The 57,671-nt window shown below is 50.7% G+C and carries 38 protein-coding genes (1 of these 38 running past the window's edge); 22 read left to right on the top strand and 16 right to left on the bottom strand.

Features of this window, described 5'->3' with window-relative positions:
• The first annotated feature begins 61 nt into the window (after positions 1-61).
• The 3 genes from ABJT94_RS07875 (at position 62) to ABJT94_RS07885 (ending at position 2,226) form a co-directional block, all read left to right on the top strand.
• Entirely contained in the window at positions 62-1,093 is a 1,032-nt protein-coding gene (locus tag ABJT94_RS07875; RefSeq protein WP_348476342.1) for a histone deacetylase family protein, read from the top strand.
• Positions 1,090-1,500 (top strand): acyl-CoA thioesterase, encoded by a 411-nt coding sequence (locus tag ABJT94_RS07880; RefSeq protein ID WP_348476341.1) that lies wholly within the window; start codon positions 1,090-1,092, stop codon positions 1,498-1,500. The genes ABJT94_RS07875 and ABJT94_RS07880 overlap by 4 nt, the downstream gene beginning before the upstream one ends.
• Positions 1,501-1,632: 132 nt before the next feature.
• Positions 1,633-2,226: a PEP-CTERM sorting domain-containing protein gene (locus ABJT94_RS07885; RefSeq protein WP_348476340.1), complete on the top strand. Its 594-nt coding sequence runs from the start codon at positions 1,633-1,635 to the stop codon at positions 2,224-2,226.
• Positions 2,227-2,275: 49 nt separating this feature from the next.
• Here the strand turns inward: ABJT94_RS07885 and ABJT94_RS07890 are convergent, their stop codons facing one another.
• The 4 genes from ABJT94_RS07890 to glmU all read right to left on the bottom strand — a co-directional run bounded on the left by ABJT94_RS07890 (position 2,276) and on the right by glmU (position 8,008).
• Complete coding sequence (locus ABJT94_RS07890) at positions 2,276-3,349, bottom strand: acyltransferase family protein (RefSeq protein WP_348476339.1); 1,074 nt, start codon at positions 3,347-3,349, stop codon at positions 2,276-2,278.
• Positions 3,350-3,439: 90 nt separating this feature from the next.
• Entirely contained in the window at positions 3,440-4,519 is a 1,080-nt protein-coding gene (locus ABJT94_RS07895) for a hypothetical protein (RefSeq protein ID WP_348476338.1), read from the bottom strand.
• Between the two features lie 155 nt (positions 4,520-4,674).
• Complete coding sequence (gene glmS, locus ABJT94_RS07900) at positions 4,675-6,504, bottom strand: glutamine--fructose-6-phosphate transaminase (isomerizing) (RefSeq protein ID WP_348476337.1); 1,830 nt, start codon at positions 6,502-6,504, stop codon at positions 4,675-4,677.
• A gap of 139 nt (positions 6,505-6,643) precedes the next feature.
• On the bottom strand, positions 6,644-8,008 hold the full coding sequence (glmU, locus tag ABJT94_RS07905; protein ID WP_348476336.1) for a bifunctional UDP-N-acetylglucosamine diphosphorylase/glucosamine-1-phosphate N-acetyltransferase GlmU: 1,365 nt from the start codon (positions 8,006-8,008) through the stop codon (positions 6,644-6,646).
• A 457-nt stretch (positions 8,009-8,465) separates the two neighbouring features.
• Between glmU and ABJT94_RS07910 the strand changes: the two genes are divergently transcribed.
• The 6 genes from ABJT94_RS07910 (at position 8,466) to ABJT94_RS07935 (ending at position 16,985) form a co-directional block, all read left to right on the top strand.
• The gene (locus ABJT94_RS07910; RefSeq protein WP_348476335.1) at positions 8,466-8,882 is read left to right on the top strand and encodes a fibronectin type III domain-containing protein; all 417 of its coding nucleotides are present in this window, start codon (positions 8,466-8,468) and stop codon (positions 8,880-8,882) included.
• Positions 8,883-9,379: 497 nt separating this feature from the next.
• On the top strand, positions 9,380-10,162 hold the full coding sequence (locus ABJT94_RS07915; RefSeq protein WP_348476334.1) for a PEP-CTERM sorting domain-containing protein: 783 nt from the start codon (positions 9,380-9,382) through the stop codon (positions 10,160-10,162).
• A 113-nt stretch (positions 10,163-10,275) separates the two neighbouring features.
• Positions 10,276-10,650: a hypothetical protein gene (locus ABJT94_RS07920; RefSeq protein WP_348476333.1), complete on the top strand. Its 375-nt coding sequence runs from the start codon at positions 10,276-10,278 to the stop codon at positions 10,648-10,650.
• 170 nt (positions 10,651-10,820) lie between these two features.
• The gene (gene prsK / locus ABJT94_RS07925) at positions 10,821-12,857 is read left to right on the top strand and encodes an XrtA/PEP-CTERM system histidine kinase PrsK (RefSeq protein WP_348476332.1); all 2,037 of its coding nucleotides are present in this window, start codon (positions 10,821-10,823) and stop codon (positions 12,855-12,857) included.
• Between the two features lie 16 nt (positions 12,858-12,873).
• Positions 12,874-14,256, top strand: coding sequence for a PEP-CTERM-box response regulator transcription factor (gene prsR / locus ABJT94_RS07930; protein ID WP_348476331.1), 1,383 nt, complete (start codon positions 12,874-12,876; stop codon positions 14,254-14,256).
• Between the two features lie 62 nt (positions 14,257-14,318).
• Positions 14,319-16,985: a tetratricopeptide repeat protein gene (locus ABJT94_RS07935; protein ID WP_348476330.1), complete on the top strand. Its 2,667-nt coding sequence runs from the start codon at positions 14,319-14,321 to the stop codon at positions 16,983-16,985.
• 25 nt (positions 16,986-17,010) lie between these two features.
• Here ABJT94_RS07935 and ABJT94_RS07940 read toward each other — a convergent pair whose 3' ends face one another.
• Entirely contained in the window at positions 17,011-18,144 is a 1,134-nt protein-coding gene (locus tag ABJT94_RS07940; RefSeq protein ID WP_348476329.1) for a DegT/DnrJ/EryC1/StrS family aminotransferase, read from the bottom strand.
• On the bottom strand, positions 18,141-19,289 hold the full coding sequence (locus ABJT94_RS07945; protein WP_348476328.1) for a glycosyltransferase family 2 protein: 1,149 nt from the start codon (positions 19,287-19,289) through the stop codon (positions 18,141-18,143). Before ABJT94_RS07945 ends, ABJT94_RS07940 begins: the two co-directional genes overlap by 4 nt.
• 119 nt (positions 19,290-19,408) lie before the next feature.
• Between ABJT94_RS07945 and ABJT94_RS07950 the strand changes: the two genes are divergently transcribed.
• The 3 genes from ABJT94_RS07950 to ABJT94_RS07960 all read left to right on the top strand — a co-directional run bounded on the left by ABJT94_RS07950 (position 19,409) and on the right by ABJT94_RS07960 (position 23,916).
• The gene (locus ABJT94_RS07950) at positions 19,409-20,506 is read left to right on the top strand and encodes a glycosyltransferase (protein WP_348476327.1); all 1,098 of its coding nucleotides are present in this window, start codon (positions 19,409-19,411) and stop codon (positions 20,504-20,506) included.
• A 242-nt stretch (positions 20,507-20,748) separates the two neighbouring features.
• Positions 20,749-22,569 carry an ABC transporter ATP-binding protein gene (locus ABJT94_RS07955; RefSeq protein WP_348483097.1) on the top strand — a complete coding sequence of 607 codons (1,821 nt, stop codon included), beginning with the start codon at positions 20,749-20,751 and terminating at the stop codon, positions 22,567-22,569.
• A gap of 132 nt (positions 22,570-22,701) precedes the next feature.
• Positions 22,702-23,916, top strand: coding sequence for a polysaccharide pyruvyl transferase family protein (locus ABJT94_RS07960; protein WP_348483098.1), 1,215 nt, complete (start codon positions 22,702-22,704; stop codon positions 23,914-23,916).
• Positions 23,917-24,007: 91 nt separating this feature from the next.
• Here ABJT94_RS07960 and ABJT94_RS07965 read toward each other — a convergent pair whose 3' ends face one another.
• From ABJT94_RS07965 to ABJT94_RS07975, 3 genes are all read right to left on the bottom strand, one after another.
• Positions 24,008-25,156, bottom strand: a complete 1,149-nt coding sequence (locus ABJT94_RS07965) for a glycosyltransferase family 4 protein (protein ID WP_348483099.1) — start codon at positions 25,154-25,156, stop codon at positions 24,008-24,010.
• 128 nt (positions 25,157-25,284) lie between these two features.
• Positions 25,285-26,184, bottom strand: a complete 900-nt coding sequence (locus ABJT94_RS07970) for a glycosyltransferase family 2 protein (protein WP_348483100.1) — start codon at positions 26,182-26,184, stop codon at positions 25,285-25,287.
• A 185-nt stretch (positions 26,185-26,369) separates the two neighbouring features.
• A complete protein-coding gene (locus ABJT94_RS07975) occupies positions 26,370-27,206 on the bottom strand; it encodes a polysaccharide pyruvyl transferase family protein (protein ID WP_348483101.1) in 837 nt (278 codons plus the stop codon).
• A gap of 1,380 nt (positions 27,207-28,586) precedes the next feature.
• Here ABJT94_RS07975 and ABJT94_RS07980 point away from each other — a divergent pair.
• Entirely contained in the window at positions 28,587-29,489 is a 903-nt protein-coding gene (locus ABJT94_RS07980; RefSeq protein ID WP_348483102.1) for a heparin lyase I family protein, read from the top strand.
• 308 nt (positions 29,490-29,797) lie between these two features.
• Here the strand turns inward: ABJT94_RS07980 and ABJT94_RS07985 are convergent, their stop codons facing one another.
• The 6 genes from ABJT94_RS07985 to ABJT94_RS08010 all read right to left on the bottom strand — a co-directional run bounded on the left by ABJT94_RS07985 (position 29,798) and on the right by ABJT94_RS08010 (position 37,164).
• Positions 29,798-31,027, bottom strand: coding sequence for an ISL3 family transposase (locus ABJT94_RS07985; RefSeq protein WP_348483103.1), 1,230 nt, complete (start codon positions 31,025-31,027; stop codon positions 29,798-29,800).
• Between the two features lie 86 nt (positions 31,028-31,113).
• Complete coding sequence (gene asnB, locus ABJT94_RS07990; RefSeq protein ID WP_348483104.1) at positions 31,114-33,075, bottom strand: asparagine synthase (glutamine-hydrolyzing); 1,962 nt, start codon at positions 33,073-33,075, stop codon at positions 31,114-31,116.
• A gap of 6 nt (positions 33,076-33,081) precedes the next feature.
• Positions 33,082-34,005 carry a glycosyltransferase gene (locus ABJT94_RS07995; RefSeq protein WP_348485122.1) on the bottom strand — a complete coding sequence of 308 codons (924 nt, stop codon included), beginning with the start codon at positions 34,003-34,005 and terminating at the stop codon, positions 33,082-33,084.
• Positions 34,006-34,104: 99 nt separating this feature from the next.
• Positions 34,105-35,403: an O-antigen ligase family protein gene (locus ABJT94_RS08000; RefSeq protein ID WP_348485124.1), complete on the bottom strand. Its 1,299-nt coding sequence runs from the start codon at positions 35,401-35,403 to the stop codon at positions 34,105-34,107.
• Positions 35,393-35,962, bottom strand: coding sequence for a hypothetical protein (locus ABJT94_RS08005; protein WP_348475801.1), 570 nt, complete (start codon positions 35,960-35,962; stop codon positions 35,393-35,395). Before ABJT94_RS08005 ends, ABJT94_RS08000 begins: the two co-directional genes overlap by 11 nt.
• Positions 35,959-37,164: a glycosyltransferase family 4 protein gene (locus tag ABJT94_RS08010; RefSeq protein WP_348475802.1), complete on the bottom strand. Its 1,206-nt coding sequence runs from the start codon at positions 37,162-37,164 to the stop codon at positions 35,959-35,961. The genes ABJT94_RS08005 and ABJT94_RS08010 overlap by 4 nt, the downstream gene beginning before the upstream one ends.
• Positions 37,165-37,294: 130 nt before the next feature.
• Here ABJT94_RS08010 and ABJT94_RS08015 point away from each other — a divergent pair, with 130 nt between their 5' ends.
• Positions 37,295-38,470 (top strand): ATP-grasp domain-containing protein, encoded by a 1,176-nt coding sequence (locus tag ABJT94_RS08015; protein ID WP_348475803.1) that lies wholly within the window; start codon positions 37,295-37,297, stop codon positions 38,468-38,470.
• A 7-nt stretch (positions 38,471-38,477) separates the two neighbouring features.
• Positions 38,478-39,500: a polysaccharide deacetylase family protein gene (locus ABJT94_RS08020; protein WP_348475804.1), complete on the top strand. Its 1,023-nt coding sequence runs from the start codon at positions 38,478-38,480 to the stop codon at positions 39,498-39,500.
• A 16-nt stretch (positions 39,501-39,516) separates the two neighbouring features.
• Here the strand turns inward: ABJT94_RS08020 and xrt are convergent, their stop codons facing one another.
• Entirely contained in the window at positions 39,517-41,040 is a 1,524-nt protein-coding gene (xrt, locus tag ABJT94_RS08025; protein WP_348475805.1) for an exosortase, read from the bottom strand.
• 102 nt (positions 41,041-41,142) lie between these two features.
• Between xrt and ABJT94_RS08030 the strand changes: the two genes are divergently transcribed.
• The 7 genes from ABJT94_RS08030 to ABJT94_RS08060 form a co-directional block, all read left to right on the top strand.
• Positions 41,143-42,555: a FemAB family XrtA/PEP-CTERM system-associated protein gene (locus ABJT94_RS08030; RefSeq protein WP_348475806.1), complete on the top strand. Its 1,413-nt coding sequence runs from the start codon at positions 41,143-41,145 to the stop codon at positions 42,553-42,555.
• Between the two features lie 136 nt (positions 42,556-42,691).
• Positions 42,692-43,363 carry a 4'-phosphopantetheinyl transferase superfamily protein gene (locus ABJT94_RS08035; RefSeq protein WP_348475807.1) on the top strand — a complete coding sequence of 224 codons (672 nt, stop codon included), beginning with the start codon at positions 42,692-42,694 and terminating at the stop codon, positions 43,361-43,363.
• Between the two features lie 301 nt (positions 43,364-43,664).
• On the top strand, positions 43,665-50,318 hold the full coding sequence (locus ABJT94_RS08040) for an amino acid adenylation domain-containing protein (RefSeq protein ID WP_348475808.1): 6,654 nt from the start codon (positions 43,665-43,667) through the stop codon (positions 50,316-50,318).
• Positions 50,315-54,820: an amino acid adenylation domain-containing protein gene (locus ABJT94_RS08045; protein WP_348475809.1), complete on the top strand. Its 4,506-nt coding sequence runs from the start codon at positions 50,315-50,317 to the stop codon at positions 54,818-54,820. The genes ABJT94_RS08040 and ABJT94_RS08045 overlap by 4 nt, the downstream gene beginning before the upstream one ends.
• A 19-nt stretch (positions 54,821-54,839) precedes the next feature.
• Positions 54,840-55,583 carry a hypothetical protein gene (locus tag ABJT94_RS08050; protein WP_348475810.1) on the top strand — a complete coding sequence of 248 codons (744 nt, stop codon included), beginning with the start codon at positions 54,840-54,842 and terminating at the stop codon, positions 55,581-55,583.
• Positions 55,580-56,428, top strand: coding sequence for a hypothetical protein (locus ABJT94_RS08055; RefSeq protein ID WP_348475811.1), 849 nt, complete (start codon positions 55,580-55,582; stop codon positions 56,426-56,428). Before ABJT94_RS08050 ends, ABJT94_RS08055 begins: the two co-directional genes overlap by 4 nt.
• A protein-coding gene (locus tag ABJT94_RS08060) for a CocE/NonD family hydrolase (RefSeq protein WP_348475812.1) crosses the window boundary here: on the top strand, positions 56,425-57,671 show its 5' portion. 577 nt of this gene lie beyond the right edge of the window; the window shows 1,247 of its 1,824 coding nt (coding positions 1-1,247); its start codon is at positions 56,425-56,427; its stop codon lies off the right edge, out of view. Before ABJT94_RS08055 ends, ABJT94_RS08060 begins: the two co-directional genes overlap by 4 nt.

The raw sequence follows: 57,671 nt of genomic DNA on the forward strand, positions 1-57,671 counted from the left end.
TTGAGAGATCCGCTCTGCTGTGAGAAAGTGCGCTTTCCCAAATTCACGGATCTCAGCCGCCATGAAAACCGTTTTCTCGCCCCTCCACCACCGCCGTACGGTTAAGTCTGAACTCGATGGCGGCATTCTGGTCGACCCCTACGAAAAACCCTCCCGAGCCGAGACCATTCTCGCGCGGGTGATTCATCAGAAGCTGGGCGATGTCATCGAACCCGAAGAATTCGGTCTCGACCCGATACTGCGTATTCACGGCGCCGACTATGTCGACTTTCTCAAACAGTGCTGGGATGAATGGACCGCCGCTGGCAAGCCCGGCGAAGCCATACCCGCCATCTGGGCCGGGCGGGGCATGCGACACCGCGAACCCAAAGACATTGATGGCCGCCTCGGGTATTTCAGCTTTTCAGCCGAGTCTTCCATTACCGAAGGCACCTGGGATGCCGCCTATGCCTCCGCTCAGGTAGCGTTAACGGCTCAGAAGCGCGTCGCAAGCGGCGACCGGGCCGCTTTCGCCCTGTGTCGTCCGCCCGGCCATCATGCCGCCTCCGATATGTACGGCGGCTACTGCTTCTTCAACAACGCCGCCATCTCAGCCCAGGCGTTTTTGGACCAGGGCGCTCGGCGCGTGGCGATTCTTGATGTCGACTTCCATCACGGCAATGGCACTCAAAGCATTTTCTATGACCGCGACGATGTACTGACCATCAGCCTGCACGGTGACCCGGACTTCGCCTTTCCGCATTTCCTCGGTTTCGAAGAGGAAACCGGTGAAGGCGCCGGCGAGGGGTATAATCTGAACATTCCCTACCCGCCCAACACGCCGTTCAGTGTCTGGCAGGAAGGGCTTGAGCGAGCCTGTCGGGAAATTGAACGGTACGCGCCGGATGCCGTCATCGTGGCGCTGGGGGTCGATACCTTCGAAGGCGACCCGATCTCCTTCTTTAAACTGACCTCTGCCGACTACCTGACCATGGGCCAGCGCATCGCCAGCCTGAACCTGCCGACACTGTTCACCATGGAGGGCGGTTACGATGTCGACGCCATCGGCATTAACGCCGTTAATGTGCTGGAAGGGTTTGAATCGAACCAATGAGCTATCAGTACAGACTCGACTTCAAAGTCCGTGATTATGAGTGCGACCTGCAGGGCATCGTCAACAATGCGGTCTACCAGAACTACCTGGAGCATTGCCGGCACGAGTTCCTGCTGGCCCGGGGGGTCGACTTCGCCGCCCTGGCCCGCGAGGGCATCAACCTGGTGGTCGTGCGGGCCGAATTGGATTACACACGCTCTCTCACCAGCCAGGATGAGTTCTACATCGGCCTGAATTTCAGCATGTTGGACAGAATTCGGTTTGTCTTTGAACAAAGTGTGATCCGGCAGTCGGACAATGCCCTCTGCCTGGATGCAAAAATAATCGCAACAGCGTTGAATCAGCGCGGTCGGCCCTCGATACCCGAGGGCCTGATTGCGCAGCTGTCACACCGGCAAGAACAATAATTGTGTCGGTTTATTTTACAAACCGATCTTTCGTTTGTGACACAAGTCACACCCCGCAAGGCTTATACCACTATGGCATAGCCTTTGATCAGCATCATATTGCCCGACATAACTCCCATAGGATGGTGGTATATGATGTCTTCCAAGCAGTACGTGAGCCCTCTAAGCTCCGCTAAGCCCCTATTTAAACCCCTGGCAACCTGTTTGTTGCTAGGCGCGCTCGCTGGCACCACTCAGGCTTACGTCATCACTGATGCCGGTAGCTTCAATGGCACTGACGTTGGCGAAACAGACTCGGTTCTTGCTATCACCGATTCACTCGGCAATTCCAACCCTACGACAGAGACGTCCTGGGTGAATTCGATTCTGAGCAGCTCGCCCGAGCTTCAGTATTCGGTGAAAGACGAGGAAGTCGGCCTGTTCAGCACCGATGGCGATAACGTTTTTGCGTTCTCTCTGAGCGAAGAACCGGCCTATTACCTCATCAAGAATGCTCAATCCTGGGCATTGATGTCCAATACGGCTAGCCTTGACTGGGGCGTCTTCCAATTGGCTGACCTGGAGCCTCTGGTCGATAAGAACGGCAATGGGAAACTGGATGGTTGGGTGATCAGTCATGTCACTCAATTTGCGGTAAGCGTTCCAGAACCTGGCTCAATTGCGCTGGTCGGGCTTGGCCTTGCCGGTTTGATGCTCAGTCGCCGCCGGGCGAAATCGCTCTCCTGATACGCGGTTATTGAGCCAACCTCGGTTTGGCTTAATGGCAGGGGGCTGCTCAGGCCCCTTTTTCGCCGAGTACCAACACCGGTCGTTTCATACCGGAAAACGGCAAATACAGGAAAGACAGCACTTTATTGATCGCCACCAGCCTGGCGATGTAGATTGGCACAACAATACTCACCACGAATGACAACAGCGCGTAATACAACTCATACTGATCACCCCAATGTCGCATCATCGCTTCGAACAGGCTGCGCCCAATGAACATGTGAAAGATCAGGATAAACAGGCTTTTTTGGCCATACATAATCAGCACCCGACTGACTCTATCGGTTTTCAGTAATCCCCAGGACACACACAAGACGATGTATATGCCGCTGAATGCACCGAGCAAGGCAAACACCGGTTCACTTAGTATGCGCTTGTACAACACCAGCTCTGCCTGGGTAAAGTAAGCAACACAAACCAGCACTAGCATTGCAACCGCCATCGCCGGTAGCGCAGGCTTGAACGCTACGGCCTTATCTTTCAAAAAGAACCCCATCGAGAAAAAAGCACTGCTGATCAGCACCAGATCGAGGCTAAAAGGCAGGCCGGGAAACTCAACCGCTCGTCCCAGAATCGAGATCGACTTGTTCCAGAACACATCCATCAGCAGACTGCCCGCCACCAGCAACGTTGCCACAAACGCGACTTTCAGAAGGGTGGGCCAGGTACTGATCCGCGTGAACCGGAATACCAGATAAAGCAGGATATGTAACGCGAACAAATGGGTCAGAAACCACAGGGGCTCCCACTTGGTAATCTGGCCATTGCCATAAAGAACAACCTTTATTTTGTACAGCATGGCTCCCGAGTCTGCCATGAAGAACACAAGCAACACCATCAGCATGGTAATGGCATAAGGTTTTAACAGGGTATCCGCTTTCTTCATCAGAAACGGCCTGAAGCTGACCGCCGTGGTGAAAAAAATGCCCGACAGGAAAAAGAACAGCGGCATCCGGAACAAGGCCATGGCGGCTGAAAACTTAGGGGCAAAGTAAATGAAATTACTGTGCGACAAAGCCACCAGAATGATGGAAATGCCTTTTGCAACATCGATATGCAAGCTGCGCGCTAGATTGTTCATACACATCCCTGGGTGAAGGCAATTGTTAATACCAGTCACCCGGTATTGTGTACTTTCCTGTCAATCAAACCTGATTACATCGCTATACCGCTAATCGGCAATGGCCAACACCTTGTTGCACACCCCAGGCCCATTTCCATCGGTAAACGCTTTATAGATACCACCAGCAGGGCCTCCGCCAGTAAGCTCACTGTCATAGTACAGGATGGCAATTTCATTTTCTGTCTCGTTCAGCGATGTCTGGTATCGCCCTCCGGTTGCTGTACCGAAGGTATCGAAGTACACCGTAATAGCACTGAAAGTGAATTCAGAAGGATTGGTCATCGTTGATGTAAGCAAGCGGGAATTAGAGACTTGGCGATCACCATCAAGGACGTTCAGCGTAACGAATTTCAGGTAGTCACCAATGGCATCAATGGTATAAATCAGCGGGATCGTAGCGCCGCCACCCTCAGGGTGATCAATAGACACGCCACAACTGGTTCGGGAGGTAAAGCCGAGCGCATCCGGATTCAAGACCACCCGGTCGTCTTCACCGTCGCAACTGATGGTGGTGGTGCCATCGTCGTTGTCTGTCCACAGGCAGCTTTGTTGTTCGCACACATATTGGGTCTGGCTTAATTCACTCTCCGACAGGCTGCCGTTATTGTCTGCATCCAGACCGCTGTCAATACGGGTTCCGCCATAGGGACAATTCAGGCCGGGTGCTTCAACATTCAACTTGACCAGGTTTACTAACCCGGGCGTACCATCTGCGCCATCCGTTCCGTCCACACCGTCGGTACCATTTACGCCGTCGGTGCCATCTTCACCATCATCACCGTCCGAGCCATTGGATCCATCGGTACCATTTGTGCCATGACACACTTCCTGAGTGGTCTGCACTTCGTCCTCATCGAGGATGTCGTTTTTGTTGGTGTCGAAACCGAGCTCCAGCAGTACACCACCGCTCGGGCACTGTGCTGAAGACTCAAAGGAGGAGGTACGCAGTGCTGTACCGGGGGACTGGGACTGGTTGTTGACGCTGCCGCTAGAATCGGAGCCTGAGCCGTCTGCACAGCCGGTGGCGAGCAGAACCAGACCACAGGTGGCGAATAAAACAGAGGAAGTCTTGGTGGTTACGCGCTGGACAAGAAACATCAACCGTGAAAAAAATACAGCAGGAAGCATTATCAAATTCCTTTTTGATTCAAACAGTCTACCGGGGCGGTGGTATCGGTGTTTCCAACCACCTGGCCCAGATTCCCTTTTCTGGCCCCGGTTTATACCATCTATTTACACAACTGACCAGCCATCACCCCAAAAAGGAACGATGACTGATTGCCCTACTCGACCGTGACCGACTTGGCGAGGTTACGGGGCTGGTCGACATCGGTACCCTTGATGATGGCAACGTAATAGCTCAACAACTGCAGTGGCACGGTATAGAGAACTGGCGCCAGTATGTCATCGATCGGTTCCAGTTCGATCAGCTTAAGCCCTTCACCCGCGGTAAAATGCGCGCCCTTGTCAGCGAACACATAGAGCTGGCCGCCCCGGGCGCGTACTTCTTCCATGTTGCTGTGCAGTTTTTCCAGCAGGTCGTTATTCGGCGCGACCACGATCACCGGCATGTCACTGTCGATCAGTGCCAGCGGGCCATGTTTCAATTCGCCAGCGGCATAGGCTTCGGCGTGTATGTAGCTGATCTCTTTCAGCTTCAACGCACCTTCCATCGCAATCGGGTACTGAGTGCTGCGGCCCAGAAACAGCGCATGGTGTTTGTCGGCAAAGTCTTCGGCGAGGTCTTCAATGGTTTCCGCCAGGGTCAGCGCCTGCTTCATTTGAGCGGGCAAGCCGCGCAAGCCCTGAACGATTCGGCCAATTGTGGCCTGGTCGACGCCGCGGTGCTTGGCGACACTCAGCACCAGCAACATCAGGCCAATCAACTGAACAGTGAAGGCTTTGGTGGAGGCGACGCCAATTTCAGCACCAGCCCGCATCATGTACGCCAGGTCCGACTCGCGCACCAGCGATGAGCCTGGCACATTGCAGATGGCCAGTGTAGCGGTGTAACCCAGGTCTTTTGCCAACCGCAACGCGGCCAGGGTGTCGGCGGTTTCGCCCGACTGGGAAATGGTGACAAACAAAGCATTCTTCGCGACCACTGATTTGCGATACCGAAACTCAGAGGCGATCTCAACCTGACACGGCACACCCGCCACTTCTTCAAACCAGTAACGCGCCACCAGGCCAGCGTGATAGGACGTACCGCAGGCGACGATCTGAACGTTTTCAACGCCAGCGAGAATGTCGTTGGATCCCGCGCCAAAGGCTTCGGTGACCACGTCGGTATCGGTAATGCGGCCTTCCAGGGTGTTGTTAATGGCGTCGGGCTGTTCATGAATTTCTTTCAGCATGAAATGCTTGAACGGACCCTTGTCGCCGGCATCGTGCGTGATGTCGCTGGTTTGGCTGGCGCGCTCGACGACTTGGTCGTCTGCATCCACAATGTGCACGCTGCGCCGGGTAATTTCGGCAACGTCGCCTTCTTCCAGGAAAATAAATTGCTGCGTAACCGGCAGCAAGGCCAGTTGGTCGGACGCAATGAAGTTTTCACCAATGCCAAGACCAATCACCAGCGGTGAGCCAGAGCGCGCGACGATCAGCCGGGAAGGATCGCGCCGGTCCATCACCACCGTGCCATAGGCACCCACCAATTGTTTGCGCGCGCGCTGCACCGCCTGCAACAGGGAGTCAGCAGTGCGCAGTTCTTTTTCGATCAGGTGGGCGATGACTTCGGTATCGGTTTCCGAGGCAAAGGCAAACCCTTCCTGCTCCAGTTCACGGCGCAAGCGGGCGTGGTTTTCAATAATGCCGTTGTGCACCACAGCCACGTTGTCACCCGACACGTGCGGGTGAGCGTTACGCTCGTTTGGCTGGCCGTGCGTAGCCCAGCGGGTGTGGGCGATACCGGTACCACCGGAAAGCGGCGACTCATCCAGCGCCGCAGCCAGTTCACTGACCTTACCGACGCGACGCACACGGTGCATCTGTTCGTCGTTGATGATGGCCACGCCGGCCGAGTCATAGCCCCGGTATTCGAGACGACGCAAACCTTCGACCAGAATTTCTGCCACATCCCGTTGTGCTACTGCGCCTACAATGCCACACATAGTTTTGCTCCTTGTGATTCGCCGCCCTTCATTCCGGGGCCGCCATGAATCGATTATGAGTGCCACGGGCAAGCACGTTGGCCGCCCGGGCTGATTTCAAATTGAGTCGGTCTCTTTGCTCTTACCAACCTGTCGAGTCTTACTGCGGCTGCTTGGCCGGACGCGTCCAGCCTTTTACCGTCACCTGGCGGGCCCGGCCAACTGTCAGTTGATCGGCCGGTGCAGTTTTGGTCAGTACCGACCCGGCCCCCACAAAAGCACCCGCTTCGATGGTAACCGGTGCAACCAGCGTGCTGTTGGAGCCAACAAACGCACCAGCGCCAATGTCGGTTACGAACTTGTTCACGCCGTCGTAATTACAGGTAATGGTGCCAGCGCCAATGTTTGCCGCGTCACCAATTATCGCGTCACCGATGTAACTGAGGTGGTTCACCTTGCTGCCAGCACCGAGCCGGGCTTTTTTGGTTTCGACAAAATTACCGACCTTAGCGCCTTCATCCAGTTCGGTCCCCGGGCGAAGCCGGGCAAACGGGCCGACCGTTGCGCCGGCGCCCAGTTGGGCGCCATCGATCAGAGTATTGGCCTCAACCACAACGTCGTCGCCAAGCCGGGCATTGCGAATCACGCAGTTCGGCCCGATGCGCACACCAGCACCCAGTTCGACCTCGCCTTCAAACACGACGTTAACGTCGATCAGGCAATCCTGACCGACCCGAACGGTGCCGCGAATGTCTACCCGTGCCGGGTCCATCAGGGTTGCGCCTTCAGCCATCAGGGCATTGGCCGCTCGCTGCTGATACCAGCGCTCCAGCACCGCCAGTTGCTGCCGGTTATTCACTCCCAGCGTTTCTTCCACGTCGGTTGGCTGAACGGCCTGAACCGCAACCCCCTCGCTCGCCGCCATGCTGATCAAATCAGTCAGGTAGTACTCACCCTGGGCATTGTTGTTCTGTAGCCGGGGCAGCCAGGCATGAAGCATCCACGCAGGTACCGCCATAATGCCGCTGTTGACTTCATTGATGGCCAATTGCTCGGAAGAGGCATCTTTATGTTCAACAATGGACATCACCTGCCCACTTGCATCGCGTACGATGCGACCGTAGCCCGCCGGATCATCCAGTTGCACGGTCAGAAGCCCCATGGTGTGTTCGGATACTTGCTCAATGAGGGTTTTCAGGGTTTCTGCACGGGTTAGCGGTACATCGCCATACAACACCAGCACAGCGCCAGTCTCCGGCACGCCTGGCATCGCCTGGGCTACCGCATGGCCGGTTCCGAGTTGCTCCGCCTGCAGCCAGAACCGGGCAGCCGTGTCACTGAATTCCTGCCGAACCTGGTCCGCGCCGTGGCCAACCACCAGATGAATGTCACTGCTGAATTGACATGCGGTCTGATAAACGTGGCGAGCCATGGGCACTCCGGCAACCCGGTGCAGCACCTTGGGCAGCCGGGATTTCATCCTTGAGCCCTGACCCGCTGCCAAAATAACGACACTGACATCCATTTCTTTCTCCTGTTACCCAATCATGAACGATTCGCTGCATTCTAGCGCCAAGTCTTCAGGTCGCAAGTGAGCAATTGTCAGGATTTTCCTGACAGGCCACTAAGACCGAAACCAGGCTGCACGCCAGCCTGGTACCGACACCCGCACCGCGCATCTATTGACCACGAAATGCGTTCCAAAGCAGGTTTTATAGCCGCCGAATGGCAATGCGACGCCGTCAGTTTTCCGTCAGGCGGTATTAGTTCCCCGAATAACGTGAACTGGTTCCGAAAAGATCATCGATTACGTCAAATTACTCACGGAAAAGCCTCGAAAACGCGCCATTTTTGTTACCGATGTCGGTACTTTTGTCAGCTTTATGCAGCTTATGAACTCCATCACAGGCAGGGCCATCGAGTCTCCGTATAGTGCTCTCACTTCAACCTTCTTACTGCTCTACTTCAGAGGCTCTAACCCAATGACGGCACGACTACTGATTATCTGCACCACCTTGCTGGCGCTGTATGGTTGCCAGATTGAACCCGCTGAATTTGGTTCGGCCAATACCACCAGCAACGGAAGTTCAAGTGGCGGCAATGACGGTACTGAGGGTGGCAATGGTAACGACTCACAGGCCCGCGCCCTGACACTGTACTGGTCAGCGCCAGTCGAGCGACTGAACGGAGAGCCTATGGATTTCACCGACATCGGTGGCTACGAAATTCGCTACCGCGCCATGAATTCAGACGACTACACCAACGTCGTGATCGACAACCCCGCGGTTGAGCAATACTCATTCGATGCGCTGACCAACGTGAACGACCTGGTTTTCGAAGTGGCCGTCTTTGATTCCAACGGCATATACAGCGAGTTCGTCGTTGCCCAGGGCAGCTAAGCCATTCTGCTTTCGGGGAATGACCCGATTTAAAAGGCATTAATTAAAATCAGGACCAGGGATCTGGTCACCTACACTCATCAACCCCCCCACCTACACGCTTTGACCCTGTTTTACCCCACAGCTCATTCACGACCCAAGATCCGCCTGTGTGTCGGTATTCTTAACAAACCTGCACTCGACCGATGTCGTTTATTCATGGTGTCTATTCGAATGCGCTTATTTACAGTCGCGGGATTGCGCCGGCTGCAAAACATGATTGTCCCCATACAATAAGCCCTGGAGACAACTGAGCGGTCAATGGGAGCCTCTGCTCAGGGCGTAAACCACCCTGCTTTCTTGCCCAAAATTTACCGTCACCACCGGTCTGGCACGATAATCGCTAAAGGTCTGTCATCACGTCGCTGCGAGGCGACCATGACCGGGCGTGGCCGTTTTCCTGCTGCGCTGTAAGAGCACTGAATCGTTTTCAGTCGGTCTTGTCTCAGGGAATGAATATGCGTAAATCAACGATCTCACTTGCGGTTGTCATATCCTCTCTGGTTGCCGCCTCCAGCGCTCAGGCTGCCATTATCTATTCCAACGTCAGCTATGGCTCGGTGCAAGCGACCCAGGCCGAAGCCGACTATCTCAGCAGCCTGGCCAGTTACCAGCAGGAAACCTTCGATAATCCGGGCACGATATCCGCCACCGGGGCAACTTCTCTGGGCGCCGTGCAAACGGGCAACCAGCAGAGCAGCTGGGTAATGGCCTCTGAACAGTTCAGCACTGCGGTAGGTACCTTCACCATGGTGAAATCAGACGGCGCTGCCAACAGCAGCGACGTGCGCCCCGACTTGCTGATGATTGAAAACAGCAGCACCGGTGAGTTCGGACGCTCCCCATCACACGCAACCAACTGGCTCGACAGCAACGATGCCGACATCGTCAGTTGGGATATCTCAGGTGTCGGCTTTTTTGACAGCCTCGGTTTCTACCTGTCGGACGTCAACGATCAGGGCGCGTCGCTCAAACTGGTGTTCGATGACGGTACCGAGCACACAACTCAGTTGAACAGTTCGCTCAGTAATGGCAACCTGATGTACGTTTCCTTGATGGCCGATGTCGCGATCAGCAGCGCTTCATTGCTGTTCGACAACGGAACCAACAAGAACGATGGCTGGGGAATCGATACCATCACCGTCGGCTCGCTTCCGGTACCGGAGCCAGCCACGCTGGCGTTGTTGAGCCTTGGCCTGATTGGTGTCGGAGCAGCGCGTCGTCGCCTTCGCCACCAATAACGGGGTTTGACGTTACGGTCTGAACAAGACCGGCGCTTAACCAGTTTCAGGTATTCATCCTGTTCAGAGCTGGCGCAGCCGTGTGGCGCGTCAGCCCTCCTCCGGAAGCATTAATGGCAGTTATCGACACAGTGAAACACCTTGTACTGAGCCGATGGTCCGGTGTATTCCACCTGGGCTTGTTCGCGTTGCTATTATCGCTTGCCGGCTGCATGTCGCCCCAAGGCTTTAGCCAGGGAGATGTCATGTTGTACTGGGAAACCCCGCAAGAACGCATCAATGGTGACACGCTTCCGCCAGAAGAACTCGGTGGCTATGAAATTCGGTACCGCCAGGCCAACGATAACCGCTTTACCGTCGTGCTGATTCGCGACAACGACACCGACCAGTATTTGCTGAAAGACGTCAGAAACCCCGAATCGGCCATTATTGAAGTCGCCGCATTCGACCACGAAGGTATTTACAGCAACTGGGTGAGGGCCCGCTGAGAAGTGTGATTGCTCGCCCTGCTCGCGCCTCCCTTTCTCATAGCTGCTTCAAATTGTAAAGTTTTTCGTCTACCCGCCTGACCCGGACCCGACTTAGCGCTATACTGTTGAGCAATTCAAGGATGAACAGTGTTCTGTCAAGAACCGCTCAGGGAATGCCATAACGGACTATGAACTACCTCTCGGTCACCTATACGGTCATCAGCACGGCCACTCTCATGACGGCCTGTTTGCTCATGGCTATGGCCTATCGATCTCGCACCCAGCGCTGGCAATGGTCACTGACGCTCGGCGTTTCGGCGCAGCTTGTCTGGTTGCTCGCGATGCTGGGCAGCTATTCCTTTACCACCAATGCCACACCCTGGTTATTATCGGCCGAAGTGCTCCGTTTCGCGGGATGGTTTGCCGCCATGAGCTGGCTGCTGCAGCGACACGCCCAGTGGTCACAGTGGCCGCGTGCCACGCTCGGCCTTGCCCTGATATTTGTCGCGCTGGTCGCTGCGGCATTGCTGGTGATCTGGCTGTTCATCGGCGCCACCTGGCTGACTGCGTCGCTGTATATCGCTATGGCCATTTCGATAGTGATCATGACGGAACAGACAGTGCGCAACGTTCGGCCGCACCGTTTAATCAAACTGCTTGCGGTATGTCTATCCCTCTCCCTGGCCGCCGATGTGATGGTGTATGGTCAGCAACTGTTCACTGGCACCATCTCAACACTGGCGTGGCAAACACGCACCGCCGCCGCCTGGTTACTGGCGGTGGTATTGCTGATCGGCACCCTGCTGTTTCGGGACTATCAAAACCACCGGCCGCAACTGCAATTGTCGCGCCCGGTGTTTTTCTATTCCGCTTCTGTTGTGTTCACGCTGGGGTTCATGGCACTGGCAGCCCTTGGCGGGTCTTACGTTAAAATACTGGGCGGGTTCTGGAGCGGTTATATCTACACCCTCTTTACGCTCGTCGTACTCTTGCTGGCCGCCGCGTTGTTTATTTCCAAAGAGTTGAGACAGCGCTTCGAAGTCATGGCCAGCAAGCACTTTTTCAACCAGAAATACGATTACCGGCAAGAGTGGCTAACCCTCATCCGCCGACTTTCAGAGCTCGACCCCTCGCACCGACATTACCACCAACAGCTGTTGTCGGTGATCTGCACGGCGGTAAAGTCGAACGCAGGTGCCTTGTGGATCAACACAGGTCCATCGCTGTCTTTCAAAGCCTCGACCATGAGGCGGGAATCACTGCCCCGGGAACTCTCTCTGGGCGAGCCTTTTGTTCGTACCATGGTCAAACACGCCTGGATCTTCGTACCCCATACCGATAACCCCAGCCTGGCCATGTACAACGACACCCTGCCAGACTGGGTGCGGGAAGACTCGCGCATCTGGATAATGGCACCGCTGCTGAACCAGATGAAGATGACCGGGTTTGTGGTTCTGGAACAGCCCATCGCCGCCCCCAACATTACGTTTGAAGACCTGGATCTGCTGACCAACGTCTGCACCCAGATCGCCAGTCACATTCGTTTGCACGAGCAGGAAAAGCTGATCAGTGAAGGCCAGCAAATGGAAACCTACCACCGGCTGTCGGCGTTCATCATGCACGATGTGAACAACGTAGTGGCGCAGCTCGATTTGCTGCACCGCAACGCCGAACGTCATAAATCCAATCCGGCCTTCATTGACGACATGATCAAGACCGTAGCCAGTTCAGTACGACGCATGCAAGGTCTGATGTCAAAGTTCAACCCGACCGGAAAAGAAGACCGCCGCCAATTGCAGGTTTATGAATTGCTGCGCGAGCTGGTCAGCGAATGCAGCGACCGGGACCCGAAACCCGAGCTGCTGACTGAAGAAGACTTTTCCATCGATGCCGACCGGCAGAAGTTCATGCTGGCGATCAAAAACCTGATTCGCAACGCCCAGGATGCCACCCTGCCCGAAGGCCGCATTACCTTGTCCGTCGGGTTGTCGCCGACCGGTGCCCCCATGCTCAGCATTAAAGACACCGGTACCGGCATGCCATTGGAGTTTATTCAGGATCATCTGTTCAAACCCTTCAGCACCACCAAAACCGATACCGGGGTAGGCATTGGCGCTTACCTGACCAAAACCTACCTTGAACATATTGGCGCCCACGTGCGTGTTAACAGTGAACCGTTTCAGGGTACCGAATTTGCCATTGTGTTCAGTGCCAATGGCCAGTAAACCAGGAGGAGAGCCCATGGAAGCGCTCGATCGAACCATACTAATTGTAGAAGACGATGAAGGCTTGCAAAGCCAGCTGAAATGGCACTTCGATGATTTCGAGTCGACTCTGATTACCGCTAAAGACAGAACCGAAGCCCTCAATGCCGTGCGCATGTACAACCCCAGTATCATCATTCAGGACCTGGGCTTGCCGCCGGATGACGAAGGCGTCAGTGAAGGTTTTGCCTGCATACGCGACATTCTCACCATTGCGCCAGACAGCAAAATTATTGTGATGACCGGAAAAAACGATCACAAGAACGCGCTCGATTCCATCGCCGCCGGTGCGTTCGACTTTTATTTGAAACCGGTCGACCCAGAACGGCTTAGCCTGGTGGTAGATCAGGCCTTTCGCATTGCCCGTCTGGAACATGAAAACCGTACTCAACAAGCCTTCTTCGAGCCCATTGCTGGCCTGGTAACGGCCGATGCGACCATGAAGCGCGTTTGCCGCATGGCAGAGAAAATTGCCCAGTCTCCGGTGACCTCAACCCTGCTCGGCGAAAGTGGCACCGGCAAAGAAGTACTGGCGCGTGCCATTCACACCATGAGCGACCGCAAAGAGCGCCCTTTTGTTGCCATCAATTGCGCAGCGGTGCCAGAAAACCTGATCGAAAGTGAATTGTTTGGCTACGAAAAAGGCGCCTTTACCGGTGCGGGAAAAACCACCGAGGGCCGTATTGAACAGGCCAACAGCGGCACCCTGTTCCTTGATGAAATTGGCGACATGCCATTGCCACTGCAGGCCAAACTGTTGCGCTTTCTGCAGGAGCGCGTGATTGAGCGGGTCGGTGGACGCAAGGCCATTAGCATTGATGCCCGGGTAATCTGCGCAACCAACAAAGACCTGAAAACCATGGTAACCAACGGCGAGTTCCGGGAAGACCTGTATTACCGGATTTGCGAAATCGTTGTAGAGATTCCGCCCTTGCGCAGCCGCGGAACCGACGCACGCTTGCTGGCCAATTTCTTCCTGCAAAAATACAGTCGGTCAATGAAGCAGCGCAGCCTGCGCTTTTCCGACGATGCCCTGGCCGGCATTGACGCCTACGAATGGCCTGGAAATATTCGGGAAGTTGAAAACAAGGTCAAACGCGCGGTAGTACTGGCCGACAACCATATTCTAAACGCAGAAGACCTCGATCTGAAAAGCGACGGTGACGGCGTGCTGAACCTGAACCTGCGAAAGATTCGCCAGTCAGCAGAAGTGGAAGCCATTGAGCAGGCGCTGGCACTGAGTGAATACAATGTCTCGATGGCCGCTAAAATGCTGGGCATTACCCGCCCAACACTCTACGACCTGATCCGGAAATATTCTCTGAACACCGACAAGAAAACAGAGGAAGATTCGCTGTGAATACCGCGACACCGATTTACTCCAGCGCATCCATTTGTCATCAAACCAAGGACAGCCAACCCATGAACAGGATTTCCCAGTTTGAAAACCCGACAGCACCAGCGGCGATACACCGGCCCCTATGGTGGATTGCCGGCTTCACCATTGCCCTGCTGGTGGCCGGTTGCAACGACACTCCCGGCAACGAAGTCAGCAGCACTCATGTGCAGCGCAGCCAGTCCTATGAAGAACAGGGACAATACCGTGCGGCGATGATTGAACAACGCAACGCCATACAGGCCAACCCGGGCGACCTTGAACAGACCCATCGCTACGCCCGATTACTGCTGACCATTGGCAGCCCAAGCAGCGCCCAGACGCTGCTGGAATCGGTCAGCGACCGACACACCGATGATTCCAGGCAGTTACTGGCACAGGCGTATTTGAAGCAGGGTAAGTTTGTTTCAGCAGAAGCCGTGCTGGCCAGCGTGGAAGCACCCGATGAAAACCCGGCAATCCAGGGCCGGCTTCTGGCGCTAGTCGATTTCCAGAATGGCCGCACTCAAACGGCCGTGCAACGACTTACCCAATTGCATGCAGACTTCCCGGATAATTCCGACATAACGCTCGACCTGATCACCACCCTGACCGATACCGGCCGATACCAGCAGGCCAACGCCCTGATCGATCAGTTACCTGAAGCCCAGAAAGGCCTGCCCGAGGTTAATTACCTGGCGGCACGGGTGGATTATCAGAGCAACCAACTGACTCAGGCTGAGGCGCACCTCACGCAGGCGCTGATCGACCTGCCATCCACCGACATGATGCTTCAGGAGCGGATACAGGTGCTGGAACTGCTGTCGTCGGTGCTGACAGAACTGGGCCGCCCGGTAGAGGCGACGGCCTACAACAACATCGTGCGCGAGGCGAACCCCGAAGCCTATTCCGCCCAGCAGCAATATCGGGAGGCCATTACCGCCGCCAGCCGGGGCGATGTGCTGAGCGCCAAAAACGCCTTTCAGGATATTCTGAACCAGTTCCCGGCAAACCGGAACGCCGGCATGATGCTGGGCCTGCTGACCCTTCAGGACGGCGAAGTGACCGACGGCGAACAACTGCTCTCAGAGCACCTAGACCCTGAAACCGCACCGGCAACCTTTGTGCAAGCCGCGGCGCTGGCACAGGTCGAACTCGGCCGCAGCCAGGAAGCACTGGATGTACTCAGCACCGCCTTACTGGCCCGCCCCGACGATGCCGATCTGCTGGCGTTATACGGTGCCCTGCTGTTGCGCGACGGCCGCAGCCAACTGGGCATTCAGACGCTGAGCAAAGCGCTGGAACTGGAGCCAGACCGCACCCGCCTGATGCTGATGCTGGCGCAATACTACGCCGACCGCGATCAGCCCCAGCTCGCCCTGGGCCACCTGCGCAAGGCCTACTCCATCAACGCCGCCGACTGGCTGACCACGCAGTTCTATGTGACCACCCTGGTGGCTGAAGATGAAATGGAAGAAGCCCAACGCATAGCCGGTGAACTCACCGAAGCATTTCCGGAAGAGCCGAATCCTTACTGGATCAGCAGCATGCTCGACTATCGCGCGGGCAACGCCAGCCGGGCCCTGGTGCAAATGACCTCACTGCTGGAAGACCACCCCGAATTCACTGAAGCCTACCCGGCCACCGCACAACTGATGCGCCAGCAAGGCCAGACGCTGGCCGCAACCGACTTGCTGATGCGCGGCTATCAGGCCATACCCGAACGGCCCGACTTACTGGAAGCCGCGCTGCAATGGCGTACCGATGCCACCTCGGCTACCGATACTCTGGCCTGGCTGAGGGAACAAGCCGCCGCCAGCCCACAAGACGTTGCACTGGAACTGAACTCGGTTGCCATGAACCGGTTGCTGACGTTGGCCGAATGGGGCCAGGCAGGTGAACTGGCGAGCCAGTATCAGGATTCAGAACAGCCGCGAGCGCGTGCCATGACCGGCCTGTATTTCCGGGCCCGGGCGCAACAAGCGGCCAGCCTGGGCAACTGGGCCGATGCCAACCGCTGGATCGAACAAGCCGAGCAGCGCCAGCCAAACGACTTGCCAACGCAGTTTCTTGCTGCCCAAATCGACAACAGCCAGGGCGATAGTCAAGAAGCCCTGGCCCGACTCGACACCTTGCTGGCAAGCCGACCAGATAATCTCGATATAGTCGCGCAGAAAACCCGGCTGATAGCCGCCAACAATAATCGCTCCGGTGCACTCGACTTTGTACGCCCCTATTGGACCCGCTCACCCAGCCGCGAGCTGGCCGCCATCTATACAGCACTGATCAGTGATCTGGAACCGGACCGCCTGGTCGTTGCACTTGAGCAATGGCACCAGGTCGACCCCAATGCAGCCGCCCCCTGGTTCATGAAAGGAAACTATTATTTGAATCAGCAGGCCAATGCCGAGGCCATCAGCGCCTACCGCGAAACCGTTCGGCGGGATTCAAGCCACGTGGCAGCATTGAACAACCTGGCCTGGCTGCTGCGCGAGGACAGCCCGACGGAAGCACTAGACCTTGCCGCCCGGGCTGCAGACATCGCCCCTGAAAACCCAGGCATTCTGGATACCTATGGCTGGTTACTGCACCTGAACGGGGAACATCAGCAAGCGGTTACTGTACTGACGCGGGCGCGTCAGTTGGCACCGAACAATGCCGACATTGAACAACACCTTCAGGAAGCCGAGGCGAGGAACGCCGCGCCGGCCTGAAGTCGGCCAGCGCTGTCCGGGCTGGTCAGTCCAACGCCCGGGACAGCGTGTTTATGATGCGCTCGATAACTGGCCGGTTGATACCCACATGAACCGGCAAAGTAATCAGCCTGTCGGCAAATTGCCGGGCATTGGGAACCCGTGAACTGTCGAAGCGCCCTTCCAAACCGTCGATGTCTGGCAACGCATGCCGGTACATGGCCGTAGCGCCCAGCCCTGCCTGGGTCAGCGAAGCCAGTGCGGCATCCCGCTGTTCACGGTTCGCCAGTAACACCGGGTAACGCAACAAACGCCCCCGGTTAGCGGTGTGCCTGCCCTGGGTTGTCAGCCCTGGCACCTGAACCGCACTGATGGCAGTGAAAGCTTCATCGAAACAGGTTTCCCGCCAGGTATCGAACTGCTGGTAACGCTCAACGTTCGCCGCAAGAACACCCTTCGGTTGCGGATCCATTGCCATCAACCTCTCCAGAGCGTGATAACGCGTCTGTCCCAAAGACAAACCCGGGAGCCTGGTCACCGGACCGTACAAAGCCGGGTGCAATAAAGCGTTATAAAGCCGGGCCTTTATCGGCCAGCGCTTGTCGGTAACGGGCGCCAATACGTCCATCGGTACAGGCTGAACCCGGGCAGCAACCAGGCCACCGCCCAGTAGCCCGATGGCTTTGCCACGGCCAAACGAAAAGGTGAGGTAATCGGCCTCGGTTGTTGCGGGCCGATCCGGCTCAGGAAACCACTGAGCGTTGTCTTCAATAATGGCGATTGACGAGGCTTCGGGCAGCAGCGCCCGAATAGCGCTCACGTTGGCCGCCAGCCCCAAGAAGTTGACCGCCAGTATTGCCAGAGTGCTTTCATTGACCGTGGCCAACAGAGCGGCGGCATCGTATTCACTGGTGCCTTCGGCCAGATCAACCAACCGGGGGGTGTAACCCGCGTAATCGGCGGCGGCGACCAAATCGGGACAGCCGTAGGCCGGTATCAATACTTCCGGGTGTGCAACCTCGGGGTGCCGCAACCGATGCTGACACAAACACCACGCCAGTGCCGCGGTACCCGACTGCAACCAGACCAGATGATGAGCGGGAAAGAGACTGGCAACATCCAAACCAGACGACCGCAACACAACCGGGTTGCCGGCGGGCGGATACACGGCCCAGCTCATCGGGCCGATGGCTTCCAGGTGGTCATGCGCGTGCCTTTGAAGTACTGAATGGCGGAATCAGCCAGGGCCAGGTTCACCTGAACAAAGAAGTAAACCAGCCGCACAGCGCCGTTTTCTCGCCCACCACGACCCCAATGCCCCCAGGCTGCGATGCCATAAAACACCGCCTGCGCCACCAGGGCCAGAGTGTATATCCAGCCATCATTCGCCAGCACCAGGGTGACAATGAGTAACGCCAGCAAAAACCATGGCACGCCCCAACGCATCAGCTTGTGGCTGAAAACCTGGAATGAAAACAAACCAAACCGAACAGGGTTCAATACATCCGGGTGGCGGGCCAACCCCGTCATGCCCCGCAACACGGTCCGAACTTTGCGGGCGTACTCACGGGAGGCATCTTTCAAATCTTCATAGTAGCCAAGGACATCAGGAGCGGTAACCGAGCGCAGCCCCAGGCGGGCACAGTTCAAGGCGGTGTTGAAATCACTCGGTGAATGGATATCCCACTGTTGGCACACCTCTGCCCGGGCGGCAAAAAACGAACCGCTCAGGCCTACCAGGCCGCCCAGTTGACTCTCCTGCTGGCGCAACCACATTTCATACTTAACGTAGGCGCCCTCGCCCGCCACTTTGCCATCTTTACTGATAAAGCGGTCTTCACTGGAGACGGCGCCTACTCTGGCATCGGCAAAATACAGGCTCAGGTTTTGCAAAGCTTCCGGGTCCATTTGGGTGGCGACATCCGAAAACACCAGCACCTCACCCTTCGCCGCCTGAATCGCCGCTAGCTGGGCGTTCTCCTTGCCCAGCCGCTGTTCAGCCCGCACCAGGCGGATGCCCTGGTCGGCGTAGCTTTTTACCAGTTCATCGGTACCGTCGTCACTGCAATCGGAAGCGACAATGAGCTCCAGCCGATCGGCCGGGTAATCCAGCGCTAGAACGTTCTGAATTTTCTGTTCGATGCGGTGTTTTTCATTGTAAACGGTGACGACAAGACTCAGAAAAGGCGGTTTGCCGGCATGGCTGTCTGGTGGTGCTATGGCTTCAGGGCGGGTAATGGCGCGCAGCACGATCAGCGCTAGCGGATAGAGAAAATAGCTGTAAACGGCGCAGACCGACAGAAGCCAGAACAGGGCAGGTAACATGGTCAACTCCTTGGACCAGGGTGGTAACGATTAGCCATAAAGACCGGGAAAGGCGCTTTAAACACAGCCTTCCCTGATGCATAATGCACCACAGTATAACCAACACGGATGTTGAGTACATGTCGATTTCCCGATCCACAGAAAAGATCCGGGTCCTGCATATTGTTTCAGGAGACCTTTGGGCGGGCGCCGAAGCCCAGGCCTATGCCCTGATCAAACAACTCAGTAAAGACTGCACCGTAGCTGCCGTTCTGATGAACGAAGGCGAACTCGCCTCCCGCCTTCGCGCTATCGACATCCCCGTTACCGTATTAGACGAGACACGCTGCTCTGCCTGGCAACTGTTCCAGGGCATTCGCCGGGCCATAAAGGCATTTAAGCCAACCGTCATTCACACCCACCGCCAAAAAGAGAACATTCTCGGCAGCCTGGCCAACCTGACCACCCTGCGCGCCCGCTGTGTGCGCACCGTACACGGCGCCAGCGAATTCAATGGCGGCCTGAAAACAGGCATTCAGCGCTGGATAGACCACGCCTGCGGCCGCTGGCTGCAAGACGGCGTTATCGTCGTTTCCCGGGAACTGATGGACAAGCTAAAAAGCCAATACGGTGCACAACGCCTCTATTGCGTGCCCAACGGCGTCGACCTCGAAGAGCTGACCGAACAGGCCAACGCCGGCACCGACCTGGTGTTTGAACCCGGCTGCATCCACATCGCCATCATCGGCCGCCTGGTACCGGTAAAACGAGTAGACCTGTTCCTGGAAGCCGCCCGGCTTGTTCTGGACCAATCAAACCAATACCGCTTTCACATCGTTGGAAATGGCCCGTTAGAGGCCACACTTAAAGCCCAGGCCAGCTCACTGAACCTGGCCGAACCTCAAGTTCAATTCCATGGCCACCGAAACGACATTCCCGCGATTATTCAGGCGTGCGATGCCGTTGTGTTGTGTTCAGACCATGAAGGCATGCCGATGGTTGCGCTGGAGACGCTGGCGCTTTCGAAACTGTTGATTTCAACCGATACCGTGCGGCTCTTCCATAATGGTATAGACCCTGGCTTCGATCCTGCTCCCCAATCGCCAGCTGGACTATCCAGCGCGCTTCTAAGCCTGCAGGGCAATCCATCGACTTCAAAAAACACAACCGCGTCTCGGTTTAGCCTTACGAGCATTCAATGCGCACAAAAAACACTGGGTATTTACAGCTATGAGTAACACACCTACGCTCAGCGTTATTCCCTGGTCCCGCAGGAAATTCGATTCTCTCGCCGTAGAGATTTCTCAACTCGTTCACTGTGAAGTCAAACGATCAACTAGAATGACCCGGCTTTGGACAATAACACCATGAGTAGTTTTTCTAGCCTATTTAAATCACATGGACGCACTATATCAACGCCGTTTACTGTCTCCATGTGCTCTGAAAATTTAGAAAACAATTATACCTACGAAGGACCGTTATGATCTTTTACAAAGCACTGTTTAGGTTGACCGGGCAAGAAAACCGGATGAGATTAGTTCTTTTACAATTTATTTTTCTGGTTACAGCACTCTTTCAAGTGGCAGGTATCGCATCGATCGCTCCCTTCATAACAATGGTCAGCAACCCCGAGTCAATACAAACCAGCGCTCTACTATCTTTCTTATACTCAGCATATCCTTTTGAGTCTACTACTCATTTCATGATTATCTATGCACTCGGTGTAGTATTACTATTAATAGCAAGTAACGGCATCTCGTCATACAGTCTATGGAAGCTTTTTCAGGTATCCATGAAATTAGGTGCCCATGTTCAACGAACCGTCTACAATAGCTACCTACGAAACGACTACACCTTTTTTGCCATGAACAATAGCAGCCGGTTAATCTCTCAAATCACTCAAGAGATACCTAGAATGGTTTATATGGTGGTTCAACCATTACTCACCCTGGTATCACAACTGTTCATAGCCACACTGATAATATTAGGTTTGTTAATTATAGATATTGAGATCGCATTGATTGCCACCTCAATCGTGGTGATCGTATACTTCCTTATTTTCAAAATTATTCGAGCAAAAGTAGTAGATTATGGCCGCCTTATAACTATTCTAAATCGAAATAAATTAAAGTACTTAGATGAAAGCATTGCTGGTGTAAAAGAAGTAAAACTTAAAGGAAATGAAGAGTATTACAAATTAGCATTAGACAGCGTAACACGGCGTGGCCTTTCTGCCTCAGCCTATATTTCACTTGCTGGTGACTTACCAAGATTTGTTGTGGAAACAGTCGTATTCTCGTCAATCCTAGGCTTATCAATATACATTCTTTTGACTTCGGGGACTGCTAGTGACGCATTAAGTATCATCAGCTTGTATGCTATGGCAGGGTACAAGCTCCTTCCTGCAGCTCAAGCAATATACAAAGCTTACTCACAAATAAAGGCCAATGGGTCTGTGGTACTAGAAATTGATGAAGAAATCGAGAGGAGTAAGAGACACATCAGTTTGCTCAAGAACCTGGGAGACTGCGCCGCACCAGATGGTGATGTTAGTTTCGAAAAGGTTACTTTCCACTACCCCGAGTCAACTGAACCTGCGTTAAGCGACTGTAGCTTTACCATTAAGTCTAACGAAATTACAGCATTTGTTGGATCATCCGGTGCAGGAAAAAGTACTGCCATTGATATATTGCTTGGATTAATGCTTCCAGAGCAAGGTAAAGTATTGGTTGGTAACACTCCGCTGGATCAGAGTAACATAAAAGCGTGGCGACAGAAGATTGGATATGTAGCGCAGGATATTTTCATACTTGATGCATCCTTCAAAGAAAATATAGCTTTCGGTGTTGCTGAGGATGATGTGGATTTTGATAGACTCGTGCAGGTTGCTAAGATGGCCAACATCTATGAATTCGTTTGCCAGTGTGAAGGGCGATTTGATTTCAGGCTGGGGGAACGAGGAGCTCGCTTAAGTGGCGGCCAGAAGCAAAGAGTCGGTATTGCTCGAGCACTTTACAAAGACCCTGCTATTTTGGTATTTGATGAGGCTACCAGTGCTCTCGATAATGTTACCGAAAGATTAATAATGAATGACATACTAGATTTAGCTAAAACAAGAACTATTGTAATGATCGCGCATCGCCTTTCTACCGTTGAGAAAGCAGACAATATCCTCGTTTTTAGTAGCGGCAGGGTAAAAGCTTCCGGGAGATACTACCAGTTAGTATCTAAGTCTGAAGACTTTCAATTGCTCATTAAAGCGGGAAAAACAAATCCAAATGATACACAAAAAACAGTATAAACTTGTTCCTAGAAATGATCTATTGCTCTTGTATAATAAAAATCAAACATTTAGAAATCAGACTTATATTCGATGCCACAATATTTTTATGACTATGACCAATAACATTTTAAGAAGACAAGTGAGGTTTCCTTGAGCACTGAATATAGCACTACGAAAAAAATCGGCTTGAGAATCGGTATCGTATCTCTCTATGGATGGCTAAAACTATGGGATAATTACGGTACACTTTTACAGAACTTTGCACTGCAGAAATTTCTTCAGCAGCGTGGTCACACAACTTTTTGGATTAGAACGCGACCTACACCGCAAGATCAAAGCAAGTGGAAGCAATTATATTCTAAAATTCTATCTAATTTGCGCAGTGTAATCAGATTTCTGTTAACACCAATACTTGGAATTTCTGGCTCGAAGCGACTCTCCAATTTCAATAAACGAAACCCACGCTACTTTAGTGAGTTTATGACTCGCCATGTTTCGACTACACCCCAAGAATTTACACTGGCCGAATTAGTAGACAAGCCTCCAATGGTAGACGCTTTAATTGTAGGGAGTGACCAAGTATGGAGAGAAGTCACTAAGCTTAATTTCCTCGGGTTTGGCCCACGGCAAATACGTAGAATCGCCTATGCGGTTAGCGCACCTTGGCCTGTTCTTGATAATAACTGGTTTCAGAGCGCTATTCAGTTCACTTCAAAATTAGATGCAGTGTCTGTACGCGAAGCCGAAGGGCTTTCAGTTTGTGATAAGTTAAATATAAAAGATGCAATTCATGTAATAGATCCAGTGCTACTCCTTAAAGCTGAGCAGTATCTGGATGTTGTCCAACAGGATAGCGAGGATCGGACTTTTTCAAATCCGTTCATGCTCGGCTATTTCGTAAATATCAATACTATTCATAAAATTCCCTGGCAGCCTACTGTCGATTTCGCCAAAACAAATAAATATGATCTTCGCGTTGTACCAATGCAAGGAGCAGAGCTTGTTATACCAAAAGAAAATATATTCACTCCTTCGCCTTCAGCATGGTTAAACGCATTCCATAAAGCTGAATGTGTGGTTACGAATTCATACCACGGTGCACTTTTTGCTATCGTTATGAGAAAGCCTTTTCTAGTATTTCTTCAAGATGGAGTTAAATCACATGAAAACTGTAGATTTACCTCAGCGCTTGAGCCACTTGGCCTTAGTGACCGAATTTTAGCTTATGACACATGGAACGCTATAACACCTGAAGACCTTTCTAACAGAATGTCAGGTTCAATAGACTGGAAAACGGTAGAAATAGCACTTAATAAATGGAGAGATATTTCATCGAAATTCCTTGATACGGGTCTGCAACCTTAATATTTTTTTGAATTTCGATCCAAATATGAACTTGGGCCGAAATTCAAAAATCACCTATTAATTTAGTTCATTAAGGTATAATATTTTAAGATTAAACATGCGCTTTTATAATAGAGATTAAAGCCATGTTCGTATTGCTAAGATTATATTCTGTTTCAACAATCTTTTGCGCATTAGCGCTTAGTCTATAACGTAAATTATCATCATTAATAACTTTTTCTAACTTTTCGCATGCTGAGCTAACATCTCTTTCTTTATAGACTAAACCACTTACATTATCAGTTATTGAAGCACAAACTGATGGATTATCGGGGACCAGAGTTGCAAGACCTGCACTCATGTATTCTATGATAGAGAGTGAATAGCCAACTTCGCCTCTGGAAGCCTGAATACCAATATGGCACGATTGAACTATCTTTCTGACATCATTGCGCACCCCAGCATAGATGAATTTTTTATTTAGACCATAACTAGCGCTTAGCTTCTTAAAATGGTCTATATCAGGGCCATCGCCACAATAAAGAAAGTATATATTATTCAATTCTCTTTTGTTAATTAAATAATTGGCACACTCAATAATAAAATCAATTCCTTTGTATGTACTAGCTCGTCCTGACGTAAAAATTATTATTGCGCCAGTTGGAATATTGAATTCTGAAAACGCATAGCTACGCAATTCCGGATTTTTACCTATTGGTATAATTCCATTTGGAGCAACATAAATTTTTGATGCAGGTATACAACTCGAATATAAATGCCTATCCCTCACATAATTTGTAACAGCTATTACTGAATCAGCAGTAAACGCCGGGAGTGTATTTTTGATTTTTTTAAATTTTCTTTTCGTATATCTCGGGATATCCCTTCTCCCTGGTGTATGATCATGAACTATAATGCTTCTAACACCAAGCAGCCTGAAAAGAATATAACGAAAACTAAAGTAAGGCCTGTCAGTCAAGTAAATGCAGTTAATATTGTTTTGTTTAATGAACGACAACAAACGCAGAATACCTTTAAAACTAGCATCATTATAATTAAGCTCTATACAATTTATTGACGATGACGAGATTGATTCAGGTAGTTTTGATAACGTAGGATAGATTAAGAAACATTGTTTTCCTGACCTATCTGCCAGCAATGAAATTTGTACCCAGAAATTTTCCATTAACCACCAAGCGTAACCAACATCTGACCGCCAGTTCGCCACTAACATTACATTTTTCTCTGATCTTTCTTTCATAGATAATCCTTCATCGCGCCTTTCTTCCTACTGAATAGCTTGTCAATTTTCTAATTGAATGTCCATAATGAGATTATTATTTAAAGAATAACAACTTCTTTTATAAAATGAGTACAACATATATAGTACTACCAACGACCAATTAATTCCCCTATTATCTGTCTTAACCGTGGCGATCTCGGATGGATTCTTAGCGGCCACTCATAAAAAGATAATACCAAATATTTAGCTGCTAACAAATAACTTCCAGCTCTTCTACTAAAAACGTAACAATTAAACAGAGATGCTGCTTTGGCTTTTTTTCTAAGTTTTTTGTCTTTGATTCTCGCATTAAGCGTCGCTCTAGTTTGCTCAGTCAGTTTGACCATTTGACGCCACGGCGGTCTATGAGTTCTGACTTCATCATGCATTCGAACTTGAACCAACCTCTTCTGAGGGTTAATAACTTTAAAATGCTCACTTATTCTAATCCACATGTCCCAGTCTTCTAGCAATATCAACTGATCGTCAAAAAACCCTACTTTTTTGAAAACCTCCTTTTTACAAATAGCTATTGGACTAGAGCCAGAGAATGCAAATAAACCGATAGCTAAATCTTCATATCGTGGAAATTCTGGCGGCAATTTGGGCCTATCAGCCACTTCTCCTGAAGCTTTTACATATTCATATCCCCCACCAACCAAGCCAACGTTATCACTATAATCAAACCATGGAATTTGGGTTTCTATTTTTTTTGGTAACCATAGATCATCGGAGTCAAGAAATGCAATATAGTCACCCTTTGCAACTCTAATTCCAGTATTTCTTGCTGCAGAATGACCCATGTTTTTATCATGGCGTACTATTTTAATCGGACCATCAATGTCTGCCAGTGCTTGTTTAATATCTTCACTAGACCCATCATCAATTACAATAACCTCAAGAACAGGATATGACTGATTTAGTACGCTTGACACCGCTTCTCGAAGGTAGTTTGAACGGTTAAGTGTAGGGATAACTGCTGATACAGTTTTTCCTTTCTGTTTCATACCATCTCTCTTAATTCCTTTTGGAATAGCTAAATAAAGTAATCACTATTATCGGATATAAAAATCACTGTTTTACTGGATTTATTAGGCGTCCAAACTTTTGCAGCTACCTAAACCCTTTCCACATGCTAACTAAGTATCTTTAATTAGCCATAAACCAACTTACCACAAAGACAGCAGGCTCACTAGACTAGTTTATTACTGTTAAAGGGGCATGACCTATATAGCCCAGTCATTAATTTTTTAGTATTCGGTTGCGGATAGGATCTAACATAATCAAACAGTTCACTAATACCAGTTGAATTATTGATCGTAAGTGGCACTGGAGGTTCGATGCAAAATGCTGAAAAATAATCTAAGAATTTAACTCCATCACCTACCAAAAGTGTAGCAAACTCCACCTGAGCACTCGGGATAGAATACGCATTGCCTAAAATCAAGCCATGTAATGAGCTAGATAAAATCACTTCACATTTCATCAACTCTTGAACAATCGATTCTACGTTATTTGTCCTGACATCTATTACATTTACAGCATCATACTTTGAAAAAAAAGAGGTTGCCTCCGCTAAGTTACAATAGTGAGGAATAACACCGAGCTTGTATTGCTTAGCAACATCAGGATTATATAAATCAGATAGAAGTATTGCTGGATCGCCATATATCTCCGGGCAATCGAACCCCTGATCGAGAAATCTGCCACGAGTGTAAGCTCCTCTAACTGCGCAAACTTCTCTAGGCTTCCAGAACCTTTGGTCTCTATCAATTATACCGGACCCCCACACAATACTATCCTCGCAAAACCAGCTAGCAAGGGAGCCAACCGTTACATATACTGAGGTAAGTGATTTATTCGAGGGTTTCTTGTGAGTGGGGCTCAAGCCAGACAGTTCTTTAAATATATATGGCCCAATCCAATCACCGAAATTTAGTGGGGGGCCTTGCCACCAAAATAGATTTGACTTACTTTCCACTCTAACTGAGCGCAGCGCCTCACGAGCATATGATTTCAGATCGATCATAGATGACTTCCTTTTCCTATTTGTAAACTTGTAGTCGAGCTGTATATTGATATGTTTAATAGTCTAAGATCATTATACAATTAAATCAAAAGTAAACGGTACTTTTAGACCTTATTAACTATTCTAATGATAGTTTGAAGTCGGCCAAAAAGCTACCAATTGGCTTACTTTTAACTCAAAATTCTATCCCACATGAAGCTTTAGAAAATTAATTTTGAATCATTCCTCGGACACTAGTCCTCACCAGATTCACTAGAAAACTGCCGGTTATACTATGCGGGTTATCGCCTATCGTGTGATGGTGATGCCGTAGACTGGAAACCTCCGGTCCTTTAGATCTTTGCTCGTGGTTGTCCTGCCAGACACCCTCTGAGCACAGACCTTGCAGTGCATCATGAGAGCATTCGTCGTTATACTAGTATTAACAGGGCTCAGCACAGCGTACTTAAACATTAGGTCGCCGACTTCCTTCTGCTGGCTCCTGTAGGCACTTATATTGGACGTTCTCTTGGTATATCTGGGCTTCCTGATGTATTTAGTTGCGTCGGATGTGTTGTACTCTCGGCAAACCTATCTAATCAATAATTCCCCTTCGGCTTCCTACAGGATTTTAATGATCAGTGATTCACTGTATCGCAACCCCTTCATAACTTCTCTCATTTTTCTAAATGTAGGCCGGAGGATTCCAAATACATATGCTCTGATCATATTGATCGGTTACATTGATTACTTGTCGTTTACTATTGTAACACCTCGTTGATCTGCGAAGGTCCTAGCACCAAGATTTGTACCTAAGCACAACTGTATCACTCTACCATTACTTCCTGCATGAGCTGCGAACCGACTATGTATAACCGAGATCGCTCAATGCGATGTGCCGCGAAACTCTGCGGCCTACGCTATGCTGCATTGGGCGATAGAAATCCATCAAGAATGCCAACCCAGTTGTTGCCAACACTTGCTGGTCGAACTTACCCGAGTTTCAGGACATATGATCATTTCCATTCTGCTATACAACTTCAATGTCATTTTATTGACACAATGTATGATTTTGGTAATAAGCGATTTCCATCACGTTTTTATCCAACTACATACTGGATACTGTCCAACTATTGAGAGCAGGAGTGGATGGTAGACATGAAACAACGGCTGACAATTTTAGGATGATTTTTTGTAATGGTACGTAAATTTATGAAATGAAACGGTTCAGCGTAGCGTCTATCCTGAAAATTAGTCATCATGGATATCAAGCTAAACCGTACAAAGAGCCATAAATCTTGCAAATTTTAAGTGGTTTGGTTTCGTCTAATTAAGCTACAATCTGATATACAATGCACTGCTTTTATTCTAATATATTATTTAGTAAAAATGAGGTTCACTATGAAAGAGTTAGTTTTTTTACTCACCGTACTAATTCCAGTTAGCAGTTTTTCAATGGAATTCAGTGATTCTTTCGAAACCGATACTCCTGGTGGTCGGCCAGATGCCGACAGTAGTAGTGTTTTCAACTGGACCGACTCTTCAAGTGCTCGTGTATCTAACGATCGGGCATACACTGGCCAGAATTCAATGTCGTTTACTTTTGAGGGTAACATAGATACTTCTAAAGATAGCTTCTCAGAACAACGATTTAGCTTTGACAAAAAATATAGTGAACTATGGATTAGATATAAAATGTGGGTTCCAGAAAATTACGTTCATCGAAACCCAGATGGCGCTAGCAACAACAAGGGCTTAATTAATCTATGGGGTGGTAGCTACTCTGGTTATACACCTGCTGTTAGTCTTCACTTTGAAAGAAAAAGTACCGGAGAATCTTACCTTTACTCAGCTTGGCGAGCAAATGGAACTGCTACATTTAACTTCTATGATCCAAATAATCTTACTCCTAATAGTGGCTTGTCAAATGCACCAGTAGGTATTTCCTTCGCGGACAGAGGAACTTGGATAGATTGGGTGATTAATGTAAAGACATCAACAGTACCCATTGCCATGAGTGACTGGAAAAGTGGACAAGGAAATGGTGTAGTTAGAGTATGGAAAAACGGTTCTCTGATTCTAAATATTTTTAATGCTCATAATTACTATGGTGGGTCGAGTAACGATGCAGGTGGTAGTGGGGATGGATGGAATGCTGGCTACTTGTTAGGTTGGGCTAATTCAGGTTTTGATGAAGATACAAATATCTACATTGATGATTTTTTGATAGGGTCAACTAATGAAGCTGTTGATTTTGAATTAAATCAACCGGTTCTTGAGAATGTCATTAAAATTATAAATTAGTGGTTTACTTATGGCCCTTATTCAAAGGGCTATATTTTAAGAATTTGTACTATTAGATGTTCAATCATCAAAGAACTCAAGCTTGTGAAATATTTCAAAAATTTAAATTAAACCCATTACAAGACTTCCGCGTAATGTTTGAACTCGGTAGAGAAAGAATGCCTTTTTCTGGTCACTAGAAACCTCGCTTATATTCGCAATCTCACCAACTGTGTAGATGTAAGGAGTAATTCAATAACTCCAAAACTAGTGGCAATTAATAAAAACTAAGGAGTGAAATTATTTGGCTCTGTTGAATTTTAAGTGGGTTAGTTTTTCATGTGGGGGTTCACCCTGTCGTAGTCCAGTTTTCCCGCTATGAGGAAGATAACCGTTCTGGTGGTCTTGAAGCGGACATAGCCACGCGCTCTCCTCTTGGAAGCCTGGAACAGTCCATTGATTGCTTCGATAAACCCGTTTGTCTGTCTGGTTTGTGCCCATGCCACGATGCCCTCGAAGTTGTTTCGGATCATGCGCGCAACCTCTTTCATCGGCTCTACCTTTGATCGCATGACATTCATGCTCCACTGGTTTAAAGAAGCATGAAGAACGTTGATCTGCTTGCAGTTAAGCAGCTCACTCAACTGCTCTTTGTATATCCAGGCACGTGCCGTACGCTTCGTAGTCATCTGCGATATCAAGTGATCGAGCTCAGCTTGCTGTTTGCTGGAAAGACCGTCTCGGTGTTTCAGCAGCGTCCACCTGAGCCCCTTCAGGCTCGGATCCGTCTTTTGCTCGATTCGACGCATTTGATCGACTGCCTTTGAGGCGTGGGCGATAACATGGAACTTGTCGAAGGTGATTCGGGCATTGGGTAGCGCTTCCCCACAGCCCTTCTTAAATGCCGGTGACATGTCAATACTGACGGATTCAATAGCGAGTGGGTCAACGTTATGTTCTTTGAGATCTTCCGCTAATCGATGTATGGCTGAGGCATCTCGCCCCTCAGTGACAAATATGACTGCACGGCGGTCCATGTCAGCAGCCAGCGTCACGTAGTCATGCCCTTTGGCACGCAAGGTCTCATCGATGGCCAGCCGAGTTACTTCGGAAAAGTCAGCCTGCGCCAGTGCTTGATCAACGTACCGCTCACAGATGGCCATAACTCGATGGACACTGATATTGACCAGTCGAGCGACGGCCCTGAATGGCATTTGCTGTGTCAGGGCCATGACCAGGGCTTCAAACAGCAGGGTGAACCCTGAAAGCTTCCCGACCCACTCTGGTGTCACTTGCCGGATCGTACCATCAGGAAGCTTAACCTTTGGGATGCGTACATCCAGATAGCACTCATGCTGGAAGAAGTTCAAGTGACGGTACTGCTTGCGAATCGTGTCGTGGGCAGGGTGTTGATCCGGCACATCGTCCACAGCAAACCGATAGCCACGCTCAAAGTCTATCTTTGTGGTCAAAACCTGAGTATCGGTGTTCAGGTCAACATCGGAGATATACCAGGGAGATTGTATGCCCAAGGCGGCGTCAAAAATCTGCTGTGTCATACTTAGGGGTCCATTGTGGGTCACTCAGATGCTATAAAACGACCCACTCATTTTTCAACAGAGGCAATTATTTGAATCTAATTTCCTTATCTCTCTTGAGATAACTGTATATTCAAAAAATGATGAATATACCATCGTTGGAATATGTATACCGCCCAAAGCTTATTTCCATTGTCCCGGTAACCGCATCGATGCTCATTCAAACACGCCTTAATCTCTGGATAACTAAAAAGGCCCTGATTTTCCATCTCACTTTTACTCAGAAGTTGATCAACTTCTTCGCGTAAAATAGTATTTAGCCACTCTGATATGGGCACAGTAAAACCCATTTTAGGTCTATTGATTAGTGCCTCAGGAATGTATTTGCTTAAAACACGCTTTAGAATCACCTTCTTATTAGAACCATCAACTTTATGCTTTTGATCCAATAATGAGCTAAACTCCAGAACATCAGCATCCAATAAGGGCAACCTTACCTCCAGGCCAAATGACATACTTGCTCTATCAGACTTAACGAGACTGTCCCCTGGCAAATAGTATCTTCTATCCCACTCCATAGCATCATTGATGAAATCACCACCTCTTGAGTCTAGTGGAAAAGCTATCACGCCGTCGTTACTGTTACCTACTAATAGCCTGCTAGGATCGTCCCAATATGAACACAAAAATGTATAGCTTTCACTCAGTGATTTGATATCCAGCATCTGAATTAACTTCTGTAGCTTGAGACCAACATTTGCTTCAGTTGATTTTCCAAGCAAGCTATATATCTTTTCGTATTGCGAATCTACCCAGCTTGATTTCACCCCACGATAGCTCTTCTTAATAGCAAGCTTAACGATTTCTGGAAGGCTATCAATTTGTTTAAACTTTCTAGGAGTTTCAACATATCTATTATATCCTGCAAAGTACTCGTCTCCACCATCGCCGCCCAGCGCAACTTTTACTGAACTTCTCGCAAACTGATTTAAAAGTATAGTGGGTAGAGCTGAGGCGTTTGCAAATGGTTCATCGTATATACCGACCAAAACTTCCACGGCAGCTCTAACAAGCTCGCTAGTAAGAACTAATTCATTATGCCTAGTCCCTATTTTCTTAGAAATCTCTTTGGCATAGGGAGCCTCATTAAATCTAGGGTTGTTGAACCCTATAGTAAAAGTATCAATAGCTATAGAGCTTTGAGACTGTAGTATCGAAGCTACTATGGACGAGTCAACCCCTCCCGACAAGAATGCTCCGAGTGGGACATCCGACCGGCTCTGTCTTTCAATAACTCTATTTAACAAAACATCAAATTCATCTACTGGATTCCCATTCGGCGTACGTGTTACTGACACAGATTGGTCTTTTACTTGATTTACTTTAGGTTCCGAAATTTCGACTGTTCCTGTTTCAGTACTTATTTGATAGATACTACCGGGCACTAGACAAATGCATTCCTTTAATATTGAATCCGGAGAGCTAACATAGCCATACCTAAGATAGTTAGCTAACGATTTTTCATTTATAGTTGCAGATCGCATTACTCCCGACTTCATAATTCCTTTTAATTCAGATGAAAAAGCAAGTATGTCGTTGTCATTATAAAGGTAGACTGGCTTTTCACCATTTTTATCTCTAGTAATAGTAAGTAATTTAGTATCACTGTCATAAAATGCAAAAGCGTACATTCCTTTTATCTTACTAATTGTATATTCCATACCCCAAGTGACAATAGCGTTAAGCAACACTTCAGTATCACTACCTGTATTGAACTCAATACCCAACTGTTTTAATTCAGCTCTTAATTCTATAAAGTTGTAGATTTCTCCATTGAAAACTAGGGTATATCGCATACAACTGGTCGTCATTGGCTGATGAGAAGCACTAGTAATGTCAATTATCGATAGCCTTGCGTGACAAAGCACTAATTGTTCGCCATTAAAACTTTGAAAACCTTGAAAATCTGGCCCTCGATGTGAAATGGTCTCAGCAATACGCCTAGCTAATTTAGAGCAATCCCTATTTGATGCAGGATTTAACTTGACAACGCCCGCTATACCACACATAGAATCTCACCTACTCCCTAGTCTATAAACTTTGAGAAACGGGCTTGCTGATCGCCCTATAAAATATAGATAGAAATACATAGCATACTTGATGATCTTTACAATTTTCTGTTTTCGGTACTTTGCAAAAGAGGAAATTAGGCACACACCAATAATTAGTGCAAAGGCAGCGACTGTTAATCTGAAATCCAAAAATAGGCCAAGCAATAGTAAGAAATGGGAAAATAGGAACACCAAAGATAGTATCGCCACTTTCGAATCAAGTATCGCAGAAAGGCTAGTATAATCACCAATCCCATGCCATGACTCCCGTGAAACAAACTCCCAAATAGATGTAGGAAAGCCATAATGATAGGCCCTTAGCCTACCATCTGAAATTAGTTCGCAGCCTCTATCTTTCAGTCTCTTTGAAATATCATAATCTTCACCCGAAACAAGATCTATATTAAAGCCACCTATAAGGTTAAAGGTCTTTCTCGGAACTATCATATGTGCAGTATTCATATGCGTACTATCCATGTAGCTAATAGCATCATCATACCAGCCTCTTGGAAAACAATTACTCTCAATAGGTTCCAATACGTGAGAACCGGAAAACCAATCATCTATAGCAATATTATTGAGAAGAAGCATAAGTTTTTTGTGCCAACCAAGTTCTATGGAGGTATCTGCATCAACAAATACAAGGATAGAACCTTTCGAAACTCTTACTCCATGGTTTCTAACACCTGCAACTGTATTCATATCGCTGTTTACTACTTTTATAGAGTCACCAAATGAAGCTAAAATTTCAAGAGTTGAGTCTGTAGAGCCATTATCACAAACGATAATCTCATACTCTCTTCCCTCCATTTCATTCAATATCGACTCAATGGACTTGGCAATATATCGATCTTCATTTTTACAGGGAATTATAAAAGATATTGTCATCTTTTTCCTCAATCTTAGGGAATAGCATTCTAGCCTTTTAATGATCCGCAGCTTTCATACTATTCGACTCTAATTAAAAAACTAGCCATTAAAGCAGCTCTACCTTTTATCTATTTTCATCTTTTTTGCTAATTTTTTTTGATCATTATTTATAACAATCAAGCACATTTTGAATGCTACAGCAATCCATAAAAATGGATAATATGCAATAGAAACGAACTGACCTGCAATAAAGAACCCTATCACACCTATTGAAATCCCTTTATCAATATTATACATCACAATATCCGTCTTATTCGTTGATGCACGGATAGAAATAAATATGATTATTAAGTAAAACACTAAAGCAGGCAAGCCAGCATCAGTACCAACTTGGATTAAAATATTATGTGGCAACTCAGCTACACGCTGTCCTCGCTGATTCACGAAAAGAATGTCGTTCGGGTAGTTATCTGAGAAGTAGGGGATAAAATTATAGTAACCAACGCCCATTATAGGGTGATCTACTATCATTTCAAATCCTCTCTCCCAGTACAGAAGTCTTTGCTCAGAAGTATTATCGCTCCCCATATCTTGCAGTCGATCTTTCTGCTCCTGAGGTAAAATAGTCCATATTGAAATACTTATAATCACAAAGAAAGCAAAATACTTTAGCTTTAAAATTCGCGTTCCGGCTATAATAATTAGTAGAATTACCAAAGCTAATTGGGCGCCTCTACTACTAGCTCCTAAAATGGTTATTACAGGAGTCACTATAGCCAAGTATATGACCAATTGTTCCACTTTGCTAAAGCTATCTTTTTTTGCTTGGTATAGGTAGTAGGCAAGAGAAAACGCTATAAGCATTTGTATTGCTAGTTCACCTGAGTTCTCAAAGAAGCCCGGAGGCCCTTTGATTCCCCAGTTCGCAAACGCAAACCCTCTTTTCGCCCAAACCAGTGATGTTCCAATAGATAGCTTGAGCGAACAAAGAAAAAGGACCATCGTAAATATATATAGACGCTCTCTGGTTACAACTATTCGTACTATCGCAATAATTACAATTGCCCATTGCATACCATTTATATAGTAAAAGTCGGACCACCATGAATTGTACGCAAATAATATTGAGATATTTAATTGTATAAAGAAAGCAAATACCCAAAAATGAAGTGATGACCATGTTCCTTTACTCTTTTTGTCTACAAAAGACAGAGCTATACTACCTAGTAGAAACAGCTTGGCCCATGGCAGGATGTCTATTACAGGATATATAGATTGCGGTCTAAAATACTCAATAAAAAGGTATCCACAAATAAACCAAAACGCTGGATGCTCGCTCCAGAAGTGATGCCAGAGATTTTTTACTTTCAGAAAGTAAAAATCCTCTACTGTATATGAGCGCTTTTTACCCGACATGGCTTAGAAGAGACAAAGTAGATTCAATCACAGTACTCTCACAGAGAGAGAAGTAATGACTGTTAGTATTGTATGGATCATGAATATACGCCATCGCTTTAGGCGCATAGAGCCCGAGTAAGGTTACATCTGACATGTAGTTTTTACCTTTAAGCGATAGTAAGTGGCCAGGCTCCATTCCAACAATTAGATCTCCTTCGTATTCGATATAATCCTCAATTTTACGAGTCCGATGCTGTGCCAAGTTCAATTTGTGTTTTTGTGCAAATGCTATGGCTCGTGGATCTGCATAGTCATCACCGCGGGTATCAAGTCCATAAGAAATGGCATTGTAGCCTTTGGATTTAGCCATAGCCTCAGCCAGCGGGCTCCTGCATATGTTACCCACGCAAACGAATACGAAGCGTTCCGGTTGAGTATTTCTGGCTATTTTTATGGAAGAATAAAGCCCAGCCATTCTTTTCGCTTCAAACAGGCTGTATTTCAGCAAGCCTCGCTTGGAACCAAAACGATCATTTATCCAATTATGAGGTACGGGTAGGCTGCCAGCCGTGGTCATTGCACTTCCTTTTTGGCTATATCTCCGTTCGCTTGAACGGCATCTTGTGAGTATTTCATCTGTTCGGCATCCTGCCTGCAGTAGGGAAATCCGAGTTGTTTGTACTGTTTCAGCATCACCTTCAAACTGAATGTTTTTTCCACCCGGCTGCGGGCGCTTGATAACTGTGCAAACATTCTAGGTGAAGTTTGTAGCGCTCCCAGTATCGCTTCAGCCAGCGCCTCGGGCCGCCCTGTTGGCATCATAGTACCATCCTGTTTGTCTCTAATAATTTCTTCGGGCCCGCCACACCGTGTTGCTACTACCGGAATGCCACTGGCCATGGCTTCTATGGTCGCAATGGAAAACCCTTCACTAGATGAAGAAAGCGCAAATACATCCAGTTCGGCCAGAAAATCAGCCGTTGAATCAATAAAGCCGATGAAGTGGATGTGGTCTGCAATGCCTAGAGTTTCCGCTTGCTGGTTTAGAGCCGACATCAGCGGTTCTTTTTGATGCCCGGCAATCACAAAGTGAGCCTGTGGCTGCTGGTCTAGAACAATCGCCGCCGCATTCAACAGGTTGGCATAGTCTTTTGCGGGTCTGATGTTGCCCAGGCTGCCCACCAGCAAGGCTGCTTCGGGCAGGTTTAGAGTCGCTTTCAGAGCCCCGGTTTTAGTGCTGTGGTAGCGGCTGGTATCAATACCGTTGTGAATAACGGCCACCTGCTGTTCGGTGAATACCCCCCGGTTAATCATGCTGGAAGCCAGGCGCTGGCTTACCGCCACTACCTTGCGCAGGCCATGCTTCATCAACCAGCGCTTAATTGGCACAAACCGTTCGTTCGGGTTCACATCTACCTGGCCGTGCAGCACGCCTATGGCGGGCAAGCGGATTAGCAAGCCAAGCAAGGAAAACGTCAGTGCAGAACCCAGGAGGTGGGCATAGGCCAGGCGAACGTTATGTTTTTTAATCAGCCGGAACACTTGCCAGTAATAGGGCAGACTTAAGAAGCCATGGGGCTTGAGTATTTGGTAGGGAATGTTGCGGGCTTCCAGCTGGTCGCGCACCCAGCCTTTACCTTTAATCAAGGCCAGCGTTTGGTAGCCGGGCACGTACAGGTGTTGGGCAATATCCAGGAACACGGTTTCGGCGCCACCCGGGCCGGTGGTATCGATGGTGTGCAGTATGGTAGGGCTGGTGGCGGTGCGCACGCTGGTCATTTCCTTTGATCCAGTGAAGAATCAACATTCTAAACCCTGCACTTACTCCCGGCTAGTGCTGTTCAAGGTAAAATCCATTTTGTACACTCTGTGGGCTTAATTCCAAGCAGTCACCACTGGAAAGCCTCGAATGGATTCGACATCGATCAGCGTTATGATACCAGACGCCAATCAACGAAGTGCGCTCGCCGTTGTGCGCAGTCTCGGCCGTCAGCCTGGCCTGCGCGTTATTACCTGTGATGCCACCCCTACCGCACTTGCCGGTCAGTCGCGATATAGCGATTTGTACGTTCAGTGCCCGTCTTCCGAGCATGAACCCATGCATTTCGTGGCCTGGATAACGCGGTTTCTGGAACGCGAGCCCTGCCATCTGGTCATGCCGGTTACCGAGGTAACCAGCCAGCTGTTGCTGCAGTTTCAGGAAAGTGTACTTGGCCTCAGGCTCCCGTTTTCGCCGTTGTCGACGGTATTGCAGCTTGCCAATAAATCCCACCTGGTGGCCTTGGCCGAACGGTCTGGTGTTCCGGTGCCACACAGCCAGCATTTTGAAGGGGCGCATCAGGTGGATGTGCAGGCCGTTTCGTACCCGGTGGTGGTCAAACCCGCGCTGTCGCGCCTGTTCGATGGAAAGCAATGGCGGGCAACCACAGTTCGAATTGCGCGTACCCCGGAAGAGCTGACGGGTATTTTTCAGCAGAACGCTTACCTGAACGATCACCCTTTTATGCTACAGGCGTTTATACCCGGCACCGGTGCCGGTGTCTTCGCCCTGTTCAACCGCGGCAAGCCGGTGCAATTCTTTGCCCACCAGCGGTTGCGTGAAAAGCCACCGGAAGGCGGGGTCAGTGTGCTCAGCCAAAGCTGCCAGGTGCCAGCCGATCTGCAAGCGCACGCCCAAACTCTGTTACAGGCCGTCAACTGGCATGGTGTTGCCATGGTTGAGTTTCGCATTGGTGAAGACGGCACGCCCTACCTGATGGAAGTAAACACTCGCTTTTGGGGCTCATTGCAGTTGGCGATCGATGCGGGGGTCGACTTCCCGTATCAGTTGTTGTGTGCCGAGCTTGGATGGCCGATTCCCGTGGCCGGGCACTACCGGGTGGGGCAGCGGTTGCGCTGGCTGCTGGGTGATCTGGATAGCCTGTATCTGGTGTTCAAGCGCTCGTCGGGTTGGCCTGCTCGACTGCAACGGTTGGGTCAGTTCCTGAAACCCAGGTTCAGACACCAGCGCCACGAGATCAACCGCTGGCGCGACCCGGCCCCGGCCTGGTTTGAACTGAAACAGTATTTGAAGGCCCTGAGGTGAACCCCGCATGACGTCGCTTGCCACTAGACTGAAACAGACGATCAAGCAGCCGGTGAAGGTTGCGCTGAATCTCGGCCGGGACTGGCGAGGGGCTCACCGCGCCCAAACAACAGAACCGACCTTGTGGGTGCTGATGTACCACCGGGTGTTACCCGCCGATGATCCCCGCTGTGAAACGGAAGAGCCGGGCATGGTTGTCTCCCCGGAAACCTTCAGCATGCACCTAGATGAATTGCAGCGCTGGATGCCCGTTGTGGCACTGACCGACTGGGTTCAACGCTACAAAGCCGGTGATCCACTGCCTGAAAAAGCCTGCGCCATCACGTTCGACGATGGCTGGTTAGACAACTACGAATACGCTTACCCCGAGTTAAAGCGCCGTGGCCTGGTTGCCTCCATTTTTGCGGTGGCCGATAAAGTTGGCCAGGCGGCGCCGTTCTGGCCCAACCGCATTGCGGATCTGGTGCTGCGCCAATCGCCTTTGCTGCGCCAACACCCGGTGCTGGCACCGGCGGCTGAACTACTTGGGCAACCTTACTCTCGGGACACCGTGTCAGCCTGCATTCAAACGCTCAAGCAACACAGTGAAGACACGTTGAATGCCGCACTGGACAGCCTGGGCGAAGACGCCAGACCCGAAAACAGCCCCTCGCCCGACTTAATGCCCTGGCCTGCCCTGCAAGAGATGGATGCCAGCGGCGTGTTCGCCATTGGCTCGCACACCTGCACTCACCGGCGTTTGAATCACGCCAGCTCTCCCGAACAACGGCAGGAAGAGATTGTTGGCAGCCGACAACGTCTGGAACAACAACTGGGCCACGAGATACCGTTGTTTTGCTTTCCCAATGGCGATTACGACGACGCCAGTCTGACGTTGGTGCGGGAGCACTACCAGGCCGCGGTAACCACCAAAAACGGTCTGAACCGGCTTGGCTCACTGGATCTGCATCAGCTTTATCGCATTGGTGTGCACGAGGGCAACGCCAAAACGCCGCTGCAGTTCCGCGCCCGGTTATCGGGCCTGGGCTAGTGCGCTGTAACCCCTGTTATTCGGGGTACAGGCTGCGCCGATCTAGCCAAACATCCACCATTGCCAGGTTGTCACCCAGCGCTGCGCGTTCAGACTCACAACCCGCCCGGGCACATGGGGTTTGCATATAAAACAGGGCAGTTACCGACCGGCCTGATATCCATTGCACCCATTGCTGAAATTTCGCGGTCAATTCGGTTACGGCGGTCGCCTGACCCAACTGGTATGTCCAGATCACCAGCCTGCGGTCGCCCCGGTCATTCAATTCCAGCACCTGCACTACCCGGCCACTTTCCAGTTGCCGGGTGTCGCGCTGTTCAATCTGTGCGGCCGGGGCTATCCGGTTGCCATACCCCACCAGTTCTTTGCCTTGTGCCTGGTCGAGGTACACCCGTTGTCCCAACTCCAGGGCCAGGCCGGAATGGTCTAAGCGCAGGTTAGCTTGGAGATCGTAATGGTGAAAATCGGGTTGCCAGGCTGGCGAGCGTTGCTGAGACGCAACCGTGGCCGACCATTGCTCAGGAAACTGCCAGCTGTTCTGCCAATGTTGTTTGGCTAGCCAGGGGGTGCCTGCAATAACTACCAGAACAACTGCCCCTGTCAGAACCTGTGTGAGTGGAGAAACCGCAGGGGGAATATCACTGCTAGCCGCTTTATAGGTGCTAGCGCTGCTCGCTTTTGGCTGATGCGCTTTCAACGGGTGCGCCCAAACCAGAAAGCCCAGATAAAACACGCAAAATATCGCCCAGCCGAATAGGCCGTGTTCGGTCACCAGTGAGCTGGTCATCTCGCTGTAATAAGCGATTAAAATCAGAGCACTGACGCGCACCCAGTTACCCACCATGCTCAGAGCCAGCATCACCAACACAGCAACCAACGTCATCGTTGTGGAAAGCCGCCGCTGGTGTGCATAGGCCAGCGCCAACACGATGGCCACCAGGCTGTAATTCAGGCCGGAACACCCACCCGCTACTTCTACAATGCCATACGGCAAGTGAATGAAATAACCGTCAATAAAGGCGGGAATAGACAGCTGGGCAATGGCAAAGGTACTAATGAAGGTAGTGAGGTTTTGCAATGGCACTGTAAAAACATCCCAAATGGGGATGGCCAGGTACAGTGCCAGCAACGGTGCCAGCGTCAGACGCAGGGCCGCCCAGCCAAAGCAGGTGAGCACAAGGCTGCCCAGCAAGGCAGGCAATACCAGTTGCTGCAGTAACCCCAGCTGAATAACAAAGCCAGACAGCCAGCTTATGACACTGCAGAACACTGCCAGCGCACCCAGCAAGCTGGGCCGCGTATGGAAGGGGACGGTGACAAGCCTGTAGACCACCAGGCCCAGGCAAACCGGAACCCAGAGGTAGCCATGAGAGTATGTGCCGTTTAATTCTGTCCAGCGGCGATGCAAAGCACTCAGGGTATCAGGCGCCATGGCCAAAAACAGCGTTGCCCCGAGCAGGCAAAAGAACAGCGGCAACCCGCGCTGGGCCAAGAAACCCGGTCGCGAACGGGTTGTCGACCATTGATAAGACACAGCCATGCAACCTTCCTTTGGTTTGTAGAGTCGATCCATTACACTGCGCAGTATCCCGACAATTCTCTGTCGTGTAAATGGACCTCAACAAGACCGACTGGATCTGACATGGATGTGAACGACTTGATCAAACGGCGGGAGCAACTGGCCGCCTTTTTGTCCGACTTGCCATACGCCGCACACACACCGGATGAAACCCATAAAGCTGCCATACTGGCTCAAGCCGAGGCCCTGCGTGAGCGCCAGCCGGAACTGAAACAACTGCTGGCCGAGAAAAAGGCCATTGCCCGCCAGTTTCGGGATGCGACGGATGAATCCCGTGCCAGCTTGAAAACGGGGATGGCTACTATCAGCCAAACTCTCAGCGCGCTTGAAAATGACCTCAAAGCCCAACGACAGGTATTGGTCGCAGAGCTCGAGGCGCTGTCACAGCCGCCGGAAGCCAATACCATCCCCCAGTTTCAGGCATGGGCAGCCGACGCTGACCAAGCTTTCGCGGGCGAGATTCGGGTTACCGACTGGGATGACCCACTCTGGGCCCAATGGTGCCAACAACAGCCAAACCGCAGCCAATACCATCACCCCGTGCTCGGCCAGGTTATACGCACGGCCATGGGCCACCAGGGTCCGGTGTTGCTGGCGCTGCACGATGGCAATGTCGTTGGCGCCTTGCCAGTCATCATTCAGTGCAGCCGGTTATTCGGGCGGTTCGGGACGTCGCTACCCTATTTTAATTACGGTGGGCCGTTGGCAAACTCCCATGCCGTCGCCATCGCTCTGATCGAGGCGGCCCGTCCTTTGCTGGCAGAACACCAGCTCAGCCATATTGAGATTCGTACCACCCAATGTGGCTTGCCCTACCCCTGCAGCGAACAAAAAGTCTCAATGCTATTGCCATTGCCAACCAGCGACGAACGGTTAGACCAGCAACTGGGCGCCAAGGTACGCGCCCAGTCCAACAAAGCTGAAGAGCATCGCCCGGAAATTCGCTTCGGCCAAGTCGAACTACTGGATGATTTCTATCGGGTTTTCGCGCACAACATGCGCGACCTGGGCACACCCGTCTACAGTAAGAACTGGTTTCGCACCCTATTGACCACCAAAGCGCTCAAACCACAACTTGCTTTGGTTTACCTCGCGCGGCAACCCGTGGCCTGCGCGTTTCTGATGGGCCAGGGTCATATGCTCGAAATCCCCTGGGCTTCAACGCTGCGCCGCGCCAACCCGATGAACATCAACATGTGGATGTACCGAGAGATTCTGCGCTGGGCGGTTGAGCAGGGTTACGAATGGTTCGATTTTGGGCGCTCAACCCGGGATGCACCAACCTATCAATTCAAAAAACAATGGGGAGCCAAACCGGTTCAACACTATTGGTATACCCTCAGCACCGAACACCAACCTATCGCTGCTACCCGACCAGACAGCCCCAAGTTCAAGCTGATGATAGTGGTATGGCAACGGTTGCCAGTCTGGCTCACCCGGTTGATCGGGCCGCCTATAATCAGGCAACTGCCATAATCGTTTGTCTTCACAACCCTTAGGAGGGTTAGCCTGTGTCTAATGAACTTGGGTGTTTCGGGGTGTCTGCCTTAGTGCATACCCTGGTGTACCACGCGAACGCTGTTCATAGCCCATTCTGTCCGGGTATTGCCTGGTGACTCCGGAAGACACCGTAGTATTAGAACAGAGAATGCGCCGCACCAGCGGCCTTTTGCTTATGCTTGAATTTGGCCGGCTTGTGCATACGGCGTCTCCCTTTGCCGTCGAATCTGATCTGATGTCCGGTGCCAGTGAAAAACGGCGATTAGAATTTTACAGTGGTCGCCATCTGGCTAGAAAAGCACTGCAAAGGGCCGGCGCAACGCCCGCCGGAATCGCTCGTGGCCATTTAGCCAATCCTATTTGGCCATCAGGGTACGTTGGCTCGATCACGCACGGAAATCAGTGGGTGGCAGCGGTAGCGGTAAAAAACGACAAGCTTTACGGCGTCGGTATAGACCTGCTAGAGCAACCAGAAGCGGTAACCAAGGATTTATCGGACGTCATCCTGAGCCGCTCAGAGCGGGCTCTGCTGTCAAGTCATTTCCCGGGATTGCCTCCAGTCGGACTGGCCTTTAGCTTCAAGGAATCAGTCATTAAGACGGTGTCAGTGATGTCAGGGCGCTTTCTCGACTTTCTCGAAATTAGTCTAACAGTCTCCGATGGCAATTTGACAGCCACAGTCAATGGAATATCTCACCCGGTGGCCTGTGGGGCCTATGTAACCTCTGTTGGAATACTCACCTTCAGTTACCTGTTAACAGACTCCTATGCACCTGCTAACTGAAATTGATTAGCGATTACGAATCAGGTTCAACCGAGTTAAACACTGTTAAAAAAACATTCATGCAGCCCAAACATTCCTTTGAAAGCGCGATTGATAGGATTTGCTAACATAAGTAACAATTCACAGCTAAAAAATAAAATTTTTATTTCATTTCCATATCAATACTCAGGAAAGACTGCTATCTTTTTTTAAGGATCAAAACGTCGACCAGTCGTCGTTTAATATACCTAAAAGTAGCTAAGACGATAGCTTTTATCGCTATGGCTTCTACAGGTGTAACTGCAAAAAAGGATGTTTTGCCATGGCCAGCAGCAGTAATCATCATTCCATCGTTACACGCTTTATAAATGTTGCCCATCAACACCCAAAGCGCATCGCGGTCAGGTGGCAAGATGGCAAATCCTGGTACCAAATAGCCTACTCCGATCTCCTTAAGAAAGCACAGTCAGTGGCGGCGACCCTTGCAAGTTCAGGCGTAAAAGAGGGTTCGGCAGTAATATTGGTATCGGAACGGCACCCGGATTTGTGCGCCAACCTGATTGGAACACTGCTGTGCGGTGCTCATTACGTATTTATTGATCCAAACTACCCGGAAGAACGTCAACATTTTATTGCCGACGCAGTGTCGGCCCAGTTTGGTCTGGATTCCCCGGGAAGCGCTTCGCTAAACCACCTGAACCTAACCTGGCTCTCGCCTGCCAACTATAATGAAGAAACTGGGGCAACTCCCAAGCAAGTTAACTCCGATCAACGCGACCTGCCCGCTTATGTCATGTTCACATCAGGTTCAACAGGAAAACCTAAAGGCGTGGTGATACCACATCGTGCCATTCTCAGGCTGGTGACAGATACCGACTTTATATCGTTCTCCAAAGAGCAGACATTCCTTCAACTTTCTGCGCTCAGTTTCGATGCATCAACACTCGAAATTTGGGGCCCCCTCCTTAACGGCGGAACTTGCGTCATCCATCCCGAAACCGGCTCTTTGTCTCTCAATGGCATCCGGGACGTTATTGCCTCCCAACATGTTACAACACTCTGGCTAACTGCCTCGCTGTTCAATACCGTTATTGCGGAACACCCTGAATACCTTCGCCCGGTTAAGCAGCTGCTTACCGGCGGTGAAGCGCTGTCTGTTCCTCACGTAAAAAAAGCGCTTGAACAGTTGCCCGACACTAGGCTTTTCAACGGTTATGGCCCCACGGAAAATACCACCTTCACCACCGTGTTCCCGATACCCAGGTCACTGTCTGACGATGTGAAGCGCATACCGATCGGTTACCCGATACACGGAACTCAGTGCGCGCTGGTTGATGAACACCTGAACCGGGTCGAGGGCCCGAAACAGACGGGCGAACTGGTGGCGTTTGGGGATGGGCTGGCACTGGGTTATCTGAACCGGCCAGAGCTGACCAGCGAGCGGTTTATCCTGTTACGGGACCAGGACGACCAGGAGAGAACCGCCTACAGAACCGGAGACCTGGTTCAACTGAATGACGATGGCAGTTACGATTACCTGTCAAGAATCGACAAACAAGTGAAGATAGACGGGCACCGCATTGAGCCAGGGGAAATCGAGTACCAACTAAACAGTATGGCCAGCCTCACTGAAGCCCGCGTTGTTGTTCGCACCGGCCCGGAAGGCCAAAAAAGGCTCGCGGCCTATGTCGTTTCCGATACAGCCATCAACACCCGGTCTATCCGCGACACACTCAGCGTCGTCTTGCCGGCGTACATGGTTCCGCATTTTATTATTCAGGTCGGTGAACTGCCCAGAAATCAAAATGGAAAGCTGGACGAAGCCAGGCTACCAGACCCCTACACGACGGTGCCCAAGAAAGAGACCGAACTGACCTTCGGAAACATCAAAAGCCGTGTTGTCGAGTGCTGGAAAACCATTCTGAATCGCTCGGTTGAAGACACTGAGAACTTCATGGACGCCGGCGGTACCTCACTGGAAGCGCTCAAACTGGCAACACTTCTGGAAACTGACTTTGGTGTCGAGCTCAGTGGCACCTTTGTCTTCGAACACCCGACTATTAGTCAACAATCGGATTTTTTTGGCAGCCAACTGGACAAACAGGATGTAAAAACCGACAGCCACCAGGCAGACCGCCATAACAACGAGTTTGCCATCATCGGAATGGCGTGTCGTTTCCCGGGCGCCAATAATCTCGATGAGTATTGGCAGAACCTGCTGGATGGCAAGGAAACCGTCAGCTTCTTCAGTGACGAAGAACTCAGCCCCGAGGTGACGGCAGAGGAACGCGCTGATCCGGCCTATGTCAAAGCCAAAGGCATTGTTGAAGGCTACGACCGCTTCGACGCCAAATTCTTTGGTATATCACCGATTGAAGCCCGGTTAATGGACCCTCAGCAGAGAATCATGCTCGAACTTTGCTGGCATGCGCTGGAAGACGCGGGCATTCCCCCGGGTGATGTCGAGTACAGGACCGGTGTGTTTACCGGCATGAACTGGGCCCGGTATTACCAGCAATACGTTCTGCCCAATAAGGAGCTTGTCGACAGCTATGGCGTACTCAACTGTGGCCTGGCAAATGAACCCGATACGCTCAGCACCCGGATCTCCTATAAGCTGAACCTCAAAGGCCCAAGTATCAACGTTTTCACCGCTTGCTCTACCGGGCTTGTAGCGGTAGCCCAGGCCTGCGAAGCCATAGACAGCGGCCAATGTGAACAGGCTATCGCCGCCGGTGTATCAATTTCAACACCCGTCAAGCGCGGCTATATGTATCAGGAAGGCAGCATGCTTTCCCGGGACGGGCACTGCAGACCCTTTGATCAGGATGCCACCGGCACCACCTTCAACGACGGCGCCGGAGCGGTTATTGTAAAACGACGCGACCTGGCCGAACGGGATGGAGACGATATTTACGCCCTCATCAAAGGGTATGCCGTCAATAACGATGGCGAACAGAAGGCCAGCTTTACCGCACCCAGCGTCGCTGGGCAGGTGGCGGTTTATCAAGCGGCCCTTAAACGGGCAAACATTGAACCTGCAACGGTTGGTTTCATTGAAACACATGGCACCGCCACGCCGCTGGGAGACCCCATTGAGGTTCTGTCATTAAAACGGTGCTACGTCGCAGAAGGCCAGTCGGAAAAAACCTGCGCCATCGGTTCGGTCAAGTCGAACATTGGCCATGCCATTCATGCGGCGGGCCTGGCGAGCCTGATCAAATCCACCATGGCCGTTCGTGAGAACCGAATTCCACCCACATTGTTTTTCAATAAGCCCAACCCCAAGCTGGAGCTGGAGAAATCCGGTTTCTACGTCAACTCAACGGTTGAAGCCTGGAAGCTGCCCTCACCCAGAAGAGCCGCCGTTACCTCGCTGGGGGTTGGCGGTACAAATGCCCACGTTATCCTTGAAGAATTTGTACCCCAACAGCGCGCGGACCAAGCTCTAGACCCTCACCCTGAACTCAGGATTCCCATTCTGATATCTGCAAAAAGCAAGCCTGCTCTGGAAAACCAGATTGCCCGGTATGGCAGCTATTTTGAAAACAGGAAAGAAACCGCTCTAGCGAACGTCTCCTACACCTCCATATACGGTCGAAAGCACTTTGAACACAGAGCCATCGTGTTTGGCGGGGAGCTGCCGGAAGCCATCGAAAATCTAGGCAAAGGCAAGTCATTTGCCAAAGGACAATCAGGGTCTGCTCACGGGGTCGGGTTCATGTTCTCTGGCCAGGGTACACAAGCCAGAGACATGGGTAAGTGGCTGTATGAGAACAGCGCTTCCTACAAGGAAACCTTTGATCAGGGATGCGAGATCGTACTCAAGACAACCGGAGTGGATGTCAGAGGCATTTTGTTTGCCGAAGAACAGGCCGCGGATGAAAGCCTTATTCACCAGACGTCGTTTGTGCAGCCGGCTCTCTTTCTGCTGGAGTTCGGTCTAGCAAATTGCCTGATAGAGCGCGGTGTTAAGCCGTCTTTTTTCATCGGCCACAGCATTGGGGAGTTTGCCGCAGCAACCCTGGCCGGCATATTCAGCTTTGAAGACGCTACCAGGCTGGTCGCTACCAGGGGCGCTTTAATGCAGAGCATGCCATCTGGCAAGATGCTCATCGTGCGTTCGAACCCGGATGACATTGCAACCATCGTCAACGGGAAGGCCGAAGTGGCCGCCGTGAACGCACCTGGCCTGGTTGTACTTTCAGGTGAGCAAGACGCCATTACAGCAATAGCCAAACAGCTGTCCGAGAAAAAGATTGCCAGTACCCTTCTGCAAACGAGCCATGCTTTCCATTCCAGAATGATGGAACCAATCGTTCCCCGGTTCGAAGAATTCATATCGGGTATTTCCAGAAATACGCCTGCTATACCGATTTTTTCAACCATGACTGGTGCTCTGCTCACTGATGAAGAGGCCAAGTCGCCACGGTACTGGTCACAGCAACTGAGAAACCCGGTTCAGTTTTCCAATGCGCTGCAGGCTATGGCCGCCAACCAGGCCAGCGATGGCGAACGGGTTAGTCTGTTGGAGGTAGGCCCCGGAAACACCCTGGTCAACCTGGTCAACTACCACAAGGACCTGTCCGGTGTGAATGCTTGGCCGTCGCTAACGAACAAAGGCACTGACGAAAAAGCCGAAAGCGATATGTACAGCAGCATTGGCCAACTTTGGGTCAACGGACACAGCCTTGACTGGGATCAATACGTTGGCGACCTGACCGTGAGAAAAGTACGACTGCCCGGTTATGCATTCACCGAAGATCAATTCTGGCTCGGCCCTGTAAACAGCAACGTTATTTCCATTCACCAGGGCACTACCACTGCACCACAAGCACTTTCACACCCGGTAATACAGGACGTTAAAATGGACCCGAAGCAGCATTCCGACAAAATTCGTTCAGATGTCATGAGTATCATTGAGGATATCTCCGGGTACGAGCTGGGCAACGCTGACCCCGGCTCACATTTCAGTGAAGTGGGTCTGGATTCTCTGCTCCTCACCCAGGTGGCTACCGCACTGGAGCGACAGTTCAAGCTAGGTATTTCGTTCCGGCATCTGGTTGAAGAATATACCTCGCTGGAACTGATTTCGGACTTTATCGCGTCGCGGGTTGAGCCCGAGGTTACGTCTCAGCCAGTGACCGGCACACAGGAAGCGGTCAGTCTACCTACCGCTAACAGCCAGGCTGCGCCAACGGGTATCGATTTTAGCGCGATGGCCTCCGGCAACTCCAACATCAGGGATATCGTCAATACCCAACTACACATCATGCAATTACAGTTGCAGGCCCTGGGCGGACAGCCTGCCTCCGTTACTCAACAAAGCCTGCCGCAACCCCAGCCGAAACCTGGTGCCGAGCAACCCACCGCCAGTGCTGGCAACCAAATCCAGACCGACACCAGCGAAACAAACACTGACGTACCAGCGAAGCCGGCCCATACCCCCGGCACACGCATCAGCAGAGAAAAAACCAGCACCGAACTGACCTCTGCCCAGCGTGAGTGGGTTGATGGCCTGATGACCCGATACCAGGAGAAATACGCCGGTTCCAAGGCGTATACCCAGAAACACAGAAAACATCTGGCAGATCCCAGAAGCGTTTCCGGGTTTAACCCTGGCTGGAAAGAAATCATCTTTCCTATTGTCACGGTGAAGTCGAAAGGTTCCAAATTATGGGACGTTGATGGAAACGAATTAATCGATACGTCCAACGGGTTTGGTCCCATCCTGTTTGGCCACTCACCCGACTTCATTTCTAACGCCGCCAAAGCTCAAATAGACCTCGGTGTAGAAACTGGCCCGCAATCACCACTGGCCGGCGAAGTCGCCGAGCTGTTCTGCGAATTGACGGGCAACGAACGGTGCACCTTTGCCTGTACCGGATCGGAAGCCAACGTAGGGGCACTCCGGATCGCTCGTACCGTTTCCGGCCGCACCAAGGTCGTGGCCTTTGAAGGCTCCTATCACGGCATACATGATGAAGTCGTCATGCGCGCAGGCAAAGACCATAAGGCCTTGCCAGCGGCCCCCGGCATCCCCAGAGAAGCAACCGCCAATATGATACTGCTACCCTGGGGTGAGCAAAGCAGTCTGGACGAAATCCGAAAGCTGGGTGACGACCTGGCCGCCGTTCTTGTCGAGCCCGTACAAAGCCGAAAGCCCCAGTTTCACAGTCAGGAGTACATCAGCGAAATACGCCGAATTACCGAAGAGAATGGCGTAGCACTTATTCTGGACGAAGTAGTCACCGGCTTTCGTGTTGGCCCGGGAGGCATTCGCAAGCGCTTCAGTATAGACGCAGACATGATGACCTACGGTAAGGTTGTTGGTGGTGGATACCCCATAGGCATCATAGCCGGGAAAGCCAAATACCTCGACGCAATGGACGGCGGCTACTGGCAGTACGGTGACGATTCCATCCCCGAGCAGGGCGTGACCTTTTTTGCCGGTACCTTTGTCAGGCATCCGCTAAGCCTGTCGGTCGCCAAAGCTGTACTGAGCAGAATCAAGGAGCAGGGCGATATTCTATATCCGGCCCTGGAAGCAAAGACCACTGCCATGGCCAAAGAGGCCAAAGCCTTTATCGAAACAATGAAGACAGGCGTCAGCTTTGAAGAGTTCGCCTCGCTGTTTTACATCTCAGTTCCTTCATCCACACAACTGGGCCATCTGTTGTTTCTGTCAATGACACTCGATGGTATTCACATTCAGCAATACCGGCCTAACTTCCTAACAACGGAACATTCTGACGAGGATGTCGAAAAGATACTTCATGCGTTCAAGTCCGGCGTAGCCAACCTGATTGCCCACGGACTCCTGGAGGGTGATACAGTCGCTGCGAAGAAGTACCTGGGCGGTAATGGCAGCATTCCTGCCGGTGCAAAACTCGGTAAAAATGAAAACGGCGAGCCGGCTTATTTCATTGAGGACCCGGGCAATAAGGGAGCCTATCTGGAGGTTGGCCGCCCATGAATTCAACCCCTTTTAACCCCTTTGCCGGTGGTGAACTTTCCCGTGTCGCGCCGACTACTGGCCCACAACGAGAAATCATTGCCTCAGCGCAGATCAGTGACGTTGCCAATACAGCCTTCAACGAAGCCGTGTCTGTCAGGCTGTCTGGCCACCTTAATGCAGACTTGCTCCGTAGGTGTTTCGACGACCTGATTGCCAAGCACGACATCTTGCGGGCAACGTTTTCCAGGAATGGCACGGAGATATGCCTGCACGACACCTCGTCGTTTGAGCTGGATTATGAGGATATCAGCGACCGTTCATCCAGTGAGCAGGAAGCGACTATCCGTGATCTGTGGAAGAACATCGCCATTTCTCCCATGAATTTGGAGGAAGGCCCTCTTTTTGCTGCATGGCTCAAAAAGCTGGATAGCACAACTCATGAGCTGATTCTCGCCGCCCATCACATCATTTGTGACGGTTGGTCGTTCGGCCTGGTGCTCAGCGAATTGTCGCAATCTTATGGAAATAGCCGATCGCAAACGAACACCTCCGCTGACGCCATTTCTTTCTTCGATTACGCAGAAATGGTCGATTCGCGGGAAATCAGCAACATCGACAACGATTACTGGATCAACCGTTTTTCAGATTTACCACCCAACCTCGACTTGCCTCTGGACGCTCCCAGGCCTCACTACCGTACCTTCGAAGCCAGACGCCTGGACTACCAACTCAACCCGGAGCTGGCCAAAAAACTTCCCAAAACGGCTGCCTCCCTGAAAGTCAGTATGGTTAACATGGTGCTGGCGGGCTACTTTGTTCTATTGCATCGGCTTACGTCAAACGACGATATAGTCGTAGGCCTCCCGGTAGCGGGGCAGGCAACACAAAATCGTGTAAAACAGATAGGACACATGGTTCACCTGTTGCCCATTCGCACACTGATCAACGCGGAGCTGCCATTCTCCGAACTGTGCAAACAGGTTAAAAAAGAGGTCCTCGATGCCACAGAGCACTCGAACTTCACCTTTGGGAAATTGATAGAAGCGATCAAGGTTGACCGAACCCGGGTTCCACTGATCAATACAATTTTCAATATCGACCAGCCTCTGGAAGCTATTCAGTTTGGCGACCTAAACGGTAGGGTTCGAACGGTTCCACGAGCCGCCGAGAACTTTGAGATGTTCCTGAATATCCTGCCTTCTTCAACCAGCCTGACCATTGAAGCTACTTACTCTTCCGCGCTTTTCGACGAAGAGACCATCACTTCCTGGCTGCAGACACTGGAGAGAATACTGGCCGCGACTGCGGCGAACCCGACTATTAAGATTGCCAGTATTGCCCTGACTGATCAGGAACCTGAGCTGGTCAGGCGCGCCAATGCAACCCAGTCAGACCTTGCCTATCGCAGCGTGATCGACGCTTTAGAACATCACGTAACCACCAACCCGACCCACGTGGCCTGCGCCTGCGGAGGTAGAAGCTGGACCTACCAGACGCTTGAAGAAAAAAGCAATGCCATTGCAGTCAACCTAGCGAAAAGTGGTGTAGTACCTGGCAAGACCGTTGGAGTCTGCCTGGAACGGTCAGACACGGCCCTTGCCACGATCATAGGCATCCTCAAGCTCGGTGCCGTGTACTTGCCCATGGACCCGGATTTTCCCGAAACCCGATTGAAGTACATCCTTGAAGACTCGGCAGCCTACGCCATTGTCATTGACGATTCCACGCCGGCGTTCATGACCGGATTGGACATTGTCAAACTCAACATCAGTGACACTGAAGGCGAACCCGGTGTTTCAAATGCCTCCGACTTGCCGGTTGTCAGCATTGAGCCCGAGCAGACGGCATACATAATTTATACCTCTGGCTCCACAGGTAAACCGAAAGGTGTACTCGTACCGCATCGCGCCCTAATCAATTTCCTTGAAAGCATGGCAAACAAACCCGGCTGCACGTCGCAAGACAAGCTACTGGCGGTAACGACGTTCTCTTTTGACATCTCACTGCTGGAACTCTTGCTGCCTTTGATCTGCGGCGCCAAAACCGTAATTGCCGAAAAAGAGAGCGTTAAAGACGGTGACAAACTTCGTCGGTTGATCCTCGATCACCAGATCACGGTCATGCAGGCGACCCCGGCCACCTGGCGCATGTTGCTTGATACCGGTTGGCAGCATGATGGACTGAAGATGAAAGGCCTTTGTGGTGGCGAACCGCTCCCACCAGATCTGGTGCGAGACCTATCGGGTTGCCTGCATGAACTGTGGAATATGTACGGACCCACCGAAACCACCGTCTGGTCGACCTGCCAACAGTTGCGCCTGACGGATAGACTGATTTCTATTGGCAAACCGATTAACAATAGCCAGGTGCATATTCTGGACCGGGAGCGTAACCCGCTTCCGCTATCTTGCCCGGGTGAGCTGTATATTGGTGGTATGGGCCTCGCAACGTCGTACCACCAACAGCCAGATCTCACTGCTGAGAAATACATCGATCACCCCAACTACGGTAGACTATACGCAACCGGTGATCTGGCCAAGTGGTGCCCCGATGGTAATGTTCAACATCTGGGCCGAATGGATGATCAGGTGAAAGTTCGGGGCTACCGGATTGAGCTTGGTGACATTGACGCCGCGCTGGCCACATGCTCCGACGTAACCTCGGCTTGTTCCTATGTGTGGGAATTAGCGCCCGGTGATGCTCGCATCGTGGGTTGTATTGTGTCGGGATCTAAGTCCGGGCCTAATCTGGTTGGCATCCGCAAGGAACTGCGTTCGCTCCTGCCCGCGTACATGATTCCGCAGTACATTCTTACCATTGACAGCGTACCCTTAAGCCCCAGTGGCAAGATCGACCGACGTCGGCTACCCAAGCCTGAACTGCGTGAATCCACCATTCTCAAGGCCACAGCTCTGGCTAATCAGACTGAGGAAATGGTCGCTAAAGTCTGGTCTGACGTACTAAATACTTCTTCCCGAATTGTCCGTGAAGACAACTTTTTCAGCCTGGGCGGGCACTCACTGCTTGCTCTGCAGGCTATTAGGCGAATTGAGAGCGAGACTGGTATCCGGCTTCGCCCGGAAGACATAGTAGGCCTCAGTTTGAGTGAGGTTGCCGAGAAAATATCTCACAGCAACCCCGTCTCGGCTGAGCATGAAAACACACCAGCTGATTTGCCAACGGCGTTACGGCGCTCACTGAGCAACGAGCAAACCCGAATGCTGCTCAGGCAGCTATCCTACCCGGACAATGTCTGTAATAACTTGCCTGCATCATGGCTCTTGGAGGGCGAGCTTAATCTCGATACCTTTACCAGGAGTCTCACAAAGGTTTTTGAGCGACAAACCGCATTGAGAACCGTCATATCACACGGTGACAACGGATATCAGCAAGGTATTCTACCTGTGAAACAGGTTCCAGTGGTCGACATCATCGACCTCTCCAAAGAAGTAAACCCCGGGGAAGCCGCGTTGAGTGCCTCCAGGGAACTGGCGTTCAAGCCCTTTAAAGTTCTGGATCGCCCACTGTTCCGCTCGACGCTGTTTGTGCTTGGCGAATCCCGATACCACTACGTTTTTGTACCGCACCAACTGATTTTTGATGGGTGGTCTTTTGACATCTTTCTGGCCGAACTTGAAAATGCCTATCGCGTGCTGAGTTCCAGTCAACAGGAGATACCTAACAAGCTAGCCTTCGAGTTCAGGGACTACGCAGAGTGGTCTGTCTCAAACGGGGCTTCTGATGAAGATGTCGATTATCACAAGGCGAGCTTGTCCGACTCTCTGAATTCTGGCCCTGCAACCTATAAAGAAACGCCTATCATCAACCAGTGTGCGCGGCAAACCCTGGCGTTCACTGAATCAGACCTGGAATCTGTAGAACAGTGCGCCACCAAGCTAAACCTAAAACTACACGAAGTACTGTTTTGTCTCTTCGCCGACGCATGCTGCCGGGCATTGAAACACGAGAAACTTGTGTTAGGCGTGCCAACCTCAGGGCGAAACCGGGCCGACGTCATCAATCTAATAGGCAGTTTTGTCACTATTATACCCAGCGTTATGCAGGTTCCGTCATCTGGCTTTCGGGAACGGATAGCAAGTCTCGCTAATCAGCTCGGGGAATATCTGAAGCACGTCAATGTTACCTACGCTGATATCGTCAAAGACACTCCGTCTGAACGAGTTCTGTTTCCCGAATTCGTCAGTGCCAGTTTCGCGTTCCAGGATATCCGGAACAGACCAACTGCCATCGCCAACCTCAAGCTAAAACAACTGGACCTTCCCCGGCTTAACACAGAATACCCAATTGAGTTCTGGGTCCGAATCCAACCGGGCGGGTTTATTGGTGTTTTCGACTATAACGAGGCGACGGTTGACACAGCTACCATCCAATCCCTGCAAGATGGGTTAGCTGAACTGATCTCTGACCTGGAGAGTTTGTTAGCCCGTGAACCTATCGAGTCGACTTCGACCAACACCCCGCCGGTCAAGAAACCCATTTGGCGGAAGCTATTTCAGTGAAGACAGGATGTAACCCGACATGATAGAGCCTTTTTTCTTTGATGATGAACGCCTTTTCGGCAGCTATTTCTCATCTACTGACCCCTATACCGATAAAGTTGTCATCCTTTGCCCGCCCTTGTTCGATGAATACCGACGCACCTACCGAGCATTGTCTGAACTGGCAATGGCCATCGCAGAGCGTGGCGCGCACGCGTTTCGCTTTGACTATTATGGAACGGGAGAATCCCAGGGCGATCTTGCTGAGGCTACGATAGAAGGATGGTTGTCGGATATCGAAACAAGCATTGCTGAAGCCGTTGCTGTATCCGGTGCCAGCCAGGTCGTATTATTGGGTGTCCGCTTTGGTGCAACGCTGGCCGCGCAAAACAGCAATCCGCAGGTCAAAAGTCGTCTGTTCTGGGACCCGGTGATTTCCGGAAATAACTATCTTGACTGGCTGAATGAAATAGACCAAATTCTGTATACAAGACATAAAGCCGCCTCCCGAAGCAACAATGTCGCTTTTGAAAATATCGACTACAAGAACTTTGATCTACCTGAACAGCTCACCACCCGAATGAGCCAGGTCACCATTCAGGATAGTCTTCTGAGCGACCCGCATCAGTGCTTTACCGTTTCAACCGACCCTGACTTCTGCCAGCAGCAAGCTTCTCAGAATTGCATCTATGCGGGCCTACCTTATGACTGGCCCTATTATCACGATGGCGTCATTACACAAAAGCCAGTACTTGAAGCTTTACTTAACCGGGTGGTCGCATGATAAAGGAAAAAATTTTCACTTACGGCGAGCATCAACACGGCATTGGCGTTGTCTCTGAGCCCGATGATACATCAACAAGCCCGGTTGTCGTGCTTCTAAATGCCGGGTTGTCGCATCGTGCAGAACCCTACCGTCTTAACGTGCTACTGGCCCGCCGACTGGCAGCTCTCGGGTACATTGCGTTACGAGTCGATCTGTCGGGAAAAGGAGATTCCCCTACTCGTGAAAGCATGAGCAACCGGGAGTCGGTTTCCCTCGACTGGACATACATGAAGCAGTCGCTCGAAATACTCTACGGACCAAGAACCGTTCTAATGTTTGGACTGTGTTCCGGTGCAGACAATGGTATTAAACTCTGCGCACAGGACCCTGACATCAAAGGGTTGATCCTACTCGACCCGGTTTCAAGGCAGGACCCTGGGTTTGCCAGGAGGGACCTCCTGAGAAAGCTGACTAACCTAAGCAAGTGGCAGAACATTCACAAAATATTGTTGCGCCGGTTTAAACAGAGCACAAACAAGGAAAGTTCGCTTCTGGACTCCCCGATGGATCTGCGAGATGAGCCCAACGACGAGGACATGGATCAATGTTTAAGCGGGATCGTTAAAAAAGACGGTCGGGTTCTGGCTTTGTTTACCAGCCAGACTTTATATCATTACAACAAGTGCGGCCAGTTTGCATCGGCTATGGGTATCGATGGATTAACACCTGTAACAGAGGAGTTTTTCTGGCCGAATGCCAAACACATCTATCCCGTTGAAATGCATCGCAACCGCCTTATAGAGACGGTTGCTGACTGGGCTGACCGACACATTCAACACTTTAAATCCATGAAGCCGGAATGAAACTATATCTGGTCGCAATCTCGCTCATTCTGATCACACTGATTGGCCTGGCAGGCTATTACTCGACGAGCCTAAAACAGTGGCTAAGCGACACAACAATGCCAATGCGGAAAGGCGTACATGTTTCAAGAAACGTGATGGTTCCGATGAGCGATGGTATCAACCTTGCGACCGATGTATATCGCCCGACCGGGAGCGGTGGCCGCTTTCCGGTCATTATGATGCGTACCACTTACGGCGGCGTTCCATTCAACGACATCAAGCAATTTGTTGATCACGACTATGCGGTAGTAGTGCAGCATGTGCGTGGTCGTTACAATTCACAGGGGCGTTTCAACAGCCCTTACCGGGATTCCGCCCAGGACGGCTACAATACCATTGACTGGATTGTTTCCCAATCTTGGGCCACCGACAAAGTAGGTACCTTTGGCTGTTCGTACCTCGGTGAAAGCCAGATCATACTGGCTGCAAGAAACCACCCAAATCACGTTGCCATGATAGCCTCAGGTGCTGGTGGTGCCATCGGCAAAGCCAAAGACGCCTACGGGTATTTTGGCGTGTTTGAGAATGGCGTGTTGAACCTGGCCTCCTCATTGGGTTGGTTTACTGCCGAAGGGGCAAAGGACTTCAACACCACGCCTCGTTCCGACGACTATGAAGAGCGCATGCGTACTTACATGAATTACCTGCCGGTTTCCGAAATAGCGGAAAAGGTTGCCCCCTATGAAACCGGTTTTGACGACATCATCAGCCATCCACTAACCGACAGTTGGTGGGATGAAGAAGGTTACACCCATCCCAACGATCAATTCTCTGTAGCCACCCTTCACATCAATGACTGGTTTGACCAGACTGCCCACAACGCTTTCAGGTTAGCGCAGCACATGGCAGAAAACGCCAGGACTCCGACAGCAAAATCACAGCATGTACTCATCGCCCCCGGAACCCATTGCGAGGCAGAGAAACTGAGGTCCGGAAAAATTACGGTAGGCGAGATGCCGTTTTATTATGATGCAAGAGACTTCGGTCAGATCTACCTTAACTGGTTCGACCACTGGCTCAAGCAAAAGCCCAGTGAACTACCACCCAAGTACGAGTATTACACGGTACATGCAGGGAGCTGGAACACTTCAGACCAATGGCCGCCGAAGTCAGCCACTGAAGTTGTCTTCCGGATGCAACCCGGAAATCGTCTTGAGCGTCAATCTGACCTGAGCAGTGAACAAGACACTGGTCAGACATA

This window comes from Saccharospirillum sp. (assembly GCF_039982735.1).
Taxonomy (GTDB): Bacteria; Pseudomonadota; Gammaproteobacteria; order Pseudomonadales; family Natronospirillaceae; genus Saccharospirillum.

Excerpts from the sequence above, each read along its gene's own strand:
- ABJT94_RS07945 (WP_348476328.1), bottom strand. The coding sequence starts at position 19,289 with ATGTTACCTGCCCTGTTCTGGCTTCTGTCGGTCTGCGCCGTTTACAGC.
- ABJT94_RS08050 (WP_348475810.1), top strand. The coding sequence starts at position 54,840 with ATGATAGAGCCTTTTTTCTTTGATGATGAACGCCTTTTCGGCAGCTAT.
- ABJT94_RS07950 (WP_348476327.1), top strand. The coding sequence starts at position 19,409 with ATGTCGATTTCCCGATCCACAGAAAAGATCCGGGTCCTGCATATTGTT.
- ABJT94_RS07955 (WP_348483097.1), top strand. The coding sequence starts at position 20,749 with ATGATCTTTTACAAAGCACTGTTTAGGTTGACCGGGCAAGAAAACCGG.
- ABJT94_RS07880 (WP_348476341.1), top strand. The coding sequence starts at position 1,090 with ATGAGCTATCAGTACAGACTCGACTTCAAAGTCCGTGATTATGAGTGC.
- ABJT94_RS08000 (WP_348485124.1), bottom strand. The coding sequence starts at position 35,403 with ATGTCGGGTAAAAAGCGCTCATATACAGTAGAGGATTTTTACTTTCTG.
- ABJT94_RS07885 (WP_348476340.1), top strand. The coding sequence starts at position 1,633 with ATGATGTCTTCCAAGCAGTACGTGAGCCCTCTAAGCTCCGCTAAGCCC.
- ABJT94_RS07985 (WP_348483103.1), bottom strand. The coding sequence starts at position 31,027 with ATGACACAGCAGATTTTTGACGCCGCCTTGGGCATACAATCTCCCTGG.
- ABJT94_RS08020 (WP_348475804.1), top strand. The coding sequence starts at position 38,478 with ATGACGTCGCTTGCCACTAGACTGAAACAGACGATCAAGCAGCCGGTG.
- ABJT94_RS07890 (WP_348476339.1), bottom strand. The coding sequence starts at position 3,349 with ATGAACAATCTAGCGCGCAGCTTGCATATCGATGTTGCAAAAGGCATT.
- ABJT94_RS07875 (WP_348476342.1), top strand. The coding sequence starts at position 62 with ATGAAAACCGTTTTCTCGCCCCTCCACCACCGCCGTACGGTTAAGTCT.
- ABJT94_RS08055 (WP_348475811.1), top strand. The coding sequence starts at position 55,580 with ATGATAAAGGAAAAAATTTTCACTTACGGCGAGCATCAACACGGCATT.
- ABJT94_RS08030 (WP_348475806.1), top strand. The coding sequence starts at position 41,143 with ATGGATGTGAACGACTTGATCAAACGGCGGGAGCAACTGGCCGCCTTT.
- glmU (WP_348476336.1), bottom strand. The coding sequence starts at position 8,008 with ATGGATGTCAGTGTCGTTATTTTGGCAGCGGGTCAGGGCTCAAGGATG.
- prsK (WP_348476332.1), top strand. The coding sequence starts at position 10,821 with ATGAACTACCTCTCGGTCACCTATACGGTCATCAGCACGGCCACTCTC.
- ABJT94_RS07980 (WP_348483102.1), top strand. The coding sequence starts at position 28,587 with ATGAAAGAGTTAGTTTTTTTACTCACCGTACTAATTCCAGTTAGCAGT.
- ABJT94_RS07970 (WP_348483100.1), bottom strand. The coding sequence starts at position 26,184 with ATGAAACAGAAAGGAAAAACTGTATCAGCAGTTATCCCTACACTTAAC.
- ABJT94_RS07975 (WP_348483101.1), bottom strand. The coding sequence starts at position 27,206 with ATGATCGATCTGAAATCATATGCTCGTGAGGCGCTGCGCTCAGTTAGA.
- ABJT94_RS08045 (WP_348475809.1), top strand. The coding sequence starts at position 50,315 with ATGAATTCAACCCCTTTTAACCCCTTTGCCGGTGGTGAACTTTCCCGT.
- ABJT94_RS07895 (WP_348476338.1), bottom strand. The coding sequence starts at position 4,519 with ATGCTTCCTGCTGTATTTTTTTCACGGTTGATGTTTCTTGTCCAGCGC.
- glmS (WP_348476337.1), bottom strand. The coding sequence starts at position 6,504 with ATGTGTGGCATTGTAGGCGCAGTAGCACAACGGGATGTGGCAGAAATT.
- xrt (WP_348475805.1), bottom strand. The coding sequence starts at position 41,040 with ATGGCTGTGTCTTATCAATGGTCGACAACCCGTTCGCGACCGGGTTTC.
- ABJT94_RS08015 (WP_348475803.1), top strand. The coding sequence starts at position 37,295 with ATGGATTCGACATCGATCAGCGTTATGATACCAGACGCCAATCAACGA.
- ABJT94_RS08010 (WP_348475802.1), bottom strand. The coding sequence starts at position 37,164 with ATGACCAGCGTGCGCACCGCCACCAGCCCTACCATACTGCACACCATC.
- ABJT94_RS07915 (WP_348476334.1), top strand. The coding sequence starts at position 9,380 with ATGCGTAAATCAACGATCTCACTTGCGGTTGTCATATCCTCTCTGGTT.
- ABJT94_RS07940 (WP_348476329.1), bottom strand. The coding sequence starts at position 18,144 with ATGAGCTGGGCCGTGTATCCGCCCGCCGGCAACCCGGTTGTGTTGCGG.
- ABJT94_RS08040 (WP_348475808.1), top strand. The coding sequence starts at position 43,665 with ATGGCCAGCAGCAGTAATCATCATTCCATCGTTACACGCTTTATAAAT.
- asnB (WP_348483104.1), bottom strand. The coding sequence starts at position 33,075 with ATGTGTGGTATAGCGGGCGTTGTCAAGTTAAATCCTGCATCAAATAGG.
- ABJT94_RS07935 (WP_348476330.1), top strand. The coding sequence starts at position 14,319 with ATGAACAGGATTTCCCAGTTTGAAAACCCGACAGCACCAGCGGCGATA.
- ABJT94_RS07965 (WP_348483099.1), bottom strand. The coding sequence starts at position 25,156 with ATGAAAGAAAGATCAGAGAAAAATGTAATGTTAGTGGCGAACTGGCGG.
- ABJT94_RS07910 (WP_348476335.1), top strand. The coding sequence starts at position 8,466 with ATGACGGCACGACTACTGATTATCTGCACCACCTTGCTGGCGCTGTAT.
- prsR (WP_348476331.1), top strand. The coding sequence starts at position 12,874 with ATGGAAGCGCTCGATCGAACCATACTAATTGTAGAAGACGATGAAGGC.
- ABJT94_RS07995 (WP_348485122.1), bottom strand. The coding sequence starts at position 34,005 with ATGACAATATCTTTTATAATTCCCTGTAAAAATGAAGATCGATATATT.
- ABJT94_RS07920 (WP_348476333.1), top strand. The coding sequence starts at position 10,276 with ATGGCAGTTATCGACACAGTGAAACACCTTGTACTGAGCCGATGGTCC.
- ABJT94_RS08005 (WP_348475801.1), bottom strand. The coding sequence starts at position 35,962 with ATGACCACGGCTGGCAGCCTACCCGTACCTCATAATTGGATAAATGAT.